The organism is Pseudomonas sp. SMV71, from assembly GCF_052042015.1.
GTDB lineage: Bacteria > Pseudomonadota > Gammaproteobacteria > Pseudomonadales > Pseudomonadaceae > Aquipseudomonas.
This window is the reverse complement of the sequence record NZ_JBKGGU010000009.1, coordinates 171,251-226,974: the sequence shown is the minus strand read 5'-3', so window position 1 is coordinate 226,974 and position 55,724 is coordinate 171,251. Positions and strand designations below refer to the sequence as shown.

The following is a 55,724-nucleotide window of genomic DNA, read 5'->3' as shown; positions in this document are numbered from 1 at the left end:
GAGTGTAGAGCATGACTCGTGCCAGGCCAGTCATGACTAGTTAACTATCTGTTTTTAAAGGTAATTAATCTTTTGTTTCAGGTTTGTTTGCCGGTTGTTTATCCGGTTGGCCGAACTGACTGTCGGGTCGTGTTCGGAAAACCGAATATCTGGAGGTGGTTAGGAACCTGTGAGAGCGAGCCTGCTCGCGATAACGGTCTATCAGTCAACATCAGTGTGGCTGACCCGACGTCATCGCGAGCAGGGAGGCGGGGTGGATTTCAGATAATAAAAAGCCCCTGAATCGTGGGATCCAGGGGCTTTGGTATCGCAGGCATCAATCAGGCCGCTTCAATCTTGCGCCGGTTATGCTCGACCTTATCCAGATACTGCTGCAGTTTTTCCTGCTCAGCCGCCGTGGTGAACAACCCCAGCTTACTGCGGCGCCACAGGATGTCCTGGGCATTGACCGCCCATTCGTCACTGCACAGGTAATCGACTTCCCGCGTGTAGAGGCCCCCGCCGATGTGCTCGCCCAGGTCGCCGAGGTTGTGCACGCCTTCGAGCATGCGCCAGGTGCGGCTGCCGTAGGTGGTCGCCCAGCGGCGGGCGATGTCGGTCGGCAGCCAGTCGAACTTGTCGCGGATCGCCGAGCACAAGGCTTGCGGGGTGGTCATGTTCTCGCCGCCAGGGAGTGTGGCGACTGCTGTCCAGCTCGGGCGCATCTGGGTGAAATACGGCGCCAATTGCGCCATGGCCGATTCGGCCAGCTTGCGATAGGTGGTCAGCTTGCCGCCGAACACCGAGAGCAGCGGGGCTTCCTTGTCACTGCCAGACAGCGCCAAGGTGTAGTCACGAGTGACGGCCGACGGGTTGTCGGATTCGTCGTTGCACAGCGGCCGCACGCCGGAATAGCTGTGCAGGATGTCTTCGCGGCTGATCTGCTTCTTGAAGTGGGCGTTGACCACTTTCAACAGATAGTCGGTCTCGCCTTCGGTAATTGCGACTTTGGCCGGGTCGCCAGTGTATTCGCGGTCGGTCGTGCCGATCAGGGTGAACTGGTTCAGGTACGGAATGGTGAACACGATGCGCTGGTCTTCGTTCTGAAGAATGTGTGCATGCTCGCCTTCGTAGAGTTTGGGCACGATGACGTGGCTGCCCTGAATCAGGCGGATCCCGTAGGGCGACTCCATCTTCAGGTCGTCACGAATGAATTTGGCGACCCATGGGCCGGCCGCGTTCACCAGCGCCTTGGCACGGATCGAAAACAGGCTGCCGTCGGCACGCTCCAGGTGCAAGTGCCAGAGGCCATTGCTGCGGCGGGCGTTCACGCAGCGGGTGCGGGTGTGAATATGGGCGCCCTGTTCCCGGGCGGCCATGGCGTTGAGCACCACCAGCCGGGCATCGTCGACCCAACAGTCGGAATATTCGAAACCTTTGGTGATTTCGTTCTTCAATGGACTGCCGGCATCGAACTTAAGGCTCTTGGAGCCCGCGAGCTGTTCGCGCTTGCCCAGGTGATCGTAGAGGAACAGGCCGGCACGGATCATCCAGGCCGGACGCAGATGCGGGCGGTGGGGCAGCACGAAACGCATTTGCTTGACGATGTGGGGAGCCTTGGTCAGCAGTACCTCACGCTCGGCCAACGCTTCTCGCACCAGGCGGAATTCATAGTGTTCAAGGTAGCGCAGACCGCCGTGGATCAGCTTGCTGCTGGCCGAGGAGGTATGGCTGGCCAGGTCGTCCTTTTCACACAGGAACACCGAAAGACCGCGACCGGCAGCGTCCGCGGCGATCCCCACACCATTGATGCCACCGCCAATGACGGCGATGTCGTAGATCTCGGCGAGAGGGGGCGTAGGCAAGGTAGAAGTGGGCATCGGCTGGCCTCGGGCTCTTTTCGTCATATTTGAATTCGAACATTAATGTTCATTTGCGAAAATACTAGCCCATATGGATGGCAGCTGCCAGTCGCCTTTGATTGAAAATACTGATCAAAGGAAGCTGAAAGGAAAATTTCCGAACCTGAGGGGGCGAGGGGTGGGCGCGACTTGCTCTTGTGGCGAGGGAGCTTGTTCCCGTTCGGCGGCGCAGCCGTCGTAAATCGGTGAATACGATCTTTCCGGGTAACTACGCCAGCCGGTTTGGGGCGGCTTTGCCCGAGGCGTCGGACCGTCCCGGCAGGAGCAAGCTCCCTCGCCACGGCGTTAAAGGAGGAAGGTCAGACCACTTCCAACCGAATCTTGTGCTGGCTCAACAACTGCGCCAGGGCTGGTACCGGTTGCTGATCGGTCACCAGGCAGTCGATCAGGCTGATGGGGCCGAGGCGGACCATCGCGTTGCGCCCGAACTTGCTCGAGTCCGCCGCCAGCAGCACTTGTCGGGCGTTGGCGATGATCGCCTGGGAGACGCGTACTTCCTGGTAGTCGAAATCCAGCAGGCTACCGTCCTCATCGATACCGCTGATGCCCACCAGGGCGAAGTCGACCTTGAACTGGTTGATGAAGTCGACGCTGGCCTGGCCGACCACACCACCGTCACGCCGTACGTTGCCGCCGGCGATCAGGACTTCGAAGTCGTCCTTGGCGCTCAGGATCGAGGCCACGTGCAGGTTGTTGGTGATGATCTTGAGGTGGTTGTGATTGAGCAGCGCCCGGGCAATGGATTCGGTGGTGGTGCCGATGTTGATGAACAGCGAGGCGTGGTCGGGGATCTGGGCGGCGATGGCTTCGGCGATGCGTTGCTTTTCGTCGCGCATCTGGTCGGCACGCATGGCGTAGGCGGTGTTTTCGACGCTCGAATCATAGGCAGCGCCGCCATGGTAGCGGCGCAACAGGTTCACTTCCGCCAATTGATTGATGTCACGGCGGATGGTTTGCGGGGTTACAACGAATAATTGCGCCATTTCCTCGATGCTGACATAGCCGCGCTCGCGGACCAGTTCGAGGATTTGCTGCTGACGGGGAGGCAGATTCATGGGCGTCCTTCGGGCTGCCGAAATATGCCCATGATGCCGCAGGAATCGACTCCCGGCCAGTTACAGAACCTTTATCGTACCCGGCTTTGGCTTATTCAGCGTCTTCGTGCGGCTCCCAGTCGCGGGTGCGGCTCACTGCTTTCTGCCAGCCCGCGTAAAGTTTTTCCTTCGCCGGCTCGTCCAGTTGAGGTTCGAATTCGCGCTCGATCACCGCTTTGCCGCGCAGTTCTTCCAGGCTGCCCCAGAAGCCGCACGCCAGGCCAGCCAGATAGGCCGCGCCTAGGGCTGTGGTCTCGCGCATTTTCGGGCGTTCGACCTGGGTGCCGAGAATGTCGGCCTGGAACTGCATCAGGAAGTTGTTCGCCACCGCACCGCCGTCGACGCGCAGGGCCTTGAGGCGTTCGCCCGAATCCTGCTGCATGGCATCGAGCACATCGCGGGTCTGGTAGGCAATCGACTCCAGTGCCGCGCGAATGATGTGATCGACCCGTACGCCGCGGGTCAGGCCGAACAATGCGCCGCGGGCATAGGGGTCCCAGTACGGCGCGCCCAGGCCGGTGAAGGCCGGCACCAAGTACACGCCGTTGGTGTCCTTGACCTTGTTGGCGAAGTATTCGGTATCGAAAGCGTCATTGATGATTTTCAGCTCATCACGCAGCCATTGCACCGTGGAACCGCCGTTGAATACCGCGCCTTCCAGGGCGTAGGCCACTTCGCCGCGAGGACCGCAGGCGATGGTGGTGAGCATGCCGTGATTGGACTTGACGGCCTTGGTACCGGTGTTCATCAGCAGGAAGCAGCCGGTGCCATAGGTATTCTTTGCCTGACCCGGTTCTACACACATCTGGCCGAAGAGGGCCGCCTGCTGGTCTCCGGCGATACCGCCGATGGCAATGCCGCTCTTGGTGCGGCCATAAATTTCCGAGGATGCCTTCACTTCCGGCAGCATTTCCCGCGGGACGTCGAGAATGTCCAGCATCTTCGCGTCCCATTCCAGCGAGTGGATGTTGAACAGCATGGTGCGAGAGGCGTTGGTGTAGTCGGTGACATGGACCTTGCCGCCGGTAAATTTCCAGATCAGCCAGCTGTCGACGGTGCCGAACAGCAACTCGCCGTTGCGCGCCCGTTCGCGGCTGCCTTCGACGTTATCCAGGATCCATTTGAGTTTGGTCCCGGAAAAATACGGGTCGGTTACCAGGCCAGTGGTTTCGCTGATGTACGGTTCGTGCCCATCGCGCTTGAGCTGCTGGCAGATTTCGGTGCTGCGCCGACATTGCCAGACGATGGCGTTGTAGATCGGCCGGCCGGTAGTCTTGTCCCAGACCACGGTGGTTTCACGCTGGTTGGTAATGCCGATGGCGGCGACCTGGTCATGGTGCAGGCCAGCCTGGGCCAGGGCTTCGACCATGACCGCGCTCTGGGTGGCAAAGATTTCCATCGGGTCATGCTCGACCCAGCCGGCCTGAGGGTAATGCTGGGCGAATTCGCGCTGGGCGGTGCAAACCACGTTCGCGTCACGATCGAAAATGATCGCCCGCGAGCTGGTCGTACCCTGGTCGAGGGCAATGATGTAGTTCTTGTTCTGAATGTCGGTCATGTCGATTGCCTTGGGACGTAAATAAGAGAGGAAGCCGTAGCGCATGCTCGAACGGCAGGAGCTTGCGCCGATCTGTTTCAGGACATTCCGGGCTTGCCGTCAATGGCTCGTTCTGCATCCTTTGTAGCCGCTGTGGCGCCAGGCAAATGGCGGGCAATCAACCCACGATAGGCGGCAGCACCGAGGCAAGCACCTATGATCGGTGCGAAAATCGGAACCAGGAAATACGGGATATCGCGTCCACCAGTGAGGGAAATTTCACCCCAGCCAGCGAAGAAAGTCATCAGTTTTGGTCCGAAGTCCCGCGCCGGGTTCATCGCGAAGCCGGTGAGCGGGCCCATGGAACTGCCGATCACCGCAATCAGCAAGCCGATCAGCAGCGGTGCCAGCGGGCCGCGGGGCAGGCCATTGTTATCATCGGTCAGCGACATGATCACCCCCATCAGGATCGCGGTAATGATGGCCTCCACCATGAAAGCTTGCCCGGTGGACAACGCCGCATGCGGGTAGGTCGAGAAGACCGAGGCCAGTTCGAGGCTGGCTTCAGTGCCACGAATCATCTGACGGGACTGTTCGAAATCGAAGAATAGGTTGCTGTACAACGTATAGACCAGGAACGCGCCGCAGAAAGCACCGGCGACCTGGCACAGGATGTAGAAGGGCAGTTTGCGTGTTTCGAAGTCGGTGAACAGGCACAGGGCGATGCTGACGGCAGGGTTCAGGTGCGCGCCGGAGACGCCAGCGCTGAGGTAGATCGCCATGCTGACACCGACGCCCCAGATGATGCTGATTTCCCACAAGCCGAAACTCGCACCCGCCACCTTGAGCGCCGCGACGCAGCCGGTACCGAAGAAAATCAGCAGGGCAGTCCCCAGGAATTCGGCCAGGCATTGGCTGGACAGGGGCGGCTGTTGAGAAGCAATAGTCATTCATACCTCGGTTTTTGTTTTTTTGCGGCGCACTCGTTAGCGCGATTTCCACCGGCGTTGCAGTTCCCATCCTGCGCTCGGGTTGTTGCTGAGACCTGTGTTTTTGCTTTCAGTTTCGAAAAAATATAGACAAGAAACGCTGAAGTCAAAGGTCGAAAGTGAACCGTCGGTCAAATTTCAATTATTCGTCGCGTGAATGGCTTTTTCTGAAGGGCAGGTCGGCGGGTGCGTTCCAGAGCCTTTTGGGGGCTGATGGCTTAGAATCCGGCCACTCTTTTCGGATTTCCTGCCAGGAGCGGTCATGACACCCGCATTGGATTTGCTTAAAAAAGTGCGCGCCGAACATCGCATTCACAGTTATGAACACGACCCTAAAGCCGCGTCCTATGGGCTGGAGGCGGCGGAAAAGCTTGGATTGGAACCGGCCCGGGTATTCAAGACCCTGCTGGCAGCCAGCGAGAAAGGCGAGCTTTTGGTGGCGGTCGTGCCCGTAGCCGGAAGCCTGGATCTCAAAGGCCTGGCCCACGCTGCCGGGGTGAAGAAAGTCGAAATGGCCGACCCGGCCGCTGCGCAGCGCTCCACCGGATATCTACTGGGCGGCATCAGCCCGTTGGGGCAGAAAAAGCGCCTGCGCACTTTTATCGACAGCTCGGCACAGCTTCTCCCGACTATCTTTGTCAGTGCCGGTCGGCGTGGGCTGGAGGTGGAGCTGGCGCCGTCGGTGCTGGCGGAGCACACCGGGGCGAAATTCGCCGATATCGGGCGGGTCTGATTGATTGGGGCTGCTGCGCCCGAAGCGTCGGACCGTCCCAGCGGCAGCAAGCTCCCTCGCCACAAGGGTGTCGAGCTCATCCAGCGCTGTCGGGTGAAAATTCTATGGATCTGTCACTGGATTACCCGCCCCCTGCGCCTCATGCTGGCCCGCTAATGACAAGGAGAAGTGCCATGCAGCTTGCGTTTCATCAGGTCGATGCGTTCAGTGACCGGCCGTTCGGCGGTAATCCCGCGATGGTCTATAGGCTCGATGCCTGGTTGGCCGATGATTTGATGCAGAAAATTGCCGCTGAACACAATCTGGCTGAAACCGCGTTCGTGGTACGCGAAGGCCAGTATTGGCATATTCGTTGGTTCACGCCCACCACGGAAGTGCCGTTGTGCGGGCATGCCACGTTGGCCAGCGCTTATGTACTGTTCGAGGTCTACCACGAAACGGCTGAGCGACTGGACTTCATCTGCAAATCCGGGCCGTTGAGCGTGACTCGCGAAGGCGAGCGACTGTGGCTGGATTTCCCGGCCATTACCCCGGTCGAGTTAGGGGCATCCCTGGCGGTCCAGAGTGCCCTTGGGGTGGATGTGGTGGATGTGCTGAGTTCCAACGAGCTGTTCGTGGTGCTGGAGTCGGAGCAAGCGGTGCTCGATTGCAAACCGGACATGGCGGCGTTGGCGAAGCTGCCCTGGCCGGGCGCAATAGTCACAGCACCGGGAAGCCGGCATGATTTCGTCTCGCGCTATTTCGCCCCGGCGATTGGTATCAATGAAGATCCGGTGACCGGTTCGACTCATTGCAGCCTGATCCCATACTGGTCCAGGCGCTTGGGCAAGCTGGGGCTAACCGCTTACCAATGCTCGACCCGGGGCGGGGCGTTGTTCTGTCGGCTGGAAGGGGAGCGGGTGAAGATAGGCGGAGATGCGAGGTTGGTGGCCAGTGGAACCCTTTCACTGGGCTGATCATTGGTACGGAGTCTGTGGCGAGGGAGCTTGCTCCCGCTGGGGCGCGTAGTGGCCCCAAAAAACATGCGAGCGCTGCGCACTCGAGCGGGAGCAAGCTCCCTCGCCACGAAATCATCCGAGAATCGACGAATCAATAGGCAGTGCTGTGCCGCCGCACGCCGTTCTCCACCACCGGCAGATGCGCCGCCGTGCTACCCGATGCCTGAAATAGCACCAGATGCTCAGCCGCCACGCGAATGCCGACACTGGCACCGACCTGATGGTCGGCGTGGCTCGGGAAAATCGATTCCAGTTGTGCGCCGGTCGGCAATTGCAGGCGATACAAGGTCGAAGCGCCCAGGAAAGTCTTGCCGACTATTTGCGCTTGGAGCGGGCAGTCCGGGGCGTAGACGATGTCGTCCGGTCGCAGCAATACATCCACCGCACAGCCGACAGGCCAGGTATAGGCTCGATTGCCGCGCAGGACGCCGAGTTCGGTCTGTACCGATTCAGGACTGTCGAGGCGACCGCGAATGAAGTAGCCCTGGCCGATGAAACTGGCGACGAAAGGTGTCAGCGGTTCGTGATACAGGTTGTAGGGCGTATCCCACTGCTCCAGGCGGCCTTCCTTGAATACCCCGACGTGATCACTCACCGCGAAGGCTTCCTCTTGGTCGTGGGTGACCAGGATCGCGCTGGTGCCGCGGGCCTTGAGGATATCGCGCACCTCATGGCTGAGCTTGCGTCGCAGCTCCCCGTCGAGGTTGGAGAAGGGCTCGTCGAGCAGCAGCAGCTGCGGTTCGGGTGCCAGCGCGCGGGCCAGTGCCACGCGTTGTTGCTGGCCGCCGGACAGCTCATGGGGAAAGCGCTTGCCCAGGTTCTTGAGGTTGACCAGTTCCAGCAGTTCTTCGACGACGCGAGCCTGGTTCGGGTGCTTGCGGATGCCAAAGGCAATGTTCTCGGCCACACTCAGGTGGGGGAACAGCGCGTAGTCCTGGAACACCATACCGATGCGGCGCTTTTCCGGTGCGAGGGTGAAGCCGGCGCGGGAAATGGTTTCCCCGGCCAGTTGGATTTCACCCTCGTGGACCGGCTCGAAGCCGGCAATGGCGCGCAGCGTCGTGGTCTTGCCGCAGCCGGACGAACCGAGCAGGCAACCGATATCACCGGCATTGAGGTGCAGGTTGAGGTTCTGGACGACCCGTTGGTCCTGGTAACCGCAGGCCAGGTTATGCAGATTCAGCAGCAGGGAATGGCTCATGCGTGGTGGTACGCCGGTTCGACCAGAAACTCCAGCAGGGCCTTCTGAGCATGGAGACGATTCTCTGCTTGCGCCCAAGCGACCGAGCGAGGGTCGTCCAGCAGGTCGACACTGATTTCCTCGCCCCGGTGGGCCGGCAGGCAGTGCATGAACAACACGTCGGCGTCCGCCAGATCGAGCAGGGCCCGGTTGACCTGCAGGGGCGCGAACAGCTGGAGGCGCTTGGCGGTTTCTTCTTCCTGACCCATGGAGGTCCAGACATCAGTGCTCACCAGGTGTGCACCGGCCACGGCCAGTTTCGGGTCGCGAACGATGCTCACCCGGTCTCCAGCCTTGGCGAGCAGCTCGGCGTTGGGGTCATAACCTTCCGGGCAGGCGATGCGCAGCTGGAAGTCGAACTGGATCGCCGCTTCTATATAGCTGTTGCACATGTTGTTGCCGTCGCCGATCCAGGCCACGGTCTTGCCCTGGATCGAGCCACGGTGTTCGAGGTAGGTCTGCATGTCGGCGAGCAACTGACAGGGGTGCAGGTCATCGGACAGGCCGTTGATCACTGGCACGCGGGAGTGGGCAGCGAATTCGGTCAGGGTGCTGTGGGCAAAGGTACGGATCATCACGGCATCGAGCATGCTCGACATGACGATCGCGCAGTCGCTGACCGGTTCGCCGCGGCCCAGCTGGGTGTCACGCGGTGACAGGAAGATCGCCTGGCCGCCCAGCTGGATCATCCCGGCTTCGAAAGAGATGCGAGTGCGGGTCGATGACTTCTCGAAGATCATCCCTAGCACGCGGTTTTTCAAGGGCTCGAACAGTACGCCGCGGTTACGCAGGTCTTTGAGCTCCACGCCTCGACGGATCACGGCGAGCAACTCATCGGGCGTGAAATCCATCAGGGAGAGAAAGTGCCTTGCGCTCATGATTGACTACCTTTTTGTAACGGACCGCAGATGCTCAAAGCCTTGTTCAAGGAAAAAACGGGCGAGACCTGCGGCAAAAGCCGCACGGGGCGACGAAAATAGGGGAAGGCGCGATATTGACATTAAATGTCGCGTCTTACCAATAGGGCTACGGTTTTTGGGGATTGCAGCGGGGCCATTCCCGGGCTGGGACGACGTTTGGGGCCGGTTTCCGGACAGCAGCGAATCATTTGTACACTGGCGCCGCGCCGCTTGGCAATCAAGCAGGGCCGATGCGCGAGGCGTCGGCGAGCGGTCGATGACCTGAGATCGGTGGCAGCACTCAGTGCTGTCGACCGCGAAACATTTCCTAATGCAAAGGCCTGAGTTATAAATGAACCCCGAGACGCAGGAGCGCCGAAATGGATTCGAAAGAGCAACAATTGATGGAACTGCTGGGGCTGACGACACGCTCCCTGACGCACCTCACTGCGTCGGTGACGTCCTTGTCGTTCGAACTGCTGCGCAGCGAGGACGAGGTCATCAAGGCCGCCGGTCGCCGGATGATCGACCGCATGGCAACCATCAGTGGCGGGCTCGACGAGCATTGGCGCCTGATTGGTGAGCTGACAGGCGAACCCATCGGCCAGGAGCAGGTGGAGACCGTAGAGGAAATCCAGCTACTGGCGCCGCCTCCCGACCATCCGTGAGACCATCTCATCGGCGGGCCTGATGCCCGGCAATTCACAGGACGAACGTCGCTGGCGCAGCCGGGAATCACCCGCCATAGTTTTGTTCCCGCGGCCGAAAGCGCCCGCCAAGAACAAAACAGAGACTGGCCATGACCAAGACTCTTCATCACCGTGCGTGCCATCTGTGTGAAGCCATCTGTGGCTTGACCCTCGAGACCACCGAAACCGAAGACCAGGGCCTGACGATCACCTCGATCAAAGGCGATGCGCTGGACAGCTTCAGTCGCGGCCACATCTGCCCCAAGGCGGTGGCGCTGCAAGATATTCAGAACGATCCGGATCGACTGCGCCAACCCATGCAGCGCGTCGGTGACGAGTGGCAGCCCATCGCCTGGGACGATGCCTTTGCCCTGGTCGCCGAACGGCTGGCGGACATCCAGGCCCGTCACGGCCAGAACGCGGTGGGGGTCTACCAGGGCAACCCCAGTGTTCACAATTATGGGTTGATGACCCACAGCAATTATTTCCTCGGCCTGTTGAAAACCCGGAGCCGCTTCTCGGCGACCTCGGTGGACCAACTGCCCCATCACCTGACCAGTCACCTGATGTACGGCCACGGCCTGCTGTTGCCGATCCCGGACATCGACCATACCGACTTCATGCTGATCCTGGGCGGCAATCCGCTGGCCTCCAACGGCAGCATCATGACCGTGCCGGATGTGGAGAAACGCCTCAAGGCGATCCAGTCCCGTGGCGGCAAAGTGGTGGTGGTCGATCCCCGCCGCAGCGAAACGGCGGCCATCGCCGATCAACACGTATTCGTACGCCCGGGGGGCGATGCCGCACTGCTGTTTGGCTTGCTCAACACGCTGTTCGACGAAGGGCTGGTGCGTGACAGTCATCTGCCGGTGGATGGCCTGGAGGATGTGCGCGAGGCCGTCGCCACATTCACGGCTGAAGCGATGGGCCCGCTCTGCGCGGTGCCTGCCGCGCAGATCCGGCAATTGGCGCGGGACTTCGCCGCTGCGCCGTCAGCGGTCTGCTACGGACGAATGGGCGTTTCGACTCAGGCATTCGGCACGCTATGCCACTGGCTGATCCAGCTGATCAACCTGGTCACCGGTAATCTCGACCGGGTCGGCGGTGCGTTGTGCACCGAACCGGCGGTAGACCTGGTGGCGACGACTTCCGGCGGCCATTTCAACCGTTGGCAGAGCCGCGTCTCCGGGCGCCCGGAGTATGCCGGTGAGTTGCCGGTATCGGCCCTGTCCGAGGAAATGCTGACCGAAGGCGAAGGGCAGATTCGGGCGCTGGTCACCGTCGCTGGCAACCCGGTGTTGTCCACCCCCAACGGGCGGCAACTGGAGCAGGCGCTGGATGGCCTGGAGTTCATGGTCAGCGTCGATCTGTATATCAACGAAACCACGCGCTACGCCGACCTGATCCTGCCGTCCACCTCGGCGCTGGAAAACGACCATTACGACACCACGTTCAACCTGTTTGCGGTGCGCAACGTGACCCGCTTCAACCGGGCGATCCTGCCCAAGCCCGAGGGGGCCTTGCACGACTGGGAAATCTTCGTCGGCCTGGCCAAGGCCTTCGCCGCCAGAACCGGCAAGGAACTCAAGCCGACCCTGCCGCCGGCGCAGATGATTGATCTGGGCCTGCGCTATGGGGCGTATGGCGATGCTTCACCACACAAGTTGTCCCTGGCAACCCTGTTCGACCATCCCCATGGCATCGATCTTGGCCCCCTCAAGCCCAACCTGGCGGCGCGTCTGAGAACCGAGAACCAACGGATACAGGCCGCGCCGGCGGTCATACTCGCCGACATTGCTCGCTTTGCCGCGTTGCAAGCACCGCAACCGGATGAGTTGCTGATGATTGGGCGACGCCACGTGCGCAGCAACAACTCCTGGATGCATAACTTCCATCGGCTGGTCAAAGGCAAGCCTCGTCATCAACTGCTGATGCACCCGGATGATCTCGCCACTCGGGGGCTCGTCGACGGGCAGCGGGTAAAGGTCAGTTCGCGAGTGGGCGTCATCGAAGTCGAAGTGCAAGGCAGCCTGGACATGATGAAAGGCGTGGTCAGCCTGCCACACGGTTGGGGCCACGCCCGGCCGGGCGTGCAGATGACCATCGCCCGTGGGCAGCCGGGCTCCAGCGCTAATGACTTGACCGATGACTGTCAGCTCGATGAGCTGTCCGGCAACGCGGCACTCAACGGTGTGCCGGTAAAGGTGGCGGCTGCGTGAATTTGTCCCTGGAGGAGACCGAGCAGGGCGCTCGGCTTTCCGTTACAATGCGCCACCGTGTCGACGATTTGAGTCGCGAAGTTTAAGCCGAGGTGCTCCGTGGATATCATCGAAACCATTAAAGACCAGATTGCCAACAACACTGTCCTGCTCTACATGAAAGGCTCGCCGAATGCGCCACAGTGCGGTTTCTCGGCCAAGGCTGCCCAGGCGGTGATGGCGTGTGGTGAGAAGTTTGCCTACGTGGACATCCTGCAGAACCCGGAAATCCGCGCCAACCTGCCTAAGTACGCCAACTGGCCAACCTTCCCGCAATTGTGGGTAGCGGGTGAGCTGGTCGGTGGTAGCGACATCATGACCGAGATGGCAGCTGACGGTTCGCTGCAAACCACGATCAAGGAAGCTGTCGAGAACGCAGCGAAGAAGGTCGACGCCTGATCCGAGGGCCGCTGTTCACCACTGACCCCTGTGGCTGAACGCGGACCCCTTGTGGGAGCGAGCTTGCTCGCGATAGCGGTGGGTCAGTTAGCATTTTTATACCTGACCCACCGCTATCGCGAGCAAGCTCGCTCCCACAGTGGATTGCGTATGGCCTGAAGCAGGCACAAAAAAGCCCCGCCTCTCGTCAAGAGGGCGGGGCTTTTTATTGGCTCGCCGGCGGGAAAGTTATTCTTCGCCCATCTGCGATTGCAGGTAGTTCTCAAGACCCACTTTGTCGATCAGGCCCAGTTGGGTTTCCAGCCAGTCGATGTGTTCTTCCTCGGACTCGAGAATATCTTCCAGCAGTTCGCGGCTACCAAAGTCGCCAACGCTTTCGCAATGGGCGATGGCGGCTTTCAGGTCGGCGTGGCCGGTGCGTTCGATACGCAGGTCGCACTCGAGCATTTCCCGGGTATGTTCGCCGATGTGCAGCTTGCCCAGGTCCTGGACGTTCGGCAGGCCTTCGAGAAACAGGATGCGCTTGATCAGCTTGTCCGCGTGCTTCATCTCGTCGATGGATTCGTGGTACTCGTGCTTGCCCAGCTTGTTCAGGCCCCAATCCTCGTACATGCGCGCATGCAGGAAGTATTGATTGATCGCGACCAGCTCATTGGCAAGGATCTTGTTGAGATGCTGGATGACTGTAATGTCGCCTTTCATGATGAGGCCTGCCCTGTAATAGCTGTGTATGGGGCAGAGTTTGAGCTGCGTATTTCCGAGTGTCAAACCTAAGTTATTGAATAATAAATGAAAATTAATCGGAATAAGAATGCTTGTGTTCCGCGTCTTGCCGCTAACTATTTGATTTGCGGGCATAAAAAAACCGGACATTGAGTCCGGTTCCTTGAAAAGCTGTTTTTACGCGGCGGTAAATTCCACTGGGTAGGGGATCGCTGCCTGTGCCGTCTGTGCCTTGGCGAGGGTTTCGCGAACCACTTCCTTGGCCAGGCACGCGCATTTGCCGCATTGGCTGGCTACGCCGGTGGCCTGGCGGACTTCGCGGTAGCTGCAGCAACCTTCATAGATCGCTTCGCGGATCTGTCCGTCGGTGACGCCAGTGCAGAGGCAAACATACATAAGTGAGAACCGTCGCTGGTTGTGGCCCAAGTGAGACGGATCTTAATGTTAACGAGAATGATTGTCAAAGTGGTTTCCGCGAGGCTTGGGCTAGAGCCGCGCCGGCCTGACGAACGGTTTTGGCTGGCACTCTGGCGATTTTTCGATAATGCCTAAAAACCGTTGAGGACACCCCAAATGCGCGGTGTATGATGGTCGGTCCTTGCGAAGCGGGTTCGTGTCACAGGGCTGTCGCCTCAGGATGGCAGGCTGGCCCGGACCTTGTTTTCACGTTACTACACCAGGAGATATCCAATGAGCGTACTCGTAGGCAAACAAGCCCCTGACTTCACCGTTCCAGCCGTCCTCGGCAACGGTGAAATCGTCGACAGCTTCACCCTGTCCTCGGCCATCAAAGGCAAATACGGCCTGGTGTTTTTCTACCCGCTGGACTTCACCTTCGTCTGCCCGTCCGAGCTGATCGCACTGGATCACCGCATGGACGACTTCAAGGCGCGCAACGTCGAAGTGATCGCTGTCTCGATCGACTCGCACTTCACCCACAACGCCTGGCGCAATACCCCGATCAACAACGGCGGTATCGGTCAGGTGAAATACACCATGGCTGCCGACATGAAGCACGAGATCGCCAAAGCCTACGACGTCGAGTCCGAAGGCGGCGTGGCGTTCCGTGGCGCGTTCCTGATCGACGACAAAGGCGTGGTCCGTTCGCAGATCATCAACGACCTGCCACTGGGCCGTAACATGGAAGAACTGATCCGTCTGGTCGACGCGCTGCAATTCCACGAAGAGCACGGCGAAGTCTGCCCGGCCAACTGGAAAAAAGGCGACAAGGGCATGACCGCATCGCCTGAAGGCGTTGCCGCTTACCTGGGCGAGCACGGCGACAAGCTGTAAGCGCACAAGGCATGAAAAAAACCGGCCCTCGATGGGCCGGTTTTTTTATGGGGTCTGAAGCCGGGCGCTGACCTGTGGCGAGGGAGCTTGCTCCCGCTGGGTGGCGTAGCCGCCCCAAGATATTGTGAGCGCTGCGCACTCAAGCGGGAGCAAGCTCCCTCGCCACACAGAGCAGAAGCTCGCGCCGGCAACGCCTCAGTCGTCGAAATCCTGCCAGCCGCCCATTTCCTTCCAGCGATTGACGATCCCGCAGAACAACTCGGCGGTCTTCTCGGTGTCGTAGCGGGCCGAGTGCGCCTCGCGACCATCGAAATCGATGTCGGCGGCCTGGCAAGCCTTTGCCAGTACGGTCTGGCCGTACGCCAGGCCGGCGAGGGTGGCCGTGTCGAAGCTGGAGAATGGGTGAAACGGGTTACGCTTCATGTCCAGGCGCGCGACGGCAGCGTTGAGGAAACCCAGGTCGAAGCTGCTGTTGTGGCCGACCAGGATCGCCCGCTTGCAACCGTTGGCCTTCAGCGCCTTGCGCACGCCCCGGAAGATGTCGGTCAGGGCTGTCTCTTCGCTGACCGCCATTCGCAGCGGATGGTCAAGCTTGATCCCGGTGAACTCCAGGGCCGCCGCTTCGACGTTGGCGCCCTCGAAGGGCTCGACGCGGAAGAAATAGGTGTGGTCAGGGAACACGAAGCCTTTTTCGTCCATGCCGATAGTAGTGGCGGCGATTTCCAGCAGGGCATCGGTAGCGGAGTTGAACCCGCCGGTCTCTACATCGACGACAACGGGCAGGTAGCCGCGGAAACGGGCCGCCATCGGGTGACGGGCACCGCCCGAACCACCATTGCCGTCCAGTTCATCGTCGAAATGATCTTCACTCACGCGTTTTCCTCCAGCAGGCGCCAGCGCAGTTTTTCACCGGCGCGCAGCGGGATGACGGTCTGCTCGCCGAATGGCAGGCTGACGGGGGCGGTCCATTCGTCGCGGACCAGGGTAATACGGTCGGTGTTCACCGGCAGGCCATAGAAGCGCGGGCCGTGCAGGCTGGCGAAGCCTTCGAGCTTGTCCAGTGCGTTGCGCTGCTCGAATGCCTCGGCGTACATCTCGATGGCGGCATAGGCGGTGTAGCAGCCGGCGCAGCCACAGGCCGCTTCCTTGGCGTGCCGGGCGTGGGGCGCCGAGTCCGTGCCGAGGAAAAACTTGGCGCTGCCGCTCGTGGCGGCGTCGAGCAAGGCTTCCTGATGGGTGTTGCGCTTGAGGATCGGCAGGCAATAGAAGTGCGGACGGATTCCGCCCACCAGCATGTGGTTGCGGTTGTACAGCAGGTGATGCGCGGTGATGGTCGCGCCGACGTTGGCCGGGGCCTCGTTGACGAACTGCACGGCATCGCCGGTGGTGATGTGTTCGAACACCACCTTGAGGGTCGGGAAGCGCTCCACGACGCGGCGCATGTGCTCGTCGATGAAAATTTTCTCGCGGTCGAAGACATCCACGTCGCCGCGGGTCACCTCACCGTGAATCAACAACGGCATCCCGACTTCGGCCATGGCTTCCAGCGCCGGGAAGATCTTGTCGATGCTGGTGACACCGGAATCGGAGTTGGTGGTCGCGCCGGCGGGGTACAGCTTGGCGGCGTGGACGAAGCCGCTGGCCTTGGCGTCGCGGATCTCTTCGGGCTGGGTGCGGTCGGTGAGGTACAGCACCATCAGCGGCTCGAAGCGGCTGCCGGCCGGGCGCGCGGCGAGGATGCGCTGGCGATAGCCATCGGCCTCGGCGGCATTGCGCACCGGCGGGACCAGGTTAGGCATGATGATCGCGCGCCCGAAGGTACGCGCGACATCGGCGACGGTATGGGTCAACACAGCACCATCGCGAAGATGAATATGCCAGTCGTCGGGACGCAGCAGGGTCAGGCGGTCGGACATGGGGGGCTTCCAGGCGGGTCAAACTCTGGGGAATGCTACCGGAAAAGACCGATTCAGGCACCCGCTATCAAGTTCTTGCCCAAGCGACCGATAGCTCCTACAGGTGTGCCACCAATCCGGCAGTGTCGGGAGCGGCGTCATACCCCCAAGCGTGTGTCGACCTTTGTACAAAAGCCAGTGGAGCCGCCCGTGCGCCAGCGTTATCTAGCCTTGCTCAGTGTGTTTGCCAGCCTTCCCGCGATGGCGCTCACTTTCCAGACCCGTCTGGAGAACATTGAGTGGACGGTCGAAGGTGACAAGTTCGAATGCCGGTTGAGTCAGCCGATCACCGATTTCGGCAGCGGCGAATTCGTGCGTCGGGCGGGCGAACAGGCCACATTCCGCCTCAAGGCCTATAACCCGATGCTCGGTGGCGGGTCGGCCACGTTGCTGGCAGCGGCCGCGCCCTGGCAGCCGGGGCGGGGCGACATCAACCTGGGCTCGGTCAGGATCGGCAGCGGCGACGTGCTGTTCAACAGTTCCCAGATCCAGGCGGGCCGGTTGATCAGCGGCCTGATGGAAGGTCGCAGCCCGGTGGTGCGGCGCAATACTGAAGACGGGCGGGTCTCGGAAGTCCGTCTGCTGCCCGTGCGGTTCAACAAGGCCTTCAATGACTATCAAGGTTGCGTGGCGAAGTTGTTGCCAAAGAATTTCGAGCAGGTGAAAGAAACCCAGATCGGCTTCCCGGGCGAAGAAGTCGAACTCGATGCCCGGGCCAAGGCGCAGTTGCAAGTCATGCTCGACTTCATCAAGGCCGACCCGAGCGTCAACCATGTGGAGCTGGACGGTCATTCCGACAACAGCGGCAACCGCCTGACCAACCGTGAGCTGTCGCGCCGTCGGGCCCTGGCGGTGCAAGAGTTTTTCAAGGCCAACGGTTTCCAGGAGTCGCAGATTACCGTGCGCTTCCATGGCGAACGTTATCCCTTGGTGCCCAATACCAGCGCGGCCAACCGGGCCAAGAACCGTCGTGTCGTCGTGCACTTGTCGCGCGTGCCTGTGACGCAAGTCCCGGCGCCCGCTGCACAGCCCCCAGCTCCCGCGCCTCAAGCCGCGCCGCCTGCGGCTCCGGCCAAGGTCCCGGCACCGGCTGCCGCGCCAGCCAAGGCACCTGCCGCGACGCCTGCCGCCGCGACGGCGCGTACCTCCTGAGCGGTTTTTAATCGTCGCGCTCTCGACATAATCTGTCGCTTCGTCGTCATAAGCTGTCGCGCCTCTGTAAATTATCCGCGCTGGACGTTAGACTTCACGGCTTTCCGTAGAACCCGTGGAGTGATGGCATGGCGGACGTAAACAAGGTCGTTCTGGCGTATTCCGGCGGCCTGGACACTTCGGTGATCCTCAAGTGGCTGCAGGACACTTATAACTGCGAAGTGGTGACTTTCACCGCTGACCTGGGGCAAGGCGAAGAAGTCGAGCCTGCACGCGCCAAGGCTCAGGCCATGGGCGTCAAAGAGATCTACATCGATGACCTGCGCGAAGAGTTCGTCCGCGACTTCGTGTTCCCGATGTTCCGCGCCAACACCGTCTACGAAGGCGAGTACCTGCTGGGTACTTCCATCGCCCGTCCGTTGATTGCCAAACGCCTGATCGAAATCGCCAACGAAACCGGCGCCGACGCCATTTCCCACGGTGCCACCGGCAAGGGTAACGACCAGGTGCGTTTCGAGCTGGGCGCCTATGCTCTCAAGCCCGGGGTGAAGGTCATCGCGCCATGGCGTGAATGGGACTTGCTGTCCCGTGAAAAACTGATGGACTACGCCGAGAAGCACGCGATCCCGATCGAGCGTCACGGCAAGAAGAAATCCCCGTACTCGATGGACGCCAACCTGCTGCATATCTCTTATGAGGGCGGCGTGCTGGAAGACACCTGGACCGAGCACGAAGAAGACATGTGGCGTTGGACCGTCTCCCCGGAGAAGGCCCCCGATACCCCGCAATACCTGGAACTGACCTATCGCAACGGCGATATCGTCGCCCTGGACGGCGTGGAAATGAGCCCGGCCACCGTGCTGGCGACCTTGAACCGCATCGGTGGCGAGCATGGCATCGGCCGCCTGGACATCGTCGAAAACCGCTACGTCGGCATGAAGTCCCGTGGTTGCTACGAAACCCCTGGCGGCACCATCATGCTGCGCGCTCACCGGGCGATCGAATCCATCACTCTTGACCGCGAAGTGGCTCACCTCAAGGACGAGCTGATGCCCAAGTACGCCAGCCTGATCTACACCGGTTACTGGTGGAGCCCGGAGCGTCTGATGCTGCAACAGATGATCGACGCTTCCCAGGTCAACGTGAACGGTGTCGTGCGCCTGAAGCTGTACAAAGGCAACGTGATCGTGACCGGGCGCAAGTCCGATGACTCGCTGTTCGATGCCAACATCGCGACCTTCGAAGAAGACGGCGGTGCCTACAACCAGGCCGACGCGGCCGGGTTTATCAAGCTCAACGCCCTGCGCATGCGCATCGCGGCGAACAAGGGTCGCAAGCTGTTCTGACCCTTACGCTTGAAAAAACGGCCTGCCATGAGCAGGCCGTTTTTTTGGGGGGGCGAACCTTTTCCCTGTCGCTCATTCGTCCTGTCCGGCGGCTGCAGAGTCTGTGCTGTGGTAAATGATGTAGACGGTGACATGGGCATGCCCCGGAACCTGCCGTGAACGTTTTGTTCGACCGGTTTCGCATCGGCTGCACAGTATGCAAACGGTCGGTCGAAGCCTGCATCGGCATCGCTCGTAAGCTTCTGGATTTTCCTTGACCTGATTTGTCCGGCGCAATATGCGTTTACGCCGGAGCGTCGATCCGTTCATGCTTTTTATGAAATGTTTGCTCTTGCGAAAATCCGAGGGTGAATACAACGAACGATGATTGAAGTTGAGCGTAATGAAGAAAAGCAGCAACAGATAAAAGGGGAAACTGATCAGGAACCAGACATAGCATTCGCGATCCTGATCATCCAGGAAGGGCAGCGAAACCGCCGCCGAAGTTTCGGATAAAGTTGCAAATATGGCGATGAGGGTCATGGGGTTGGTGATGGTGCTGGAAGTTTTGCTCATGGTGAAGGCTCATAAAATATTCGTGCTCTGATTGAATTGGAAAGTTTGGTGTCGTGGGTGTGTGAAAGTGGAGGGTGATAAGCAGGGTGCAACAGGCTTCAAATGTTTTACCGGGCTTGTAGTTGTTTTATATGAATTTTGGTCCGGGAAGAAGCGGGTGCACGGTGCCATCTGCCAATAATGAGTTACTCATTATGAGCGCAATGGTTTTCCTGGTCTGCCTGACCGAGGCATGGGGATGCTGGAGCATACGATTGACCCCTTTGCGGAGGATGAGGAAAGGTCGGCTTCCCACGATAAACAAATTCATGACACATATTTTCTGGGGAAATTCGTAGGAATTTTCTGTATAGCTTGTAGGTTTCGTCTCTCGGTGCGAGCGGTCAGGGGGGGGCAGCATGCCAAGGTTGAATTGACTAGGCTATTGTGCGTGCTCTAAAAATTCGAACAGCGAAGTTGGATTTGCCCATGAATAAAGTGCTGATCGTGGATGATCACCCCGTCATTCGTCTTGCTGTACGTTTGCTGATGGAGCGGCATGGTTACGAAGTTGTAGCCGAAACCGATAATGGCGTTGATGCGTTGCAATTCGCTCGTGAACTTTCCCCTGATATCGTCATCCTGGATATTGGTATTCCCAAGCTCGACGGGTTGGAGGTGATTGCCCGTCTGACTTCTATTCCTACATCAATGAAGGTGTTGGTGCTGACGTCTCAGTCACCGGGCCACTTTTCAATGCGTTGCATGCAAACGGGGGCGGCCGGGTATGTGTGCAAGCAACAGGATCTGACAGAATTGCTGAGTGCAATAAAGGCGGTACTGTCCGGTTACAGTTATTTTCCCAACCAGGCACTGCATACGGTGCGTTCCAGCCTGGGTAACGCCAGCGAATCGGATATGGTGGATCGCTTGTCAGGGCGAGAAATGATGGTCCTGCAACAGTTGGCGCGGGGGAGGACCAACAAGGAAATCGCCGATGGAATGTTTCTAAGCAACAAGACCGTCAGTACTTACAAGACACGTCTGTTGTTGAAACTCAATGCCCGGTCGTTGGTCGATCTGATCGAGCTGGCGCAGCGCAATGGGTTAGTGTGATTCTCCGGTCACGCTTACGCATTAAAAAGCCTCCATCAGGAGGCTTTTATGTGTCAGAGATCAAAGTCGTAATCGGCCAACTGCTTCTGCAAACGGCGCTCTTCCAGCAGGTTATCGATGGTGCGGCGCTTGCTCAGATTGGTCTTCGCCACTTCTACCACCACCGGTTCCACGTCGTCGGTTTCAACGGCGATGAATTCGTCTTCTACATCCAGTTGTTCTTTGCCAGCACTCATGGGTTCGACTCCAGGCTAAGACTGCCATTGGCGCTCCTTATATCGATAAACCACGGGCGGGTAAAAAAGATTTTTTCAATCGACGGATTAGTAGAGTCAATAGTGTGTCAATCGTCGGACGTCTTGTGCTTGTATTCGCACAAATCCTCGATCCGGCAACTGCCGCAGCGAGGCTTGCGCGCCAGGCAGACGTAGCGCCCATGGAGAATGAGCCAATGGTGGGAGTCCAGGAGAAACTGCCTGGGGACGAATTTCATGAGTTTGTGCTCGACTTCCACCACATTTTTGCCGGGAGCCAACCCGGTACGGTTGCTGACGCGGAAAATGTGGGTGTCGACCGCCATGGTCAACTGCCGGAACGCGGTATTGAGCACGACGTTAGCCGTTTTGCGCCCGACACCCGGTAACGCTTCCAGCGCTTCGCGGGTCTGCGGGACCTCTGCGCCGTGGCGCTCGATCAGCAGTCGACAGGTTTCGATGACGTTCTTGGCCTTGCTGTTGAACAGCCCGATGGTCTTGATGTACTCGGAAAGGCCCTCCACGCCCAGGGCGTAGATCGCCTCCGGCGTATTGGCCACCGGGAACAGCTTGGCCGTGGCCTTGTTGACGCCGACGTCAGTGGACTGCGCCGACAGAATCACGGCTATCAGCAGCTCGAACGGTGAGGAGTAGGCCAGTTCGGTTTTCGGTTCCGGGTTGTCCTCGTGGAAGCGACGAAATATTTCCAGGCGTTTTGCAGCGTTCATGAGCGCGGCGTTTCCTCGGTGGATGAAGAGGGGTGGGCGATAGTCCAGGCTTGCCAGGCCGCCAGCAGCAGGCCAAGCAGGATAAAACCTGCGGGAGCGAGCAGGGTCAGCGCCAGGCCGTCTGCGATCAACTCGCGCAAGGCGCCTAGACCGAGCAGCGACAGGCCAAACAGACCGGCCAGCCTGAGTTGTCCAGGCCAACGGGATTCAACAAAGAACCCTTGTTGTTCCAGTGCCACACAGCTCAGGGCTATCCAGCCCATATAAACGTCAGGCGACCGATACAGCTCCAGCGCCCAGGCCTGCACGGCCAGGCCCGTGCAAGCGCTAAGGGTGGCAGCCACCACAACGCTGGCGAGCAGACATTGGCCGGTGGTCAGACGGGGCCGAACAAGCCTCATCGCAAGGCCATGACCGAGGATGACCAAGGCCCAGGCCAACCACAACCCCAACGCGCCGGCCAGCGAATCGCTTGCGCCGACCAGCGCGACGACCAGCAGGCCACGGGTCGGCCACGATACCCTATTCATCCGTCGCCCCTGCGGTCAGTCGGGTCTTATGTTCGTCAAAGTAACGTAGCGCATCGTGCACAGCTTGCAGGACGGCCCTTGAGGTCACCGTCGCGCCTGCCAGTTGATCGAACTGCCCCTGGTCTTTTTTCAGGGCCCAGCCGCTGTCGCCAGGCGCCTTGCGCGAGTGACCGGTGAAGGTTTGCAACCAGGCGTTCGGCCAGCCGGCAATCGCTGCGCCCAGCCCGGCGGTTTCTGTCTGGCGCAGGGTTTTCACCCCGAGCAACCGTCCCTGCAGGTCAATGGCGACCAGCAATTCAATGCGCCCTTCATAGCCCAGCGTCTCGCTGCGCAGCAGCACCGCACTGGGCAGGTTGTTGCGAGTCGCGAGGTAACCATCCAGCAGGGTGCTATGAACCAGGACCACTGGTGCCGCCAGGACCGATTGCGCCAACGGCTGATTGTCATAGCGCTCAGCCGGTAGCACTTCAAGCAGGGTCTTGTCCGCGATAGCTTGGCGCTGGGCCTCGATGCGGCCGGCGGTGCCGAGGTGCGTGAGGTAAGTGCTCCCGATCCCCAGGCCAACCAATAGCATCAGAATTGCCACGCCTACGGGATTCTTCATGCCGGCTGTCGCCCTTGCCGCGCCTCGGCCAGCCGCTCCAGCGCTGGCACACCGAGGTTCATCAACAACACTGCAAACGCCACGCCGTCGGGGTAGCCACCCCAGGTGCGTATCAGGTAGACCAACAGCCCCACGCCGACGCCAAACAACAGGCGAGCCAGTGGCAATCTGGCGCCGGAGATCGGTTCAGTGACGATGAAAAATGCGCCGAGCATGGTGGCGCCCGTGAACAGATGAAACAGCGGCGAGCCATGGGAGTCGGAACCCGAGCCGTTCCAGCACAGCAGGCTGACAACGAGCAGGCTGGCCAGCATTCCCACCGGTGCGTGCCAGGTGAATACCCGTTGTTGCAGCAGAAACAGGCCACCGAGCAGAAACGCCAGATTGATCCATTCGATGCCTCGGCCGCCGAAACGCCCGAACGCCGGATGCTGGGCGAACAATTCGTCGATGGTCAGGCTAGTGTCGGTTCGCAGGCTGTCCAGCGCAGTCGCCCCGGCCCAGGCGTCGGGGGCCAGATGATCGCCGAGCACCTGTTGCATACCCTCCACCAAGCCCATGCCATGGGCGGGCGGCCATTGGCTCATCTGCGCAGGAAACGCCACCAGCACCAAGGCGTAGCCGAGCATGGCCGGGTTGAACGGGTTGGTGCCGACACCGCCCCAAAGATGTTTGCCGAACAACAGGGCGCTGGCGGTGGCCGTGACGCTCAGCCACCACGGGCAGTATGCGGGCAGCGCCAGGGCCAGCAGTGTGGCGCTGACCCACGCACTGCCGTCGTTCAGGCCGGGGAACAAGGGCCGACCGCGCAAGCGCGACACCAGTGCCTCTACCGTCAGCGCCGTGACGCTACATAGCAGCAGATTGAGCGCCACGCCCCAACCGTAAAACCACAGCGAGGCCAGCACGCCGGGGAGCGTCGCCAGTAGCACGCGGTTCATCGCCTGACGCAGTCGCTCGTCCACGGGTTCAGGGAGCGGCATGCTCGTCCACCAGGCGTTCGGCGTCTTTCACCGCTTGCTCCAGAGCCTGCAAATGTTCCTGCGCTACAGCTGCGCTCCGGGCCTTGCTCAGCTCGGCGCGGCGCATCGCCAATTGAATCTTCGCCCGTTTCAGTTCGGCGCCTTGCGTAGATGCAGGCTTGGGCGTCGGGGCCGGTTGCGCGGTGCTTTCCAACTGCGCCAATGCCTGTTCCGCTGCTTCGTACTGGCGTTGCAGCACGATCAGCTGCGACTGCTGCTCAAAGGTTGGAGGATGGCCGAAGGCTTTCAAGGATTTGTTCAGTTGCGCCCGGCTCATCGCCAGGTCGACCTTGGCTTTTTTCAAGGCTGCATCGGCGGTGGCGGCCTTTTGCGCACGAACGCGCTCCAGTGCGGCCTGTATCGGGTCAAGCGTTTGCGCTTGCGGCTGGGCGGCGCGCTGGACGCGGGCCAGGCGTTCGGCTTGACGCTGCTCCTCTTCGCGACGCAGCCGTGCGTTGCGTTGTTCGAAGCGCCAACGGGCATGGTCGCGCTTGGCCGCACGCGCCTGATGCTGCTCGGCGCTGGCGGCCAGGCCGCCAACAATCGGCACCACCGTCGCCGTTGGCAATGGGCGCATTTCAATGCAATCGACCGGGCAGGGCGCCACGCAAAGGTCGCAGCCGGTGCATTCATCGATCAGCACGGTGTGCATCAGCTTGGCCGCGCCGACAATCGCGTCCACCGGGCAGGCCTGGATGCACTTGGTGCAGCCGATGCACTCCGCCTCGCGGATGAAGGCGATCTGCGCCGGGGCTGAGCCGCGGCTGGTGTCCAGTTCCAGCACCGGCACCTTCATCAGGCTAGCCAGGGCCTCGATGGTCTCGCGTCCACCGGGCGGACATTTGTTGATTGGCTCGCCTTGGGCAATGCCTTCGGCGTAGGGCTTGCACCCCGGATGGCCGCACTTGCCACATTGTGTCTGCGGCAGCAGGGCATCAATACGTTGAATCAGACTCATGTTTTGACCAGCCCGCGTAAACCCAGAAATGCCACGGCCATCAGGCCAGCGCTGATCAGTTGAATCGGCAGGCCCTGAAAGGGTAGGGGGATGTCGTTATTGAACGTGCGTTGGCGCAGGTCATCGAACAGGCTCGAAACCAGCCAGAAACCCAGTCCGCCCCCCAGGCTCAGCGCCAGGGTGTGGCCCAGGCCCTGGTCATCGTAACTGCTGAGCAGCGCGACGCCCAGTATCCCTGCGTTTCCCAGCAATAGCGGCCACAACCCATCGAACGGCAACCCCGGCAGCCACCGGGCCAGCAGGCGCAGCAGCGGGCCGATCAGCAGCACGCTCAAGGGCAGCCAAGCCAGCAGGCGTAGGGACGTGAGGTCCAGCGGAGCCAGGAGCCAATGATCGATCAGGTAACCCAGGGTGCCGACAGTCAGCATCAGGCCGGTTGTCGCCACGCCCAGGGCGTGGATTTGTCCGCGTCCCCTGGATGCCAGCAGCGGATCGACGCCCAGCGGCCAGTGCAACACCAGGTTGTTGATCAGGGCTGCGCTGAACACTGTCAGGAGGATTTCGGTCATGGCGTGTGGCTGGTAAATGGCCTGTTACAAGATTAGGCATTATCCGGCACGTGAGAACCGTGGGCCAGATATGAAAATCCCACAGCCGCCGAGGCGACTGTGGGATCGGTGCAGCGCGAGTCGCGTTACTTGATCCGCTGACCCGGCCTGGCGCCGCTGTCGGGGCTCAGCAGGTAGATCTCCTCGCCACCGGGGCCTGCCGCCATCACCATGCCTTCGGATATGCCGAACTTCATTTTCCGTGGCTTGAGGTTGGCGATCATCATGGTCAGGCGGCCATCGAGCTTGGACGGGTCTGGATAGGCGCTCTTGATGCCGGAGAACACGTTGCGTCGCTCATCGCCGATGTCCAGGGTCAGACGCAGCAGCTTGTCGGCGCCCTCGACGGCCTCGGCCTTGACGATCAGCGCCACGCGCAGGTCAATGGCGGCAAAGGCGTCGAAGTCGATTTGCGGAGAGAGCGGATCCTTGACCAGCTCACCGTTGCCGGTGGTAGCGCCGGTGTCGGTCTGGCTGGCGGCCAGGTCTTCCTTGGACGCGTCGATCATGGCCTGGACCTTGGCTGCGTCGATGCGGGTCATCAACGGTTTGAACTCGTTCAGTTGATGGTTGCTCAGCAGCGTCTGGTGATCGTTCCAGGTCAGCGGCGCGACGTTGAGGAACGCCTCGGCGTCGGCGGCCAGCAGCGGCAGCACCGGTTTGAGGAAAATCACCAGTTGGCGGAACAGGTTCACGCCCAGGGCACAAATCGCCTGGACTTCATCCTGCTTGCCTTCCTGTTTGTTCAGCGACCAGGGCGCCTTGTCGGCAATCCAGGCGTTGGCGCGGTCGGCCAGGGCCATGATCTCGCGCATGGCACGGGCAAAGTCGCGGCCTTCATAGGCTTCGGCGATGCTCGGGGCCGCAGCCAGGAACGCCTCTGTCAGTTCAGGGGCGGCATTGCCGGCCACCAGCACGCCGGCGTTGCCCTTGTGGATGAAGCCGGCGCAGCGGCTGGCGATGTTGACGACCTTGCCCACCAGGTCGGAATTGACCTTCTGCACGAAGTCCTCGAGGTTCAGGTCCAGGTCATCGACGCCACGGCCGAGCTTGGCCGCGTAGTAGTAGCGCAGGTATTCCGGCGACAGATGGTCCAGGTACGTCCGGGCCTTGATGAAGGTGCCACGGGACTTGGACATCTTCTGGCCATTGACCGTCAGGTAGCCATGGACGTTGATGCCGGTCGGCTTGCGGAAGCCGGCGCCTTCGAGCATGGCGGGCCAGAACAGCGCGTGGAAGTTGACGATGTCCTTGCCGATGAAGTGATAGATCTCGGCGGTGGAGTCCTTGCCCCAGAACGCGTCGAAGTCCAGCTCCGGCGTGCGGTTGCAAAGGTTCTTGAAGCTGGCCATGTAGCCTATCGGCGCATCCAGCCACACGTAGAAATACTTGCCGGGTTCGCCAGGAATCTCGAAGCCGAAGTACGGCGCATCGCGGGAAATGTCCCACTCTTGCAGGCCGGAATCGAGCCATTCGGCGAGCTTGTTGGCCACGGCGTCGTGCAATGTGCCGCTGCGGGTCCAGGTTTGCAGCATCTGCTGGAAATCCGGCAGCTTGAAGAAGAAGTGCTGGGAGTCCTTGAGCACCGGGGTCGCCCCGGAAATCGCCGATTTCGGGTCTTTCAGGTCGGTGGGGGCGTAGGTGGCGCCGCACTTTTCGCAGTTGTCGCCGTACTGGTCCTCGGTCCCGCACTTCGGACAGGTGCCCTTGATGAAGCGGTCGGCCAGGAACATCTTCTTTTCCGGGTCGAAATACTGGGTGATCGAACGGGTAGCGATATGCCCGGCATCACGCAGCTTCAGGTAGATCTGGCTCGACAGCTCACGGTTTTCTTCGGCGTGAGTGGAGTGGAAGTTGTCGAAGTCCACCAGGAAGTCGGCAAAGTCGGCGCTGTGTTCGGCCTGGACGTTGGCGATCAGTTGTTCCGGGGTGATGCCTTCTTTTTCCGCGCGCAGCATGATGGCCGAACCGTGGGCGTCGTCGGCGCAGACATAGATGCACTGGTTGCCGCGATGTTTCTGGAAGCGCGTCCACATATCGGTCTGGATGTATTCCAGCATATGGCCGAGGTGAATCGAACCATTGGCATAGGGCAGGGCGCTGGTGACGAGGATCTTGCGTGGCTCGGACATGGGGCTCGGCTACTTGATGAAACGGAGGTCGGCCACTATAAAGCGCCGGCGGCTTTTTTTCACCCTGTGAGCCTGTTTCCGAATGCTGGCAGGGCTTCTGTGGCGAGGGAGCTGCTCCCGCTGGGTGGCCAAGCCGCCCCAAACAGTCAATCCCTGATTTCCTTTACTGCCTGATGGCGACTGCTTCGCAGCCGAGCGGGAGCAAGCTCCCTCGCCACAAAGGCATGCGCGGCGTAGGATAGCGACCTTGTTTTTCCAGTCTTGCTATCGGAGTTGCCCATGAGCGCCGTCAATCGCGCAGCGGTGGAAGCCGTCCTTCGCCAGTACACCGACCCCTACCTGAACCAGGATCCGGTCAGCGCCGGATGCGTGCGCGCCATCGACATCCAGGGCGACCGCGTCAGCGTCCAGCTGGAAATCGGCTATGCCGCCGGACTGTTCAAGAGCGGCTGGGCGCAGATGCTGCAACTGGCGATCGAGTCCCTGGACGGCGTGACGGCCGCCAAAGTCGAGATCAGCACTGTGATCGCCGCTCACAAGGCCCAGGCGCAGGTGCCGGGCCTGGCGAACGTCAAGAACGTCATCGCCGTGGCCTCGGGCAAGGGCGGAGTGGGCAAGTCCACGACGGCCGCCAACCTCGCGCTGGCCCTGGCCCGCGAGGGAGCGAAGGTCGGGATCCTCGACGCCGACATCTACGGGCCCAGCCAAGGCATCATGTTCGGCATTGCCGAGGGCACCCGGCCGCAGGTCAAGGACCAGAAGTGGTTCGTGCCGCTCCAGTCCCACGGCGTGGAAGTCATGTCCATGGCGTTCCTGACCGATGACAACACGCCGATGGTCTGGCGTGGGCCAATGGTCTCCGGTGCCTTGCTGCAACTAGTGACGCAGACTGCCTGGAGCGACCTCGATTACCTGGTGATCGACATGCCGCCGGGCACTGGCGATATCCAGTTGACCCTGGCACAGAAAGTCCCGGTGGCCGGCGCGGTGATTGTCACGACACCGCAAGACCTGGCCCTGCTGGACGCACGCAAGGGCGTCGAGATGTTCCGCAAGGTAAACATCCCGGTGCTGGGTGTGGTGGAAAACATGGCTGTGCACATCTGCTCGAACTGTGGGCATGCCGAGCATCTGTTCGGTGAAGGCGGCGGGGAAAAACTGGCGACCCAATACGGTGTCGAACTGCTGGCGTCGCTGCCGCTGTCGATGTTGATCCGCGAACAGGCCGACGGCGGCAAGCCAACGGTGATTTCCGAACCCGACAGCCAGATCGCCATGGTCTACCAGGAACTGGCCCGCCACGTCGGCGCACGGATCGTGTTGCAGGAAGCCGCCGCGCCGGCGATGCCCAACATCACCATTAGCGACGATTAGAAAGCTCAACGGTGACCCCTGTGGGAGCGAGCCTGCTCGCGATAGCGTCGGGTCAGTCAGCCTCGAAGTGGCTGACACACCGCTATCGCGAGCAGGCTCGCTCCCACAAGTTTATGTATGCAGGGTTCTAGATCCGCAACCCGCCATCCATCTCCAGAATCCGGCCGGTGTAGTAATCGTTTTCGAAGATATACGCCGCCGAATGGGCAATCTCCTCGGGTTTGCCCATGCGCTTGAGCGGTATCCCCGAGGTCATTTTCTCCAGCGCTTCGGGTTTCATCCCCAACGTCATTTCCGTTTCGATGAACCCGGGTGCAATGCCGGCGACCCGGATGCCATAGCGCGCCAGCTCCTTGGCCCAGGTTACGGTGGCCGCGGCCACGCCGGCCTTGGCCGCCGAGTAGTTGGTCTGGCCGACATTGCCGGCGCGGGAGATCGAGGAGATATTGATGATGGCGCCGCTGTTCTTCAGCTCGACCATTTTCGCCGCCACCTCACGGGTGCAGAGGAATACGCCGGTGAGGTTGACGTCGATCACCGCCTGCCATTGGGCCAGGCTCATCTTGCTCATTTCGCCGTCCTTGACCTTGAGCAGCAGGCCGTCACGCAGGATCCCGGCGTTGTTGATCAGCCCATGGATCGCACCGAAGTCCTCGGCCACCCGGGCGACCATATCAATGACCTGCTCTTCGTTGGCAACGTTGCACAGGTAGGCACGCGCGTGGACGCCCTTGGCCGTGCAAGCGGCGACCGCCTGGTCGAGTTTTTCCTGGTTGAGGTCAACCAGGGCGAGTTTTGCGCCTCTGCCCGCCAGATACTCGGCCATGGAGCGGCCCAGACCCTGGCAACCGCCGGTGATAATGATTACTTTGTCGGTGAGTTGCATATTCATGTCCCGGTGGCGGTGCGGTGAAGGATGTCCTTTTGTGAAGGGCTCTCGTTTCTGCTACAGCGTAGCCCGGTCGCCACCAGCAAGGTTCCGGCAGCTGATTGGGACGTAGTTCGCCTGTTCGAGCATTTTTGAGACGTCATTCATCAAAGGAGTCATAAATTGAACGTTGACCCTGCCAAGCATGCACGAGAATTGCTGCTCAAGGAATACCGTGGAATGCTTTCCACGCATTCCAAATCCATGCCCGGTTTTCCGTTCGGCTCCGTAGTGCCGTATTGCCTGGACCCGCAGGGTCGGCCGCTGATATTGATCAGCCGCATCGCCCAGCACACCCATAACCTGCAGAAAGACCCCAAGTGCTCGATGCTGGTAGGCGAGCGGGGCGCAGAGGATGTGCAGGCCGTTGGCCGCCTGACGTACCTGGCCGAGGCCCGCAAGCTGGAGGACGGCGACAGCATCGAGGCCGCCGCCGAGCGCTACTATCGCTATTTCCCGGAATCGCAGAACTATCACAAGGCCCATGATTTCGATTTCTGGGTGCTCGAACCAGTCCGCCATCGCTACATCGGCGGCTTCGGTGCCATCCACTGGATCGACCAGATCACGCTGGCAAACCCGTTTGCCGGTAAGGCCGAGGCGAGCATGATCGAACACATGAATGCTGACCACGCCAAGGCCATCGCCCATTACGTCGCGCTGGCCGAACTGCCCGCGACCGAGCCGGCGCAGATGGTCGGTATTGACAGCGAAGGCATGCACTTGCGCATTGGCCAGGGCTTGCATTGGCTGCCGTTCCAGGCCCCTTGCAACACGCCGACACAAGTGCGCGAAGCCTTGGTTTATCTGGCCCACGCTGAACATTGGCCAAAAAATGCCGAGGTTGATGCTTGAATTCACGAAAGGACGACGTCATTTAAGGTTTCATAGCAAGGCATTCTTGCGTTGAGGAACCATTTGATGCGCCCTTTTTTGTTGCTCTTTCTGCTGTTCCCGGTGTTGGAGCTGTTCGTATTCGTGAAGGTCAGCGGTGCGATCGGGTTTTTCCCGGCGCTGCTGCTGGTCATCCTCGGCTCGATGCTCGGCGTGTTCGTGCTGCGCATCGCCGGCCTCGCCACGGCATTGCGGGCTCGTGAAAGCCTGAGCCGTGGCGAGCTGCCTGCCCAGACCATGCTCGAAGGCCTGATGCTGGCCTTGGGTGGCGGCCTGTTGATCCTGCCAGGTTTTATCAGCGATGTGCTGGGGCTGGTCCTGCTGATGCCGTTCACCCGCCGGCTGCTTGCCGACAAGATGCGTCAACGCGCCGAAGAACAGGCGATGCGCCAGCGCGCCTTCGCCGATGACCTCCAGCCCCGTGGCGGCCCGGCCCCGCGTGAACCCGTGGGCCGTGAGCCCAATGTGATCGAAGGCGAGTTCGAGCACCGCGACTCCAAATAATCCATTCGCACGGCACCTTCGGGTGCCGTGTTCGTTTCGCTCCGGGCAAAATTTTTTTATGCCCCGCCCTTGTAATCGGCTTGTGTGCCCCTATGTATCGGTCACCGCAAGGTTTCCGGTGGCAACACCGGACAGACTTCCGCGGTTCGACTGACGAACCGCACCCGGCTTTGCCGGCTTTGTTAAACCCGCCGGGACTACACCGGCCGATGAAAACCAAAATTAGGAGAGATCGACAATGAAGCTTCGTCCTCTGCATGACCGCGTCGTTATCCGTCGCAGCGAAGAAGAGAAGAAAACCGCTGGCGGTATCGTCCTGCCAGGTTCGGCTGCCGAGAAAGCCAACCACGGTGAAGTTCTCGCTGTAGGTACCGGCCGTGTGCTGGACAACGGTGAAGTACGTGCGCTGGCCGTGAAAGTGGGTGACAAGGTCGTGTTCGGCCCTTACTCCGGCAGCAACACCGTGAAAGTCGACGGCGAAGACTTGCTGGTAATGAGCGAGAACGAAATCCTCGCCGTTATCGAAGGCTGATTCCCCGCTCAGTTTCCCGCTACTACACAGTATTTAAGGAATATCGATCATGGCTGCTAAAGAAGTTAAATTCGGCGATTCCGCCCGCAAGAAAATGCTCACCGGTGTCAACGTCCTGGCTGATGCAGTAAAAGCGACCCTGGGCCCGAAAGGCCGTAACGTGATCATCGAGAAGAGCTTCGGCGCTCCGACCATCACCAAGGACGGCGTTTCCGTAGCCAAGGAAATCGAGCTGGAAGACCGTTTCGAAAACATGGGCGCGCAGCTGGTCAAAGACGTTGCCTCCCGTGCCAACGATGACGCCGGCGACGGCACCACCACCGCCACCGTCCTGGCTCAATCGATCGTCAACGAAGGCCTGAAAGCCGTCGCTGCCGGCATGAACCCGATGGACCTCAAGCGTGGTATCGACAAAGCGACCATCGCGATCGTCAAAGAGCTGAAGGGCCTGTCCAAGCCGTGCGCTGACTCCAAGGCCATCGCCCAGGTAGGTACCATCTCCGCCAACTCCGACAACTCCATCGGCGACATCATTGCCGAAGCCATGGAAAAAGTCGGTAAAGAAGGCGTGATCACCGTTGAAGAAGGCTCGGGCCTGGAAAACGAACTGTCGGTTGTAGAAGGCATGCAGTTCGACCGTGGCTACCTGTCTCCGTACTTCGTCAACAAGCCGGACACCATGGTTGCCGAGCTGGAAAGCCCGCTGATCCTGCTGGTCGACAAGAAGATCTCCAACATCCGTGAAATGCTGCCAGTGCTGGAAGCCGTTGCCAAAGCCGGCCGCCCACTGCTGATCGTGGCTGAAGACGTCGAAGGCGAAGCCCTGGCGACTCTGGTCGTAAACAACATGCGCGGCATCGTCAAAGTTGCAGCCGTCAAGGCGCCAGGCTTCGGCGACCGTCGCAAGGCCATGCTGCAGGACATCGCCGTTCTGACCGGCGGTACCGTGATCTCTGAAGAGATCGGCCTGAGCCTGGAAAGCACCACCCTGGAGCACCTGGGTAACGCCAAGCGCGTCACCCTGTCCAAGGAAAACACCATCATCGTCGACGGTGCTGGCGTTCAAGGCGATATTGAAGCGCGTATCAGCCAGATCCGTGCCCAGGTTGCCGAGACTTCCTCGGACTACGACCGTGAAAAACTGCAAGAGCGTCTGGCCAAGCTGTCCGGCGGCGTTGCGGTGATCAAGGTTGGCGCCGGTTCCGAAGTTGAAATGAAAGAGAAGAAAGCCCGCGTTGAAGACGCCCTGCACGCTACCCGCGCAGCCGTCGAAGAAGGCGTGGTACCTGGCGGTGGCGTGGCGCTGATCCGTGCTCTGGAAGCCCTGACCCAACTCAAGGGCGACAACGCCGATCAGGACGTTGGTATCGCTGTGCTGCGTCGCGCTGTTGAAGCGCCTCTGCGTCAGATCGTTGCCAACTCCGGCGACGAGCCAAGCGTAGTGGTCGACAAGGTCAAGAACGGCCAAGGCAGCTTCGGCTACAACGCCGCGACCGGCGAGTACGGCGACATGATCGAAATGGGCATCCTGGACCCAACCAAGGTTACCCGTTCGGCCCTGCAAGCAGCGGCTTCCATCGGCGGTCTGATCCTGACCACCGAAGCCGCCGTAGCCGATGCACCGAAGAAAGAAGGTGCAGCTGGCGGCGGTATGCCAGACATGGGCGGCATGGGTGGCATGGGCGGCATGATGTAAGCCAGCCTCACCCTTGTAATAAAAAACCCCGCCTGCGAAAGCAGGCGGGGTTTTTTATTGGCTTCGCCCCGTGTGGGAGCTGGGCTTGCCCGTGAAGAGGCCATTACATCCAGCCTCTTCATGACTGACCCACCGCCATCGCGAGCAGGCTCGCTTCCACAGAGGACCGTGGTGGGCGCAAATCCGGCGGCCACTGCAGATCAACTGTGGGAGCGGGCTGGCCCGCGAAGAGGCCATCACATCCGGCCTCTTCATTGACTGACCCACCGCCATCGCGAGCAGGCTCGCTCCCACAGGGGACCGTGGTGGGCGCAAATCCGGCGGCCCCTGCAGATCAACTGTGGGAGCGGGCTTGCCCGCGAAGAGGCCATTACATCTAGCCTCTTCATTGACTGACCCACCGCCATCGCGAGCAGGCTCACTCCCACTGGGGACCGTGGCGGGCGCAAATCCGGCGGCCACTGCAGATCAACTGTGGGGGCGGGCTTGCCCGCGAAGAGGCCATCACATCCGGCCTCTTCATTGACTGACCCACCGCCATCGCGAGCAGGCTCGCTCCCACTGGGGACCTTGGTGGGCGCAAATTCAGTGACCACTACAGATCAACTGTGGGAGCGGGCTTGCCCGCGAAGAGGCCATCACATCCAGCCTCTTCATTGACTGACCCACCGCCATCGCGAGCAGGCTCGCTCCCACTGGGGACCGTGGCGGGCGCAAATCCGGTGACCACTGCAGATCAACTGTGGGAGCGAGCCTGCTCGCGAAGGGCCATCGGCCTCAATATCTTTATCGCTGGCTCGTCCACCCCTGATGTCCTCAGGCCCGGGCAGGGTCGGGCAGGGTTGCACGATCCGCCATGACGGCGGGCCGGTACAGGATAAAGTAGTAACACCCCAGGCAAATCAACCAGCAGAACACTGCCGTCCAGACGTTGTGGGAGAAGAAGTGCGCTCCCTGCATCATCCGGCCCAGGGAGAATACCGTTCCCAGGGTGAAGGCGAATACGAAGGCCTGGCGGGCCAGCCGCGGGCGGCGGTCACGTAATACAAAGAACAGCGCAAACAACGTGAACCCGGTGGCCGCATGACCACCCGGCCAGCAGCGTCCGGGCTTGTCGGTGACGGGACGCGCGCTCAGCAGCTCGCTGTAGGTTTCCTTGCCGCCAAACTCTTTCAGGCTCCAGGGGCATTGCACAGCGGTGACGGCTTTCATCGGTGTGACGAACGAAGTCGCCAACGCGAGGGACAGCACCAGGCAGCCTAGTTCCCGCTTGAACGGTTTGAGCCGGTCGACGAAAAACGCGCCGATGAACCCAACGATCGCCAGCACCGAGAAGGCGATGACCACCTGTTTCGCCCGGTCATGAAGGATATTTTCCAGGAAGTAACTGTGGCGCCCGATGAAATCGCCGGCGGCCGGCTCGTAAAACAGTCGAGCCAGGTCCATGTCCAGTGTCGTCAGTTCCAGCAGTACCAGAATGATCCCGACCAGGAGCGGCAGGCCCAGGGCCAGCCTGAAGTTGAACGGCCTGGAGACGGGGCGAATGACGGTTGAAATCATGAACGTACCTTTAGTAGGAGTCTTCGGAGGTAGGAGTCTTCGGAGGTAGGAGTCTTCGAGAGCTGCGCATTGGGCGCCCAGTCTGGCCTGCGGGGCGTTGGGGTGGCGTGAATGTTGGGTGAAAAAGTCGTCAATCACCGCTGAAGAACCCTCTGCGTGCTCCTTGCCGCCCCTTACCGTGACACCAGCAGATACAATCCTAGCCGTAAGCCACACTTGGCCGTAAGCTGCGCGGGCCACGACAGCCGTTAACCGTGTACGCAGGAGATGCCCATGCGAATTCTATTGGTCGAAGACAACCGCGACATCCTGGCTAACCTGGCCGATTACCTGGGGCTCAAGGGTTACACCGTCGATTGCGCCCAGGACGGTTTGTCGGGGTTGCATTTGGCAGCGACCGAACACTACGACTTGATCGTGCTCGATATCATGCTGCCGGGCATCGACGGCTACACCTTGTGCAAGCGCCTGCGTGAGGACGCGCGGCGCGACACGCCGGTGATCATGCTCACCGCCCGCGACCAGTTGGATGACCGTCTGCAAGGCTTCAAGTCCGGTGCCGATGATTACCTGATCAAGCCGTTTGCCCTGTCGGAACTGGCAGCGCGGATCGAAGCCGTCATGCGTCGCGCTCAGGGCGGCGGTCGACGTGCCTTGCAGGTCGGAGACCTGAGCTATGACCTCGATACCCTGGAAGTGACCCGGGATGGCAAGTTACTCAAGCTCAACCCGGTCGGCCTGAAGTTGCTGGCAGTGCTGATGCAGAAAAGCCCGCACGTGCTGCGTCGGGAAATCCTCGAAGAAGCGTTGTGGGGCGATGATTGCCCCGACAGCGACAGTTTGCGCAGTCACGTTCACCAACTGCGCCAGGTAATCGATAAACCGTTCGACAAACCGCTGCTGCACACCGTGCACGGTGTCGGTTATCGCTTGGCCGAGGGTCGGGATGGAGTTTAAGCAGAGTCTTGCTCAACGGATCATCATCGCCTTTGCGCTGATGAGCGCGTTGGTGGCCGGAGCCTTCGCGATGGGGATCGTGGCGACGGTTCACCTGGTGGAAGAAAAACTGATTTCCGCCGGCCTCGGTGGCGATTTGCAGCGCCTGCTGTTGATGGACAACGTCTCCGACTGGAATCATCGGCCGGAGCCCGACCAACTGTTTTACTTCAGCGGCGGTCCGGGTGACTTCGAATTGCCCAAGGACCTGCGACATCTGGAGCGTGGGTTCCACGAGGTATTTCGCGAGCAGCTGTCGTATCACGCCATGGTCGAGATCGTTGATGGCCGGCATTACGTGCTGTTGCAAGACCAGAGTGACTTCGAAGAGCGCGAGCGGGTGCTGTTCGCCGTGGTGCTGGTAGGTTTTGTTCTGAGCCTTGCGCTGGCGGTGTTCCTGGGGTGGGTCCTGGCTCGTCGGGTCATGGCGCCGGTCGTGCGCTTGGCCCGCCAGGTGCGTCACCGTGACCAACTACTTGGCCTGGCGCCGCCGCTGGCCCCGGATTATGCCGCCGATGAAGTAGGCGAACTGGCCGTGGCATTCGACGCCACCTTGGGTCGGTTGCGCCAGGCGCTGACCCGCGAACGGTTGTTCACCAGTGACGTGAGCCATGAGTTGCGCACCCCGCTGATGGTCCTTGCCACGTCCTGCGAGTTGTTGCTGGAAAACCCGGCGTTGGATCAGCGCGGGCGTACCCAGGTCGAGCGCATCAACCGGGCCAATGAAGAAATGCGCGAGCTGGTGCAGACCTTCCTGATGCTCGCCAGGGCCCAGCGCGAAGACAACGGCATGTCGCCTAGAGCGACGCTTGAGCAAGTGGCGGAAAATCTCCTCGGGGTGTGGCGCGGGCAGATCGAATCCAAAGGCCTGACGCTGATCTTCGAACATGGCCAACCGGTCGGTACCCTGTATAACGCTACGTTCCTGACTGCGGTGATGGGCAACCTGCTGCGCAACGCCTTGCACTATACCGATCAGGGATTCATCCGCCTTTCGCTGACCGCCACCGGATTCGTGGTCGAGGACAGTGGGGTGGGTATCCCCGAGGAAAAGCGCGAGGCCATGTTCGAGCCGTTCGTGCGGGGCAACGAAAAGCGCGGCGAGGGGCTGGGACTGGGCTTGTCACTGGTGCAGCGAATCTGCGAGAACCAGGGCTGGGTGGTGAGTCTCAGCACCATGGAGCCCAACGGTTGCCGCTTTGAGGTGGAGCTTGAGCCGCAACAATAGGTGCTCGGAATCGAAAGATCTTGAAATGATTCAACAGGTTGTGTGACGATTTTTTCACAAAGCCATGACAAAGGGATTCATAAGGTTGGGCTGATCAGTCATGGAGCCCCTCCAATGTCCAAACCCATCAAGCTCGACTTTTCCGAGAAATACAACGAGCAGCACGCCCAGAAATACTTCCACAAGCATCGCAGCGGTCTGAGTCGGCGTCTTTCCAATCTACGCGATCAACAACTTGCCCGAAGGGCGTTGGCGATCGCCGGTGACCCTGGCCTGGTGCTGGACCTGCCGTGCGGAGCCGGACGTTTCTGGTCGTTGCTGGCCGAGAAGCCCAACCGAGCGATCATCGGTGCGGACAATTCCGAGGCCATGCTCAAGACCGCAATGACGTCTCAACCGACGGATGTCGTGAAACGGGTACAACCCTTGCACACATCCGCGTTCCAGATTGCACTGCCGGATAACGCCGTCGACAGCATTTTTTGCATGCGCTTGCTGCACCATATCGGTGAATCCGCGCATCGACTGGCGATCCTGAAGGAATTCGAGCGGGTCAGCCGCGACAGTGTGATCGTTTCCTTGTGGGTCGATGGCAATTTCAAGGCCTGGAAACGCAAGCGTCAGGAACGTATACGTGGGAAAAAAGACTACCAGAATCGATTTGTGTTACCGGCCGCTACGGTAGAGGAAGAGTTTCGGCAGGCCGGGTTCCGTATTCAGGAACGACTGGATTTTCTACCGCTCTATGCCATGTGGCGAGTTTATGTATTACGCAAGAGGTAACAGCATGGTTGCGCAGGCAGTAGATTCATCGATGGCTCCTCCCAATGACTTCGAACATTTCTGGAGCCAACAGGGGGAGTGGGTGGAAGAGCCCAATGTGCGTCGCGGCGGTGAAAGCGGTGTGCAGCGGATCAAGGGAAAGGACGGTGAGCTGCTTTATGCCAAGCGTCAGACTGGACATATCTATCGTAGCTGGCTGCACCCGTTCGGCCGGCCAACCGTGCTGCGCGAGCAGGATGCGTTGCTGGCACTGACGCGACTCAATGTGCGTGTACCCCAGCTGGTTTTTTGCGGCGCCCAGCGGGACCCGGTCCACAAATGGCGTGCCTTGCTGGTGACCAAGGCATTGGAAGGCTTTGAAGAGATTCAGCACTGGTATGCCGGGGGTGGGCGCGAGCGCCACGGCGAAGCAGTGCATGAGCAGATTCTACAGACACTGGCCGAGACCCTGGCTCGGATGCATAAAGGCCGTTGGCAGCACGGCTGCATCTACATCAAGCATGTCTTTGTGCGAGTGACCGGCGAAGGAGAGGCGGCCAAGGGCGAAATCGCCTTGCTGGATTTCGAGAAGTGTCGGCAGCGTTTGACGGCTTATAGCGCGGCTTCCCACGACATGAAGCAGTTGCGGCGCCATTCGTCGTTCAGCGACGCTGACTGGGAAAAACTCGTCTATTTTTATGAGGCGGCGTTTGGCAGCGCTATCAAAGGTTTATAGCGATGAAACTAGAAATTGCTAGAGGTTTGTTCCTGATAGGAGCCCTGGCAGTTACGTCTATGGCGGTGGCTGTCTGGGAACAGCCACGCTCGCAGATACTCAGCGCCAGCAGTAGCGATGCAAACTGTCCTTTGCCACGCGTGGCAAAGGCCAGTGAGGCGATACGGCCGGACGATGACTTACTGTTGTTCATGTTCAGTCTTTCCCAGGGGATGAGGCCGCAGAGTTGAAAGCGTTGGGTTTGATGAAGTCTGGATAAAGGCCTCGCATGTGCGAGGCCTTTGTTTTTGGGCTTTCCATAGGCCGCAAATCTCTGCCCATCCGCTGACCCCTGTGGCGAGGGAGCTTGCTCCCGCTGGACCGCGAAGCGGTCCCATGGATCCAGGGTTGGTAATACTCAACGGCGCCTGCTTCGCAGCCGAGCGGGAGCAAGCTCCCTCGCCACAAAAAGCCTACTTTTGCCCCATCACGCCTTGTCCGGCTTCGCCAGCAGTGTGTACACGCAAGGCAATACGAACAGCGTAAACAAGGTCCCGATCGACATGCCGGTGGCGATCACCGTGCCGATGTCAAAACGGCTGACCGCGCCGGCACCAGTGGCCAGGATGAGCGGCACCATGCCGAACACCATCGCCGCCGTGGTCATCAGCACAGGCCGCAGACGGATCGACGCGGCTTGTTCCACGGCTTCCCTTGGTGTCAGGCCCCGTTCCTTGCGCAACTGGTTGGCGAATTCGACGATCAGGATCCCGTGCTTGCTGATCAGGCCAATCAGCGTCACCAGCCCTACCTGGGTATAGATGTTCATGCTCGACCAGCCAAGGAACAGCGGGATCAACGCGCCGCATATCGACAGCGGCACGGTCACCAGGATCACCAGTGGATCCCGGAAACTCTCGAACTGGGCGGCCAACACCAGGAAGATGATCGCCAGGGCCAGCCCGAAAGTGACCCAGAGCGCGCTGCCTTCCTGGACGAATTGCCGCGAAGCACCAGCGTAGTCGAAGGCGAACCCTGCCGGTGCCTCCTCCCGGGCGATCTGGCGGACCGTGTCGATGGCTTCGCCCATGCTCACGATGGGAAAGCCTGAAATCGTCACCGCATTGAGCTGCTGGAACTGGTTCAGTTGCCGCGGTCGCGCCCGGTCGCTGACCTTGATCAGCGTCGACAGCGGCAGCAGTTCGCCTTGGGTATTTTTCACGTAGTAATTGTTCAGCCAGTCCGGGTTGTCCCGGAAAGGTCGTTCCACCTGGGCAATGACCTTGTAGCTGCGCCCCTCAATAGTGAAGCGGTTGATCTCGGCCTCACCCAGCAATGTTGCCAGGGTGCCGCCCAGATCCTGCATCGAAACCCCCATCTGGGCCGCTTTGGCGCGATCGATGTCGACCACCACCTCGGGCTTGTCGAACGCCAGGTCGATGTCCATGAAGGCGAACTTGCCGGATTCCAGGGCGCGTTTTTTCACCCGTTCGGCGATTTGCAACAGCGTGGCGTAGTCCTTCGGCGAGTTGATGACGAAGGCGAATGGCAGGCCTTCGCCGGTGCCCGGCAACGAAGGCAGGTTGAAACCGAAGATCTGCAAGCCAGGGATTTGCTCGAGCTTGGCCTGGACGTCCGGCAGGATCTCCATCTGGGTGCGGCTGCGCTCGTTCCAGGGCTTGAGCAGGAAACCGCCGATGCCGGACTGCACACCGTTGTAGCCGTTGATCTGGAACGAGGAATAGTACTCGGGGAATTCCTTGAAAATCGTGATGAAGTGATCGGTGTAGGCGTTCAGGTAGTCCAGGTTGGTGGTCTTCGGGGCGTTGGCCATCATGAAGATGATGCCCTGGTCTTCGTCGGGTGCCAGTTCGGATTTGGTAAACATGATCAACACCGGGATCAGCAGCAGTACGATCACGGCAAACACCAGCACCACCGGCCGGGCATTGAGCGTGCCGTGAAGCATGCGCTGGTACCGGCTTTTCAGGCGTTCGAAAACCACGTCCAGTCGATGGGCCAGTCCCGAAGGATTCTCGTCGTGACGCAACAGCATGGCGCACATCATGGGCGACAGGGTCAGGGCGACGATCCCGGAGATCACTACCGCCCCGGCCAGGGTCAGCGCAAATTCCTTGAACAGCGCGCCCGTCAGGCCCTCGAGCAGACCGATCGGCGCATACACCGCAGCCAGCGTGATGGTCATCGAGACCACCGGCATGGCGATTTCCCGAGCACCTTCTATCGCGGCCTCGAACGGGCTCTTGCCTTCCTCGATGTGCCGGTGGATGTTTTCCACCACCACGATGGCATCGTCCACCACCAGGCCAATGGCAAGCACCATGGCCAGCAGCGTCAGCAGGTTCATCGAGTAACCCATCAACTGCATGAAGAACATCACGCCGATCATCGACAGCGGGATGGTGACCACCGGGATGACCACCGAACGCAGGGCACCAAGGAACAGGAACACCACGACGATCACGATCAGGACGGCTTCGAACAGGGTTTTCACCACCTCGTCGATGGAAGCCTGGATGAACAACGTGGCGTCGTAGGCAATCTCGGCCTTGAGGTTGGTGGGCAGTTGAGCCTCCAGCTCTGGCATGATCTTGCGCACTTCCTTGATCACGTCCAGCGGGTTCGCTCCCGGCGTGGCCTTGATCCCGATGTACACCGAGGGCGTGCCACCGAAGGAACTGATGGTGTCGTAGTTCTCCGCGCCCATTTCCACCCTGGCCACATCCCGCAGCAACACGCGGCTGTCGCCGGCGGTCTTGAGCGGGATCGCCGCGAAAGCCTCGGCGGACTTGAGTTCGGTGTTGGCGTTGATGCTGGTAACCACGTACTCGCCCTTCACCTCACCGGCGGCGGAAAGGAAGTTGTGCTGGCGCACGGCATTGGTCACGTCGGCGGCGGTCAGGCCGAAACCGGCAAGCCTGACCGGGTCCAGCCACAAGCGCATGGCGAACACCTGGTTGCCGAGGATTTCCGCTTCAGCCATGCCCGGCAAGGTCGCCAATTTCGGCTGGACCACGCGTGACAGATAGTCGGTGATCTGCGGGTTGTTCAGTTCCTTGCTGAAAAAGCTGATGTACATCAGCGCCGAGGCGTCGGCGGCCTCGCGGCTGAGCACCGGGTCTTCGGCGTCCTGGGGCAGCTGGTTCTTGACCTCGTTGGCCTTGGCCAGCAATTCGGTGAAGAGCCGGTCGCTGTTGGAGCCGATCCGCGCATAGACCGAGATCACCGAGAAATTCTGCCGACTGACCGAGGTCATGTAGTCGATGCCTTCGGCGCTGGCCAGGCTCTGCTGCATTGGCTGGGTGATGTAGCCCTGAATGGTTTCGGCGTTTGCCCCGGGGTAGGCGGTGGTGACCGTGATCAGGGCGTTTTCCATTTGCGGGTATTGGCGCAGCGGCAGCTTGCTCCAGGCCTGGAAGCCCAGCAGTACGATCAACAGGCTGACCACGGTGGCGAGCACCGGGCGGCGGATGAACGGATCGGTAAAGGCCATGGGGGTTCCTTGATCAGTCCGCGCGCGGCGGGCTGTTCTGTTCGGTCAGGGTCTTGTCGTCGCTGATGGCGACGGGCGTACCGTTGTCGAGTTTGATCTGGCCGGCGATCACCACCTGTTCACCGCTCTGCACGCCCTTGGATACCAGGACCTGGCCGTCACGGCGCTCGCCGGTCTCGACAAAACGCCGTTCGGCGATCAGCAGCGGCTGGCCCTTGTCGTCCTTCTCGACGCTGCCATCGGCGGCTTTCTTCTGCGTGACCACGTACATCGAGTTGCCGTACAAGGTGTAGGTCACGGCACTTTCCGGCACGACGATTCCGGCGTCGACATCCGGCAGGATCACCTGCAGGTCGGCGAACATCCCGGGCAACAGTTTGCCGTCGGGGTTGGCCAGGGTGGCGCGCACCAACACGTTCCGGGTGCTGTCCTCGACCTTGGGGTTGATCGCGCTGATCGAGCCGACGAAGGTCTGGCCGGGGTAAGCCGACACGTTGACGTTGACCGACTGGGCAACGGCCAGCCTGGGCACCGTTTGCTCCGGCACGTAGAAATCCACGTACAGGCTGCTGAGGTCTTGGAGGGTGGCGATCACGCTGCCACTGGCCAGGTAGTCGCCGACATCCACCCGGCGGATGCCGATGGTGCCATTGAACGGCGCGACGATATGTTTCTTGGCCAGGGAGGCCTTGAGCTGGTTGACGGTGGCCTGGTTCTTTTTCAACTGCGCTGAGAGCCGGTCGAACTCACCCTTGGAGATCGCTTGGCTGCCCACCAGCTGCCGGCCACGGTTGAAGTCCAGCTGCGAAAGGCCAAGGTCGGCCTCGGCGGTCTCCAGCAGGGCGCTTTCGACGTCGCTGTCCAGTTGCAGGAGCGGCTGGCCGGCCTTGACCTTCTGCCCGGACTGGAACAGTACCTTCTGCACGGTCCCGGCAATTTCCAGGCTGAGGTCCACGCCCTGCAGCGCCTTGAGACTGCCCACGGTGGGCAGGCGTGCCTGCCAGGGCTGCTCGGTGGCCTTGGCCACGGCGACGCTGACCGGTGGTTTCGGTACGGAAAACATCTGGATCTGCTGATAGACGGTAAAGGCCTTGTAGCCAGCCAGCAACAGCACCACCAGCAAGACAACACCCAACATGATCAGCATGCGGCGTCGCAGCATGTTCCACTTCCTTGGAAAAAAGCCGAGATAAAAGACAGTCAGGCGGGCACCTTACTCCGAGTGCGCCGGCGATTCAAAACGATGTTTGACGCTAATGTGTAAGGTTATTTTTTTTACGCGCTGTGCCCGCCCGTCACACCAGATGCAAATGGTTGTCCCAGAGCCCCGCGGGCAGATCCAGGGGTTTGGCGACCCATTGTGACTGGCGGCAATCGTAATAACGGCAGCGTCCCTGGCCCGATGTCACGACGAAGCCATCGGCCACCGCACCGACACCGGCGCAGTCCGGCAAGGGCGCATCCAGACGCGCCTCGCCGTTGTCCAGGTCCCAGATGAAAAAGCGGTTGCCGCGCGGTGCGGTCAGGGCTACCAGGCGCAGATCGCTGTGCACGGCGACGCTGGCGGTGTAGTGCCCCATCGCCAGCAACTGTTGCTCGGGTACCGGGAACGCTTGGAAGGGCTGGCCGGGGCGCTTGATCGCCACCAGTTGCGAAGATTCGTGGGCGTCGCCCATGAACTGCTGGCCCGTGACGATGGTGCCGTCGCCGGCGATGCCCATGTGGCGCACGCTGTTCATCGACTGGGCAAGGGTTTCCTTGCTCAACAGGGTGCCGTCGCGCTGCATCAGAACCAGGCTCGGTTCCATGGCATCGAGGTTCATTTCGACCCGGCTCTCGGCCTCGGTACGGATGCCCCCGTTGGCCACCACCAGAGTCTCACCGTCCGGCATCCACGACACCTGGTGCGGACCGATCCCATGGGTAGGAATCTCGCCACTGTGCACGAGTCGCTGGCCCTCGAATCGGTAAACGCCCAGCAGGCCGCGTCCCGGATCGGTGGTGTCGTTTTCGGTGGCGTACAGCCATTCGCCGCTTTTGTGGATCACCGCGTGGCCGTAGAAGTGTCGGTTCGGCAACGAGGTGATGGTTTGCAGCAGGGTGCCGTCGCGCAGGTCGATCAGATAGCTTTCGGTACCTGGGCGTCGTGCGACGAACAGCGCAATCGGCTGTGTCGGGTGATTGATGATGTCGTGGCAGCGTTGGCCGACCCGGGTGGCAAACACCCGGCTGCCGTCCAACCGATAACCCACGGCGTAGTGCTTGCCGTCGCTATCGTCCCGCGCCGAGAGCAGCAGCGGACTCTTGTCCTTTTGCTTGAACAGCGTCCAGCCGCCCAGGGTAACGGCGCCGAGCAGTAAGCTGCCCAGTGCCAGGGCCTGACGTCGAAACATGATCAGTCACCGTCGTTGGCGTTGAAGCCCAGTTGAATGCCCAGCGCCTTGGCCAGTTCGCCTTCGTGCAGGCGGTGGACGACGTTGAGGCTGTCATACAAATCGTTGAGTTGCTGGCGTCCGGCGTCATCGTTGAGCATCTCGGTCAGCGGGCGCTGGGTGCTGGCGAACAGTTTCAGCGACGCATCGTAGGCCGCATCGATCTTGTCGGCCAGTGGCTTTTGCTCGCTTGGCAGCAGGCCGCGCAGGCCCTTGTTGTCGACACCGGCCCAGACGGTCCGAGCGGCGCTCAGGCTGGCCGCAAGGCCCTGCAACGACGACTGGCTGCGCCAGGCATCGGCCTGGAACGGCTGGGGTACGCCCTTGGTCTGGCGGCCCATCGGAGTGCCGAGCTTTTTCTTCAGCGTGTCAAGGGCGGTGACCTGGACGCGTAGGAGGTCGGCGATGGCTTCGTGGGAATCAGCGTAGCGCTGGTTCGGAAACTTGCTCATCTGCGCAAGCATGCCGTCGTTGGTGTTCCAGCGCGACAGGATCTCTTCGGCCAGTTGTTTCTGGCGCTCTCCGATGGCCACCAGCAATGGGCAGTACTTGGCTTTCTGTGCACTGTCGGCCATGTCGATTTTCGCGTCGAACAGCAGGTACTCATAAGCCGACAGGCCCTGGACCACGACGCTGGACTTGGCCAGGCCGGCGGCGTCGATCTGCGGCTCGCTGTTGACCAGTTGCTCGACCTGGCGGCCTACGAGGTTCTTCTTGTCCGGCCAGAACTGGACCTGCCAGGCGCGGTTACCCTCGGCCAACGGTCCGATCAGCAGCGGCTGCAACTCGGCCCAGGCTTTTTGTGCCTTGAGGAAGTCAGCGCGGGCGGTCTCCAGGTTTTCCTTGCCTTGGCAGAACGCCAGGGCGCTGGTCGCCAACTGTCGGTCGGCCTCGACCCAGCGGCTGTAGGTCGGCAGGATTACTTGCTTGGCGATGGCCGCCGAGGTAACCGCCTGCGGATCCTGCGGCGAGCAGGCACCGAGGGCGAGGGCGGCGAGGCTGGTAAACAACAACTTGGGACGGAACATGTCGGGCTCCCGTGTTTCGGAAAAGACGTTTAAAGGGAATTCAGGAAGGCCAGCAACGCGGCGCGCTGCTCGGCATTGAATGCTAGAACCTGGCGCTGCGCCGCTTGTGCTTCGCCGCCATGCCAGAGCACGGCTTCGAGCAGGTTGCGGGCGCGACCGTCATGCAAAAACTGGGTGTGACCGTTTACGGTTTCTGTCAGGCCGACGCCCCACAGTGGTGGGGTGCGCCAGTCCCGGCCCCCGGCCTTGAATTCGCTGCGGTTGTCGGCCAGGCCTTCGCCCATGTCGTGCAACAGCAGGTCGGTGTAGGGGCGGATCACCTGGTTCGCCAGCTCCGGTTCGGCGGCGTTGGCGGAGGTGGTGTATTTCGGGGTGTGGCAGGACTGGCAGCCGGCCTGGAAAAACAGGTTCTTGCCTGCCAGCACCTGGGGCGAGCTGACGTCGCGACGGGCCGGTACCGCCAGGTTGCGACTGTAAAACAGCACCAGTCGCAGGATGTTGTCGCTGACTTCCGGTTCGCCGTCCGGGCCACTGCCGCTGGGCGCACGCTTGCAATCGACCTGAGTCTCGGTGCAATCGTCGAACGGCCGCAGGCTCGTGGTCAGGCCCATGTCACCGGAGAAGGCATGGACGTTCTGTTGATTGAGGTTGGGCTGCCCGGCCTTCCAGCCGAAACGCCCCAGCACGGTTTTCTGCTGGGCATCGTCCCAAACCTGGTTGGGGCGACCGGCGATGCCGTTCTTGTCGCGCGCCTGGGCCTGGGCATTCGCCAGGATGGCTTCGTCGGGGATGGCTTCGAGCAGCCCCAGGCCGATCATCGGCGGTGCGACGCGGGCGGAAAAGCGTGTGTCCGGGTGCATCGGGCCGTAAGCCAATTGGGTGATCTGCAGGCTCGGTTTGCGCAGTTCCACGACCGTGCCGTCCGTAAAGCGCACCGGAACCGGTGTGTAATCGACCCGCACCTTGCCCTCGGGCGCGACGCCGGGCACCGACATGTCCTGCAATTGGCCGCCGTACACCGGCTCCGGGACGACTCCCTGCTGCTCGATGAGCCTGACGTAGGGCGGCGCGTCGGGGATCGACAGGCGCACCAGCATCGACACTGCGGAGCTGGCGTCCGGCGCGGGAGGGTGACCGCGCCCATCCTTGATGTGGCAGTTCTGGCAGGCGTTGGTGTTGAACAAGGGGCCGAGGCCGTCCCGGGCCGTGGTGGTCGAAGGCGCCATCACCCAGGGGCTGCGGAAGAAACTGTTGCCGACGCTGAAGTCCACGCGCCGCGAGGGCGACAGGTTGGCCGAAGGCAGGGAAAAAGCGTTCTGATCGCTCTTGCGCACGGTCGCAGCGCCTCCGGACCGGGCCTCACCGGGTTCGGCCTGGGTAAACCGCGGGGCGTCATCGCAAGCACTCAGGCCCAAGGCCATGAACAGTGCACATAAGCGAAGAGGCAGCGACGGCATCGGCGATCCTGGAAGACGAGTGAAACGGGGGCGCAAAGTCTAACAGGGCGCAACGCTTTAAATAAGAGCAATTATCGTTTGGTTGGGCGGCAAATGCCCTGTTCATTCGAGCATCTTGCCCAGGAACCAACTGCCAGCCGGTCCGGTGGGTGCCGTTTCGACAGGATCACGGCTGCACGACCGCCCCCGGTACCAACGGCAGTTCCAGGCTGGCGATGAATCCGCCGCCAGGATGGTTGTCCAGCACCAGTGCGCCCCCATGCCGTTCAGCGGCGCGGCGCGCGATTGCCAGGCCCAGACCGTGGCCGGCGGCGGTCTGGCCGGGGGCGCGGTAGAACGGTTCGCCCAACTGGCCCAGGTGCTCGGCCTCCACTCCCGGACCGTGGTCGCGCACGCTGACCACCAGCTTTTCGCCCTGGCGGATCGCACGCATCTCGATCGCCCGCCCGTCGGGGCTGAAACGCTGGGCGTTGCGCAGCAGGTTGTCCACGGCGCGCTCGATCATGGTCGGCCAGCCCTTGAGGGTCAGGTTCGGTTCAGCCTCCAATTGCACGCTTTGTTCAGGTGACGCCAACTGCGCATCTTTTTGCAGGGCGATCAGCAACGCGTTGAGGTCCACCTCTTCGGCGCTGGCGTTGTCGGCATCGACCCGGGCCAGGACCAGGATTTCACTGATCAGGGCTTCCAGGCGATCACATTCGCGGGTCAGGCGCGGCCAGAGCTTTTCCCGTTCTTCGGGGCTGGCCCGCTCGGCCAGTGCCAGGGCGATGCGCAGCCGGGCCAGGGGCGAGCGCAGTTCGTGGGATACATCCCGTAGCAGTTGCCTTTGACTGGCGATCAGGCTTTGCAAGCGTGCGCCCATACGGTTGAAGTCGGTAGCCAGCACGCCGAACTCGTCCCGACGGTTGGCCAGCTTGGCGAGGCTGTTCTGCTGGTAGGTGGCCTGGCCGAGGTCATGCACCGCGCCGCGCAGGCGACTCAGTGGGCGGGTGATGGAGAACGTCACCAGCAAGCTGAACAGGGTCAGCACCACCAGCGCGATGCCCAGAGCGCTGAGGGGCCAGAGCAGGCTTTCGCGATGCCAGGCGTCCAGTTCGGGGTGCGGGATGCGGTAGATGAACAGGTAGGTGTCGCCGGTCTTGGCGCTGGTGAATTCGTCGGTCAGCCGTCGCCACGGCAGTCGCCGATCATCGTTGTTCTGCCGAGCCTCGAACGCGGCGGCGCGACGTGGGAAAGTGCCACGCACCACCGGGTCGCCGCTTTCGTTGAGCACCTGGACGTCGATGTGATATTGGCGCTTGCGCTGTTGCAGGATGTCTTGGGCCGCGTCTTCGCCCTGGCTTTCGTAGGTCTGCGTCCACTCTTCGGCCAGGGTGTTGAGCCCCGGGTGGCGGCTGAGGATCCAGGCGTCCTGGTTCAGCATGTGCCCCATGAGAATCGACAGCCCCGCAACCAGGGCGATGGCCAGCCAGAAACTGGCCAGGATGCGCCAGAACAATGAACGCACGGTAAATCCTCGAAAACACAGAAAGCCCAACGGGCTGATACCCCGTCAGCCACGCGAAGTAAAGTCGAACAGCAATCCCGTGGCGAGGGAGCTTGCTCCCGCTCGGTTGCGTAGGGACCGTAAAATCCCGAGGCCGCTTCGCGGCCCAGCGGGAGCAAGCTCCCTCGCCACGGTTGGTATGTTTCCAGTGCTTCGTTAACCGACGCGCATTATTGCGCTTTTTGCGGTTGTTGCGCTTTCCAGGCCTTGAATTCGGCCCACTCGGCGCGACGCTCGGCCTGTTTTTTCTGAATCGCGTCGAATTCTTTCTGCTGCTCAGGTTTGAGCAGGCCACGGATCTGGGCGTCGACTTTCTCGTGTCGGGCTTTGATCTCATCCTGCATGGCCTTCTGGTCAGCCGGCGACAATTTGGCCAGGTATTTTTCTACCAGTTCCTGACGTTCGTGGCGCTGTTCGCCCATGATCCGGCGGATCTGCTGACGCTGCTCGTGGGTCAGGTCCAGTTGGCTGTACGGGCCTCTGTCATGCATCTGGCCGCCATGACGCGGGCCATCCATCGGCCCCATCGGGCCCGCGCCTTCAGGCATGGCCATGGCGACGGTAGGCAGGGCGGCAGCGAACATCAGAGCGGTAAGGGTCTTGCGCATGGTGTATCTCCTTGTCTCGTTCCCGGTCAGTTCCGGATGTGTGCAGATTACAAAGATCAAGGTCAGCGGCGGTCAGGGGGGCGTAAAGCTTGGGTAAAGAGGTTTTGTCGGGAGGCTGACAAAACCCTGGGATGGATCGTGGGCACCTGTGGCGAGGGAGCTTGCTCCCGCTGGGCCGCGAAGCGGACCCTGGGATTTGCGGCTTATCCGGGGAGGGCTTTGCCCTCCAGCGGGAGCAAGCTCCCTCGCCACAGAGGGTTAACCATATCCCTGGGCCAAACAGGGGGATCGGCTCAGAGGCTGTAGTAATAGCCCCGGCTGCGCAGAGCCACGATGCGGGGCCGGCCATCGGGATGGGGGCCGATCTTCTTGCGCAGGTTACTCACGTGCATGTCCAGGCTGCGGTCGTACAGGGTGAGCTTGCGACCCAGGGCGATCTGCGCCAACTCTTGCTTGTCCAGCGGCTCGCCCGGTTGCTTGAGCAACGCTTCGAGCAGGCGGCTTTCGGAAACGGTCAGGGTCTGTTCCTGTTCGTCGATGTTGACCACGCCACGAACCGGGCTGAAGGTCAGGTCTCCCAGTTCGATCTGGCTGGACACCGCCGTTGGATGACTGCGGCGCAATACGGCGCGCAGGCGGGCGGTCAGTTCACGCGGGTCGCAGGGTTTGGCCAGGTAATCGTCGGCCCCCAGTTCAAGGCCCAGGATGCGGTCCAGCGGCTCGCCCCGGGCCGAAAGCATCAGCACCGGCAGTTCGGGGTGATCGTTGCGCAACTGCTTGAGCAGTTCCAGGCCGCTGCCGTCAGGCAACATTACATCCAGCACGACCGCCGCCGGGGCGGCTTCGGCCAGCGCCTTGCGGGCGCTCTGGCCATCGTGACAGGCACGGACCTGAAAACCTTCCTGGCCCAGCCAGCTCACCAGCAGCTCACACAGCTCCTGGTCATCATCAATCAGTAACAGCTCGCTCATGACTCACTCAATTTAGCCATTGCCGACGTTGTCTACGTCCACCGCTGGCAAAGATACCGCAGAGCAGGGCCAATAGCGCTACCCCGGCACCAATGACGAACCATTGCTGTTGATCGGTCAACAAGCGCGGCAGCGGGCTAGCCTGGGCTTCCTTGAGCTGTAACTTCAGGCGCTGATTCTCCTGGCGCAAGCGGGCCAGCAAGGCGCTCTCGCGCTCGTTGTCGGCATTCTGCAGTTGCTTGGTCAGCTCTTCGCGCTGGTGCTCGCTGTCTTTCAAGCGCTGCTGCAGTTCGGCGATCTGGCTGCCGGCACTCAGGGACAAGGGGGCCGAGTGAACGGCCTCGGTGTTTTCTTCGCCATGGGCGGGTGCCCCGATCACTAACGAGACCCATAACAGGCACAACGGACCTTTGCGCATTGTCACTCCTGAATTTCAGTCGAGATTAGACAGATTAGACAGGTTGTCGGCAGGCAAACGAGAACAATGAGCAATTGAGCGCAATGAGCCGCACAGGCCCATTGCGCGGGAGGGGGTTACGGCAGGACTTGCTTGAACGGCTTGACCACGACATTGGCATAGACGCCCGCCGCGACGAACGGATCGGCTTCGGCCCAGGCCTGGGCGGCAGTCAGGGACTCGAATTCGGCGACGATCAGGCTGCCGCTGAAACCGGCGGCGCCTGGGTCATTGCTGTCTACCGCCGGATGGGGGCCTGCCAGCACGATGCGGCCTTCGGCCTTGAGCTGTTGCAGGCGTTCCAGGTGCTCGGGGCGCGCGGCCAGGCGTTTTTCCAGGGAGTTGGCGACGTCGGTGGCAATGATTGCGTAGAGCATGTCAGTCCTCGGTTTTTGGCGTAGTGGTGTCGACATCATGTAGATGACGGGACAGGTAGATGCCCTGGCCGATCAGGAACAACAGCGTCATGCCCAGGCTGCCGAAGACTTTGAAGTCGACCCAGTAATCCTGGAAGGTGAACGCGACAAACAGGTTGGCGGCGCCGCACAACAGGAAGAAGGCGATCCAGGCGATGTTCAGCCGGGTCCAGATCACCTCCGGCAGGCTCAGGGCGTGGCCCATGATGCGCTTGATCAACAGGCGGTCACCGATGAAGTGGCTGCCGATGAAGGCCAGGGCGAACAGCCAGTTCACCACCGGCGCCTTCCACTTGAGAAAGGTTTCGCTGTGGAAGGCCAGGGTCAGGCTGCCGAACACCAGGCAAGCGATGAGAGTCAGCCACTGGCTCTTTTCCAGCTTGCGCTGGGATACGAACAACGCGCCATAGACCACCAGGGAACTGATGATCAGCACCGCGGTGGCGCTGTAGATACCGCCTACAGTCAAGGAGTGGCCGGCGATGTCGACGGCCCAGGGATCAAGTTTGTAGACGATGAAAAACAGCAGGAGCGGGATGAAATCGATGAATTGTTTCACAGTGGCAGCCAGGAGCAGGATGTGGCGGCATAATAACAAACATCCTTGGCCGCGATAGGGCCAGCTGATTTGAGGTAACAAACTCTCGTGAATGTTGATTTGCACTGCCACAGCACGGCCTCCGACGGCGCCCTGGCGCCGGCAATTGTGGTGGCGCGGGCGTTCGAGCACGGCGTGCGAGTCCTGGCCCTGACCGACCACGACACCCTCGAGGGCCTGGACGAGGCCCGCACTGCTGCCGAGGCCCTGGGGATGCAATTGGTCAACGGGGTCGAGCTGTCCTGTACCTGGGGCGGGGCAACTATTCATGTGCTGGGCTATGGTTTTGATGTGCATGCGCCCTCGCTGGTCCAGGCCATTGCGCAGTTGCGCGACGGCCGCTGGCTACGCGCCGAAGAAATCAGCCGCAAACTGGCGCTCAAGGGCATGCCCGGTGCGTTGGAAGGGGCCAGGCAGATCCAGCAGGAACTGGGCGACAGCGGCAACGCCCCGGCGCGGCCGCACTTCGCCGACTGGATGGTGCGCGAGGGCTTCGTCAAGGATCGCGCCGAGGCGTTTCGCAAATGGCTGGGCGCCGGCAAGCTGGGGGACGTCAAGCAGCACTGGCCGACGCTGGAAGAAACCGTCGAGACGCTGAGGGCAGCCGGGGCCTGGATCAGCCTGGCGCATCCCTGGCACTACGATTTCACCCGCAGCAAACGTCGCCGCCTGGTTGCCGACTATATTCAAGCAGGGGGCCATGCAATCGAGGTGGTCAACGGCCATCAGCCGGCCGAGCAGGTCGGCAGCCTGGCAATTCTGGCCCGTGAGTTCGGCCTGCTGGTGACCGCCGGCAGTGATTTCCATGGCCCTGGGGGCTGGTCCGAGATTGGCGAATATCGCCCGTTGCCGGAAGATCTGCCACCACTGTGGTGTAGATTCAAACATGATCCCGTTACCGCCGCCGTCTGAACAGGTAGAACACGTGAGTCAATTTTTCCAGATTCATCCGGAAAACCCGCAAGCGCGCCTGATCAAGCAGGCCGTGGAAATCATCCGTAGTGGCGGTGTGGTGGTCTATCCCACCGACTCCGCTTACGCGATCGGTTGCCAGATTGGTGACAAAAATGCCGTTGAGCGGGTCCGTCGCTTGCGTCAGCTGGACGACAAGCACAACTTTGCGCTGATCTGCAGCGACCTGTCGCAGTTGGGGCTGTTCGCCAAGATCGACACCGGCACCTTCCGCTTGCTCAAGGCCCACCTGCCGGGTCCATACACTTTTATTCTCAACGCCACGCGGGAAGTGCCGCGGCTGTTGCTGCACCCGAAAAAGCGCACCATCGGCCTGCGGGTGCCGAGCCATCCCATCGCCCTGGCGCTGCTGGCGGAGCTGGGCGAACCGCTGATGAGCGTGACGCTGATCATGCCTGGCGACACCGAGCCGATGACCGACCCCTATGAGATTCGCCAACTGCTGGAGCATCAGGTCGAGCTGATCATCGACGGTGGTTTCGGCGGCATGAAGGCTTCCACCGTGATCAACCTGGCCGACGGCGAGCCGCAGGTGGTGCGGGTCGGCTGCGGTGATCCAGCTCCATTCATGGCCGAGGCCTGAATGTCCGCCGTGGAAGCCGTAGTGGAAAATGCCGATCCCCAGGCCGGCGCGCAACAGGAGCTGCCGTTCGCCATGGTCTATGGCCAGGCGGTCATGGAAATGCCCCTGGACCTGTACATTCCGCCGGATGCGCTGGAAGTATTCCTTGAAGCCTTCGAGGGGCCTCTTGACCTGTTGCTGTACCTGATCCGCAAACAGAACATCGACATCCTCGACATCCCGGTGGCGGAAATCACCCGCCAGTACATGGGCTATGTCGAGCTGATGCAGTCGGTGCGCCTGGAACTGGCGGCCGAGTACCTGGTGATGGCGGCCATGCTCGCCGAGATCAAGTCGCGGATGTTGCTCCCGCGTTCGGCGACGGTCGAGGAAGAAGAGGAAGACCCGCGGGCCGAGCTGATCCGCCGCTTGCAAGAGTACGAGCGGTTCAAGGGCGCTGCCGAAGGCATCGACGGCCTGAGCCGTGTCGGACGCGACGTGGTGGTGCCCAAGCTCGATGCCCCCGAGGCGCGGGCGCGCAAATTGCTGCCGGACGTGAGCCTGGAAGAACTGCTGGTCTCCATGGCCGAGGTGTTGCGCCGCGGCGATATGTTCGAAAGTCATCAGGTCAGCCGCGAAGCGCTGTCCACCCGCGAGCGCATGAGCGATGTGCTGGAACGGCTCAAGGGCGGCGGATTCGTGCCGTTCGTCGAACTGTTCACTGCCGAGGAAGGTCGGTTGGGGGTGGTGGTGACGTTCATGGCGATCCTGGAATTGATCAAGGAATCCTTGGTCGAGCTGGTGCAGAATGAGCCGTTCGCAGCGATCCACGTGCGGGCACGAGCCGAATAACGAGCAAATCAATGAATCTGACTGAACCCCGCGAGCTGGCGCCTTTGCTTGAAGCTTTCCTGTTGGCGTCGGGAAAGCCGCAATCGATGGACCGACTGTTCGAACTTTTCGAAGAAGGTGAGCGGCCTGAGCCGGCCGTGTTCAAGAAAGCCCTGGCGCTGCTGGGCAAGTCCTGCGAGGGCCGGGCTTTCGAACTCAAGGAAGTCGCCTCGGGCTATCGTTTGCAGATACGCGAAAAGTTCGCCCCTTGGGTCGGTCGCCTGTGGGAAGAGCGGCCGCAGCGCTATTCCCGGGCGATGCTCGAAACCCTGGCGCTGATTGCCTATCGCCAGCCGATCACCCGTGGCGAGATCGAGGACGTGCGCGGCGTGGCGGTCAACAGCCAAATCGTCAAGACCTTGCTGGAGCGTGAGTGGATCCGTGTCGTGGGCTATCGCGACGTGCCGGGCAAGCCGGCGATGTTCGCCACCACCAAGGCGTTTCTCGATCACTTCAACCTCAAGAACCTGGACGACCTGCCGCCACTGGCCGAGCTACGAGAGCTGGAACCCGAGCCGATGCTCGAATTCGATGATGCGCCGGTGCCCCAGGGCTTGCAGGACTTGGCCGACGCCAGCGCCGAGCCGGAGGAGCCCAAGGAGGAGACCAGTTTCCATTCGTTGTTGCTGGAACTGGATAACATGGAGCAAGGCCTCAAGACCGATTTTGACGACTTGCTGCGCGACGGGCCGGGGTCGGAAGGCGAGGGGGATGCTTTGCCTGGGCCTGATCGGGAAGTTGAGCTTCAAGCCGAGCCTGAACCTGAGCTGGAAGAAGACATTCTGGGCGTGGCCGAAGCCCGGAAAAAACTGCTCGCCGCTGTAGCTGCCCTCGACCCCCACGAGCCCGAGCCTGAGCTAAGCGACGAAGAAGCCGAAGCTCGTGCCCTGGCCGAAGCGATTGAGAACGAACGGCGCCAGTTCGAAGATTGACCTGACACACCCTTGCCCCCTTGTGGGAGCGAGCCTGCTCGCGATGACGCCGGTACAGACAACATCATCGCCAGCAGACGCACCGCTATCGCGAGCAGGCTCGCTCCCACAATTTTAGAGATGCCGATCGGCGGAAAACGCGCTGCGCGCTCATCGATCAGCTAGTCTCTGATGCGCAAACGCCGCAACGGGCGTATGATTCGCGACCCTTTGGCGATCCCTTCGCCACAGACCTGTTTCCAACGTGTCAGGCCACGCCTGACCCGATCACACCGGGAGGTGCCCAGAATGAAAGACCTAGACCAGAACGACAGCCAGGAAATCGGCCCAGCCGGCGAGAAGCTGCAAAAAGTCCTCGCCCGTATCGGCGTCGGTTCGCGCCGTGATGTGGAGACCTGGATCACCCAGGGCCGCATCAAGGTCAACGGCAAAGAAGCCACCTTGGGCCTGCGCGTCGAC

Annotated in this window: 56 protein-coding genes (1 of these 56 cut by a window edge); 24 read left to right on the top strand and 32 right to left on the bottom strand. The window is 61.0% G+C overall.

Going from position 1 to position 55,724, the window contains the following annotated elements:
• Positions 1 to 320: 320 nt before the first annotated feature.
• From glpD to ACLEJQ_RS11850, 4 genes are all read right to left on the bottom strand, one after another.
• Entirely contained in the window at positions 321 to 1,859 is a 1,539-nt protein-coding gene (glpD, locus tag ACLEJQ_RS11865) for a glycerol-3-phosphate dehydrogenase (RefSeq protein WP_440795126.1), read from the bottom strand.
• 341 nt (positions 1,860 to 2,200) lie between these two features.
• On the bottom strand, positions 2,201 to 2,956 hold the full coding sequence (locus tag ACLEJQ_RS11860) for a DeoR/GlpR family transcriptional regulator (protein WP_440795124.1): 756 nt from the start codon (positions 2,954 to 2,956) through the stop codon (positions 2,201 to 2,203).
• 91 nt (positions 2,957 to 3,047) lie between these two features.
• Positions 3,048 to 4,553, bottom strand: coding sequence for a glycerol kinase GlpK (gene glpK, locus ACLEJQ_RS11855; RefSeq protein ID WP_440795122.1), 1,506 nt, complete (start codon positions 4,551 to 4,553; stop codon positions 3,048 to 3,050).
• 77 nt (positions 4,554 to 4,630) lie between these two features.
• Positions 4,631 to 5,482, bottom strand: coding sequence for an MIP/aquaporin family protein (locus ACLEJQ_RS11850; protein WP_440795120.1), 852 nt, complete (start codon positions 5,480 to 5,482; stop codon positions 4,631 to 4,633).
• Positions 5,483 to 5,783: 301 nt separating this feature from the next.
• On the opposite strand from ACLEJQ_RS11850, the gene ybaK reads away from it, so the two are divergent.
• Both ybaK and ACLEJQ_RS11840 read left to right on the top strand, forming a co-directional pair.
• The gene (gene ybaK, locus ACLEJQ_RS11845) at positions 5,784 to 6,254 is read left to right on the top strand and encodes a Cys-tRNA(Pro) deacylase (protein ID WP_440795118.1); all 471 of its coding nucleotides are present in this window, start codon (positions 5,784 to 5,786) and stop codon (positions 6,252 to 6,254) included.
• A gap of 173 nt (positions 6,255 to 6,427) precedes the next feature.
• Entirely contained in the window at positions 6,428 to 7,210 is a 783-nt protein-coding gene (locus ACLEJQ_RS11840) for a PhzF family phenazine biosynthesis protein (protein WP_440795116.1), read from the top strand.
• A 133-nt stretch (positions 7,211 to 7,343) separates the two neighbouring features.
• On the opposite strand, the gene ACLEJQ_RS11835 is transcribed toward ACLEJQ_RS11840, so the two are convergent.
• Entirely contained in the window at positions 7,344 to 8,453 is a 1,110-nt protein-coding gene (locus tag ACLEJQ_RS11835; RefSeq protein WP_440795114.1) for an ABC transporter ATP-binding protein, read from the bottom strand.
• On the bottom strand, positions 8,450 to 9,370 hold the full coding sequence (gene argF, locus ACLEJQ_RS11830; protein ID WP_440795112.1) for an ornithine carbamoyltransferase: 921 nt from the start codon (positions 9,368 to 9,370) through the stop codon (positions 8,450 to 8,452). Before argF ends, ACLEJQ_RS11835 begins: the two co-directional genes overlap by 4 nt.
• Positions 9,371 to 9,771: 401 nt before the next feature.
• Here argF and ACLEJQ_RS11825 point away from each other — a divergent pair, with 401 nt between their 5' ends.
• From ACLEJQ_RS11825 to grxD, 3 genes are all read left to right on the top strand, one after another.
• Positions 9,772 to 10,059, top strand: coding sequence for a hypothetical protein (locus ACLEJQ_RS11825; RefSeq protein ID WP_440795110.1), 288 nt, complete (start codon positions 9,772 to 9,774; stop codon positions 10,057 to 10,059).
• A 131-nt stretch (positions 10,060 to 10,190) separates the two neighbouring features.
• Complete coding sequence (locus tag ACLEJQ_RS11820; RefSeq protein WP_440795108.1) at positions 10,191 to 12,299, top strand: molybdopterin oxidoreductase family protein; 2,109 nt, start codon at positions 10,191 to 10,193, stop codon at positions 12,297 to 12,299.
• Positions 12,300 to 12,398: 99 nt separating this feature from the next.
• Complete coding sequence (grxD, locus tag ACLEJQ_RS11815) at positions 12,399 to 12,737, top strand: Grx4 family monothiol glutaredoxin (protein WP_440795106.1); 339 nt, start codon at positions 12,399 to 12,401, stop codon at positions 12,735 to 12,737.
• A gap of 228 nt (positions 12,738 to 12,965) precedes the next feature.
• On the opposite strand, the gene bfr is transcribed toward grxD, so the two are convergent.
• A complete protein-coding gene (gene bfr, locus ACLEJQ_RS11810) occupies positions 12,966 to 13,439 on the bottom strand; it encodes a bacterioferritin (RefSeq protein WP_003178701.1) in 474 nt (157 codons plus the stop codon).
• Between the two features lie 198 nt (positions 13,440 to 13,637).
• Complete coding sequence (locus ACLEJQ_RS11805; protein ID WP_440795104.1) at positions 13,638 to 13,856, bottom strand: bacterioferritin-associated ferredoxin; 219 nt, start codon at positions 13,854 to 13,856, stop codon at positions 13,638 to 13,640.
• 294 nt (positions 13,857 to 14,150) lie between these two features.
• Here ACLEJQ_RS11805 and ACLEJQ_RS11800 point away from each other — a divergent pair, with 294 nt between their 5' ends.
• A complete protein-coding gene (locus ACLEJQ_RS11800) occupies positions 14,151 to 14,753 on the top strand; it encodes a peroxiredoxin (protein WP_106270441.1) in 603 nt (200 codons plus the stop codon).
• A 195-nt stretch (positions 14,754 to 14,948) separates the two neighbouring features.
• Here the strand turns inward: ACLEJQ_RS11800 and rnt are convergent, their stop codons facing one another.
• Positions 14,949 to 15,626, bottom strand: a complete 678-nt coding sequence (gene rnt, locus ACLEJQ_RS11795; protein WP_003204947.1) for a ribonuclease T — start codon at positions 15,624 to 15,626, stop codon at positions 14,949 to 14,951.
• Positions 15,623 to 16,669 carry a dihydroorotase gene (gene pyrC, locus ACLEJQ_RS11790; protein WP_245139439.1) on the bottom strand — a complete coding sequence of 349 codons (1,047 nt, stop codon included), beginning with the start codon at positions 16,667 to 16,669 and terminating at the stop codon, positions 15,623 to 15,625. The genes rnt and pyrC overlap by 4 nt, the downstream gene beginning before the upstream one ends.
• Positions 16,670 to 16,858: 189 nt before the next feature.
• Here pyrC and ACLEJQ_RS11785 point away from each other — a divergent pair, with 189 nt between their 5' ends.
• Positions 16,859 to 17,860, top strand: a complete 1,002-nt coding sequence (locus tag ACLEJQ_RS11785; RefSeq protein WP_440795101.1) for a flagellar protein MotY — start codon at positions 16,859 to 16,861, stop codon at positions 17,858 to 17,860.
• 128 nt (positions 17,861 to 17,988) lie between these two features.
• A complete protein-coding gene (locus tag ACLEJQ_RS11780) occupies positions 17,989 to 19,206 on the top strand; it encodes an argininosuccinate synthase (RefSeq protein WP_024779511.1) in 1,218 nt (405 codons plus the stop codon).
• Positions 19,207 to 19,278: 72 nt separating this feature from the next.
• Here ACLEJQ_RS11780 and ACLEJQ_RS11775 read toward each other — a convergent pair whose 3' ends face one another.
• A complete protein-coding gene (locus ACLEJQ_RS11775; protein WP_440795099.1) occupies positions 19,279 to 19,761 on the bottom strand; it encodes a hypothetical protein in 483 nt (160 codons plus the stop codon).
• 468 nt (positions 19,762 to 20,229) lie between these two features.
• On the opposite strand from ACLEJQ_RS11775, the gene ACLEJQ_RS11770 reads away from it, so the two are divergent.
• On the top strand, positions 20,230 to 20,856 hold the full coding sequence (locus ACLEJQ_RS11770; RefSeq protein WP_440795097.1) for a response regulator: 627 nt from the start codon (positions 20,230 to 20,232) through the stop codon (positions 20,854 to 20,856).
• 53 nt (positions 20,857 to 20,909) lie between these two features.
• Here ACLEJQ_RS11770 and ACLEJQ_RS11765 read toward each other — a convergent pair whose 3' ends face one another.
• The 8 genes from ACLEJQ_RS11765 to metG form a co-directional block, all read right to left on the bottom strand.
• A complete protein-coding gene (locus ACLEJQ_RS11765) occupies positions 20,910 to 21,092 on the bottom strand; it encodes a PA3496 family putative envelope integrity protein (RefSeq protein ID WP_245139442.1) in 183 nt (60 codons plus the stop codon).
• A gap of 107 nt (positions 21,093 to 21,199) precedes the next feature.
• Positions 21,200 to 21,838: an endonuclease III gene (nth, locus tag ACLEJQ_RS11760; protein ID WP_440795094.1), complete on the bottom strand. Its 639-nt coding sequence runs from the start codon at positions 21,836 to 21,838 to the stop codon at positions 21,200 to 21,202.
• A complete protein-coding gene (locus tag ACLEJQ_RS11755) occupies positions 21,835 to 22,368 on the bottom strand; it encodes an Rnf-Nqr domain containing protein (RefSeq protein ID WP_440795092.1) in 534 nt (177 codons plus the stop codon). Before ACLEJQ_RS11755 ends, nth begins: the two co-directional genes overlap by 4 nt.
• Entirely contained in the window at positions 22,361 to 22,972 is a 612-nt protein-coding gene (locus ACLEJQ_RS11750; protein ID WP_440795090.1) for an RnfABCDGE type electron transport complex subunit G, read from the bottom strand. Before ACLEJQ_RS11750 ends, ACLEJQ_RS11755 begins: the two co-directional genes overlap by 8 nt.
• The gene (locus ACLEJQ_RS11745) at positions 22,969 to 23,955 is read right to left on the bottom strand and encodes an RnfABCDGE type electron transport complex subunit D (protein ID WP_440795089.1); all 987 of its coding nucleotides are present in this window, start codon (positions 23,953 to 23,955) and stop codon (positions 22,969 to 22,971) included. The genes ACLEJQ_RS11750 and ACLEJQ_RS11745 overlap by 4 nt, the downstream gene beginning before the upstream one ends.
• The gene (gene rsxB, locus ACLEJQ_RS11740; RefSeq protein WP_440795088.1) at positions 23,942 to 24,952 is read right to left on the bottom strand and encodes an electron transport complex subunit RsxB; all 1,011 of its coding nucleotides are present in this window, start codon (positions 24,950 to 24,952) and stop codon (positions 23,942 to 23,944) included. The genes ACLEJQ_RS11745 and rsxB overlap by 14 nt, the downstream gene beginning before the upstream one ends.
• Positions 24,949 to 25,521, bottom strand: a complete 573-nt coding sequence (locus ACLEJQ_RS11735; RefSeq protein WP_440795087.1) for an Rnf-Nqr domain containing protein — start codon at positions 25,519 to 25,521, stop codon at positions 24,949 to 24,951. The genes rsxB and ACLEJQ_RS11735 overlap by 4 nt, the downstream gene beginning before the upstream one ends.
• A 125-nt stretch (positions 25,522 to 25,646) precedes the next feature.
• Positions 25,647 to 27,692, bottom strand: coding sequence for a methionine--tRNA ligase (gene metG / locus ACLEJQ_RS11730; protein WP_440795085.1), 2,046 nt, complete (start codon positions 27,690 to 27,692; stop codon positions 25,647 to 25,649).
• 279 nt (positions 27,693 to 27,971) lie between these two features.
• Here metG and apbC point away from each other — a divergent pair, with 279 nt between their 5' ends.
• Positions 27,972 to 29,066: an iron-sulfur cluster carrier protein ApbC gene (gene apbC, locus ACLEJQ_RS11725; protein ID WP_440795083.1), complete on the top strand. Its 1,095-nt coding sequence runs from the start codon at positions 27,972 to 27,974 to the stop codon at positions 29,064 to 29,066.
• A 127-nt stretch (positions 29,067 to 29,193) separates the two neighbouring features.
• Here apbC and ACLEJQ_RS11720 read toward each other — a convergent pair whose 3' ends face one another.
• Positions 29,194 to 29,952 (bottom strand): SDR family oxidoreductase, encoded by a 759-nt coding sequence (locus ACLEJQ_RS11720; protein ID WP_440795081.1) that lies wholly within the window; start codon positions 29,950 to 29,952, stop codon positions 29,194 to 29,196.
• Between the two features lie 165 nt (positions 29,953 to 30,117).
• On the opposite strand from ACLEJQ_RS11720, the gene ACLEJQ_RS11715 reads away from it, so the two are divergent.
• The 4 genes from ACLEJQ_RS11715 to groL all read left to right on the top strand — a co-directional run bounded on the left by ACLEJQ_RS11715 (position 30,118) and on the right by groL (position 33,620).
• The gene (locus tag ACLEJQ_RS11715; RefSeq protein WP_440795080.1) at positions 30,118 to 30,849 is read left to right on the top strand and encodes a HugZ family protein; all 732 of its coding nucleotides are present in this window, start codon (positions 30,118 to 30,120) and stop codon (positions 30,847 to 30,849) included.
• Positions 30,850 to 30,915: 66 nt separating this feature from the next.
• The gene (locus ACLEJQ_RS11710) at positions 30,916 to 31,392 is read left to right on the top strand and encodes an FxsA family protein (protein WP_440795078.1); all 477 of its coding nucleotides are present in this window, start codon (positions 30,916 to 30,918) and stop codon (positions 31,390 to 31,392) included.
• A gap of 238 nt (positions 31,393 to 31,630) precedes the next feature.
• A complete protein-coding gene (locus tag ACLEJQ_RS11705) occupies positions 31,631 to 31,924 on the top strand; it encodes a co-chaperone GroES (RefSeq protein ID WP_440795076.1) in 294 nt (97 codons plus the stop codon).
• A gap of 49 nt (positions 31,925 to 31,973) precedes the next feature.
• Entirely contained in the window at positions 31,974 to 33,620 is a 1,647-nt protein-coding gene (gene groL / locus ACLEJQ_RS11700) for a chaperonin GroEL (protein ID WP_440795074.1), read from the top strand.
• Positions 33,621 to 34,436: 816 nt separating this feature from the next.
• Here the strand turns inward: groL and ACLEJQ_RS11695 are convergent.
• On the bottom strand, positions 34,437 to 35,180 hold the full coding sequence (locus ACLEJQ_RS11695; protein WP_440795072.1) for a phosphatase PAP2 family protein: 744 nt from the start codon (positions 35,178 to 35,180) through the stop codon (positions 34,437 to 34,439).
• 273 nt (positions 35,181 to 35,453) lie between these two features.
• Between ACLEJQ_RS11695 and colR the strand changes: the two genes are divergently transcribed.
• From colR to ACLEJQ_RS11670, 5 genes are all read left to right on the top strand, one after another.
• The gene (gene colR / locus ACLEJQ_RS11690) at positions 35,454 to 36,137 is read left to right on the top strand and encodes a two-component system response regulator ColR (RefSeq protein WP_260956959.1); all 684 of its coding nucleotides are present in this window, start codon (positions 35,454 to 35,456) and stop codon (positions 36,135 to 36,137) included.
• The gene (locus ACLEJQ_RS11685) at positions 36,127 to 37,404 is read left to right on the top strand and encodes a sensor histidine kinase (protein ID WP_440795069.1); all 1,278 of its coding nucleotides are present in this window, start codon (positions 36,127 to 36,129) and stop codon (positions 37,402 to 37,404) included. Before colR ends, ACLEJQ_RS11685 begins: the two co-directional genes overlap by 11 nt.
• Positions 37,405 to 37,518: 114 nt before the next feature.
• Positions 37,519 to 38,187, top strand: a complete 669-nt coding sequence (locus tag ACLEJQ_RS11680; RefSeq protein ID WP_440795067.1) for a class I SAM-dependent methyltransferase — start codon at positions 37,519 to 37,521, stop codon at positions 38,185 to 38,187.
• A 4-nt stretch (positions 38,188 to 38,191) separates the two neighbouring features.
• Entirely contained in the window at positions 38,192 to 38,902 is a 711-nt protein-coding gene (locus ACLEJQ_RS11675; RefSeq protein ID WP_440795065.1) for a lipopolysaccharide kinase InaA family protein, read from the top strand.
• Positions 38,903 to 38,904: 2 nt separating this feature from the next.
• Entirely contained in the window at positions 38,905 to 39,132 is a 228-nt protein-coding gene (locus ACLEJQ_RS11670) for a hypothetical protein (RefSeq protein ID WP_440795063.1), read from the top strand.
• Between the two features lie 236 nt (positions 39,133 to 39,368).
• On the opposite strand, the gene ACLEJQ_RS11665 is transcribed toward ACLEJQ_RS11670, so the two are convergent.
• From ACLEJQ_RS11665 to ACLEJQ_RS11615, 11 genes are all read right to left on the bottom strand, one after another.
• A complete protein-coding gene (locus tag ACLEJQ_RS11665; RefSeq protein WP_440795062.1) occupies positions 39,369 to 42,395 on the bottom strand; it encodes a multidrug efflux RND transporter permease subunit in 3,027 nt (1,008 codons plus the stop codon).
• A 13-nt stretch (positions 42,396 to 42,408) separates the two neighbouring features.
• Complete coding sequence (locus ACLEJQ_RS11660) at positions 42,409 to 43,557, bottom strand: efflux RND transporter periplasmic adaptor subunit (RefSeq protein ID WP_440795060.1); 1,149 nt, start codon at positions 43,555 to 43,557, stop codon at positions 42,409 to 42,411.
• A gap of 133 nt (positions 43,558 to 43,690) precedes the next feature.
• A complete protein-coding gene (locus tag ACLEJQ_RS11655; RefSeq protein WP_440795058.1) occupies positions 43,691 to 44,788 on the bottom strand; it encodes a DUF1513 domain-containing protein in 1,098 nt (365 codons plus the stop codon).
• Between the two features lie 2 nt (positions 44,789 to 44,790).
• Entirely contained in the window at positions 44,791 to 45,855 is a 1,065-nt protein-coding gene (locus ACLEJQ_RS11650; RefSeq protein WP_440795056.1) for an imelysin family protein, read from the bottom strand.
• A gap of 29 nt (positions 45,856 to 45,884) precedes the next feature.
• Positions 45,885 to 47,312 (bottom strand): di-heme oxidoreductase family protein, encoded by a 1,428-nt coding sequence (locus ACLEJQ_RS11645; RefSeq protein ID WP_440795054.1) that lies wholly within the window; start codon positions 47,310 to 47,312, stop codon positions 45,885 to 45,887.
• A 166-nt stretch (positions 47,313 to 47,478) separates the two neighbouring features.
• On the bottom strand, positions 47,479 to 48,819 hold the full coding sequence (locus ACLEJQ_RS11640) for a sensor histidine kinase (RefSeq protein WP_440795052.1): 1,341 nt from the start codon (positions 48,817 to 48,819) through the stop codon (positions 47,479 to 47,481).
• Between the two features lie 209 nt (positions 48,820 to 49,028).
• Positions 49,029 to 49,466, bottom strand: a complete 438-nt coding sequence (locus tag ACLEJQ_RS11635; RefSeq protein WP_440795050.1) for a Spy/CpxP family protein refolding chaperone — start codon at positions 49,464 to 49,466, stop codon at positions 49,029 to 49,031.
• A gap of 293 nt (positions 49,467 to 49,759) precedes the next feature.
• The gene (locus tag ACLEJQ_RS11630) at positions 49,760 to 50,437 is read right to left on the bottom strand and encodes a response regulator transcription factor (protein WP_440795049.1); all 678 of its coding nucleotides are present in this window, start codon (positions 50,435 to 50,437) and stop codon (positions 49,760 to 49,762) included.
• A 7-nt stretch (positions 50,438 to 50,444) separates the two neighbouring features.
• On the bottom strand, positions 50,445 to 50,855 hold the full coding sequence (locus ACLEJQ_RS11625) for a translation initiation factor 2 (protein WP_440795048.1): 411 nt from the start codon (positions 50,853 to 50,855) through the stop codon (positions 50,445 to 50,447).
• A gap of 116 nt (positions 50,856 to 50,971) precedes the next feature.
• Entirely contained in the window at positions 50,972 to 51,271 is a 300-nt protein-coding gene (locus tag ACLEJQ_RS11620; RefSeq protein WP_440795046.1) for a YciI family protein, read from the bottom strand.
• 1 nt (position 51,272) lies between these two features.
• Entirely contained in the window at positions 51,273 to 51,869 is a 597-nt protein-coding gene (locus ACLEJQ_RS11615; protein ID WP_440795044.1) for a septation protein A, read from the bottom strand.
• A gap of 87 nt (positions 51,870 to 51,956) precedes the next feature.
• Here ACLEJQ_RS11615 and ACLEJQ_RS11610 point away from each other — a divergent pair, with 87 nt between their 5' ends.
• From ACLEJQ_RS11610 to rluB, 5 genes are all read left to right on the top strand, one after another.
• The gene (locus tag ACLEJQ_RS11610; protein WP_440795042.1) at positions 51,957 to 52,820 is read left to right on the top strand and encodes a PHP domain-containing protein; all 864 of its coding nucleotides are present in this window, start codon (positions 51,957 to 51,959) and stop codon (positions 52,818 to 52,820) included.
• A gap of 13 nt (positions 52,821 to 52,833) precedes the next feature.
• On the top strand, positions 52,834 to 53,463 hold the full coding sequence (locus ACLEJQ_RS11605; protein ID WP_245140006.1) for an L-threonylcarbamoyladenylate synthase: 630 nt from the start codon (positions 52,834 to 52,836) through the stop codon (positions 53,461 to 53,463).
• A 132-nt stretch (positions 53,464 to 53,595) separates the two neighbouring features.
• Positions 53,596 to 54,294 (top strand): segregation and condensation protein A, encoded by a 699-nt coding sequence (locus ACLEJQ_RS11600; RefSeq protein WP_440795146.1) that lies wholly within the window; start codon positions 53,596 to 53,598, stop codon positions 54,292 to 54,294.
• 11 nt (positions 54,295 to 54,305) lie between these two features.
• Entirely contained in the window at positions 54,306 to 55,265 is a 960-nt protein-coding gene (gene scpB, locus ACLEJQ_RS11595; protein ID WP_440795040.1) for an SMC-Scp complex subunit ScpB, read from the top strand.
• A 288-nt stretch (positions 55,266 to 55,553) separates the two neighbouring features.
• Positions 55,554 to 55,724 carry the 5' end (the start) of a 23S rRNA pseudouridine(2605) synthase RluB gene (gene rluB, locus ACLEJQ_RS11590; RefSeq protein ID WP_440795038.1) on the top strand. 1,065 nt of this gene lie beyond the right edge of the window, so the window shows 171 of its 1,236 coding nt (coding positions 1–171); it begins with the start codon at positions 55,554 to 55,556; its stop codon lies off the right edge, out of view.

Excerpts from the sequence above, each read along its gene's own strand:
- glpD (WP_440795126.1), bottom strand. The coding sequence starts at position 1,859 with ATGCCCACTTCTACCTTGCCTACGCCCCCTCTCGCCGAGATCTACGAC.
- ACLEJQ_RS11860 (WP_440795124.1), bottom strand. The coding sequence starts at position 2,956 with ATGAATCTGCCTCCCCGTCAGCAGCAAATCCTCGAACTGGTCCGCGAG.
- glpK (WP_440795122.1), bottom strand. The coding sequence starts at position 4,553 with ATGACCGACATTCAGAACAAGAACTACATCATTGCCCTCGACCAGGGT.
- ACLEJQ_RS11850 (WP_440795120.1), bottom strand. The coding sequence starts at position 5,482 with ATGACTATTGCTTCTCAACAGCCGCCCCTGTCCAGCCAATGCCTGGCC.
- ybaK (WP_440795118.1), top strand. The coding sequence starts at position 5,784 with ATGACACCCGCATTGGATTTGCTTAAAAAAGTGCGCGCCGAACATCGC.
- ACLEJQ_RS11840 (WP_440795116.1), top strand. The coding sequence starts at position 6,428 with ATGCAGCTTGCGTTTCATCAGGTCGATGCGTTCAGTGACCGGCCGTTC.
- ACLEJQ_RS11835 (WP_440795114.1), bottom strand. The coding sequence starts at position 8,453 with ATGAGCCATTCCCTGCTGCTGAATCTGCATAACCTGGCCTGCGGTTAC.
- argF (WP_440795112.1), bottom strand. The coding sequence starts at position 9,370 with ATGAGCGCAAGGCACTTTCTCTCCCTGATGGATTTCACGCCCGATGAG.
- ACLEJQ_RS11825 (WP_440795110.1), top strand. The coding sequence starts at position 9,772 with ATGGATTCGAAAGAGCAACAATTGATGGAACTGCTGGGGCTGACGACA.
- ACLEJQ_RS11820 (WP_440795108.1), top strand. The coding sequence starts at position 10,191 with ATGACCAAGACTCTTCATCACCGTGCGTGCCATCTGTGTGAAGCCATC.
- bfr (WP_003178701.1), bottom strand. The coding sequence starts at position 13,439 with ATGAAAGGCGACATTACAGTCATCCAGCATCTCAACAAGATCCTTGCC.
- ACLEJQ_RS11805 (WP_440795104.1), bottom strand. The coding sequence starts at position 13,856 with ATGTATGTTTGCCTCTGCACTGGCGTCACCGACGGACAGATCCGCGAA.
- ACLEJQ_RS11800 (WP_106270441.1), top strand. The coding sequence starts at position 14,151 with ATGAGCGTACTCGTAGGCAAACAAGCCCCTGACTTCACCGTTCCAGCC.
- pyrC (WP_245139439.1), bottom strand. The coding sequence starts at position 16,669 with ATGTCCGACCGCCTGACCCTGCTGCGTCCCGACGACTGGCATATTCAT.
- ACLEJQ_RS11780 (WP_024779511.1), top strand. The coding sequence starts at position 17,989 with ATGGCGGACGTAAACAAGGTCGTTCTGGCGTATTCCGGCGGCCTGGAC.
- ACLEJQ_RS11775 (WP_440795099.1), bottom strand. The coding sequence starts at position 19,761 with ATGAGCAAAACTTCCAGCACCATCACCAACCCCATGACCCTCATCGCC.
- ACLEJQ_RS11770 (WP_440795097.1), top strand. The coding sequence starts at position 20,230 with ATGAATAAAGTGCTGATCGTGGATGATCACCCCGTCATTCGTCTTGCT.
- ACLEJQ_RS11765 (WP_245139442.1), bottom strand. The coding sequence starts at position 21,092 with ATGAGTGCTGGCAAAGAACAACTGGATGTAGAAGACGAATTCATCGCC.
- nth (WP_440795094.1), bottom strand. The coding sequence starts at position 21,838 with ATGAACGCTGCAAAACGCCTGGAAATATTTCGTCGCTTCCACGAGGAC.
- ACLEJQ_RS11755 (WP_440795092.1), bottom strand. The coding sequence starts at position 22,368 with ATGAATAGGGTATCGTGGCCGACCCGTGGCCTGCTGGTCGTCGCGCTG.
- ACLEJQ_RS11750 (WP_440795090.1), bottom strand. The coding sequence starts at position 22,972 with ATGAAGAATCCCGTAGGCGTGGCAATTCTGATGCTATTGGTTGGCCTG.
- ACLEJQ_RS11745 (WP_440795089.1), bottom strand. The coding sequence starts at position 23,955 with ATGCCGCTCCCTGAACCCGTGGACGAGCGACTGCGTCAGGCGATGAAC.
- rsxB (WP_440795088.1), bottom strand. The coding sequence starts at position 24,952 with ATGAGTCTGATTCAACGTATTGATGCCCTGCTGCCGCAGACACAATGT.
- ACLEJQ_RS11735 (WP_440795087.1), bottom strand. The coding sequence starts at position 25,521 with ATGACCGAAATCCTCCTGACAGTGTTCAGCGCAGCCCTGATCAACAAC.
- metG (WP_440795085.1), bottom strand. The coding sequence starts at position 27,692 with ATGTCCGAGCCACGCAAGATCCTCGTCACCAGCGCCCTGCCCTATGCC.
- apbC (WP_440795083.1), top strand. The coding sequence starts at position 27,972 with ATGAGCGCCGTCAATCGCGCAGCGGTGGAAGCCGTCCTTCGCCAGTAC.
- ACLEJQ_RS11720 (WP_440795081.1), bottom strand. The coding sequence starts at position 29,952 with ATGCAACTCACCGACAAAGTAATCATTATCACCGGCGGTTGCCAGGGT.
- ACLEJQ_RS11710 (WP_440795078.1), top strand. The coding sequence starts at position 30,916 with ATGCGCCCTTTTTTGTTGCTCTTTCTGCTGTTCCCGGTGTTGGAGCTG.
- ACLEJQ_RS11705 (WP_440795076.1), top strand. The coding sequence starts at position 31,631 with ATGAAGCTTCGTCCTCTGCATGACCGCGTCGTTATCCGTCGCAGCGAA.
- groL (WP_440795074.1), top strand. The coding sequence starts at position 31,974 with ATGGCTGCTAAAGAAGTTAAATTCGGCGATTCCGCCCGCAAGAAAATG.
- ACLEJQ_RS11695 (WP_440795072.1), bottom strand. The coding sequence starts at position 35,180 with ATGATTTCAACCGTCATTCGCCCCGTCTCCAGGCCGTTCAACTTCAGG.
- colR (WP_260956959.1), top strand. The coding sequence starts at position 35,454 with ATGCGAATTCTATTGGTCGAAGACAACCGCGACATCCTGGCTAACCTG.
- ACLEJQ_RS11685 (WP_440795069.1), top strand. The coding sequence starts at position 36,127 with ATGGAGTTTAAGCAGAGTCTTGCTCAACGGATCATCATCGCCTTTGCG.
- ACLEJQ_RS11680 (WP_440795067.1), top strand. The coding sequence starts at position 37,519 with ATGTCCAAACCCATCAAGCTCGACTTTTCCGAGAAATACAACGAGCAG.
- ACLEJQ_RS11675 (WP_440795065.1), top strand. The coding sequence starts at position 38,192 with ATGGTTGCGCAGGCAGTAGATTCATCGATGGCTCCTCCCAATGACTTC.
- ACLEJQ_RS11670 (WP_440795063.1), top strand. The coding sequence starts at position 38,905 with ATGAAACTAGAAATTGCTAGAGGTTTGTTCCTGATAGGAGCCCTGGCA.
- ACLEJQ_RS11665 (WP_440795062.1), bottom strand. The coding sequence starts at position 42,395 with ATGGCCTTTACCGATCCGTTCATCCGCCGCCCGGTGCTCGCCACCGTG.
- ACLEJQ_RS11660 (WP_440795060.1), bottom strand. The coding sequence starts at position 43,557 with ATGCTGCGACGCCGCATGCTGATCATGTTGGGTGTTGTCTTGCTGGTG.
- ACLEJQ_RS11655 (WP_440795058.1), bottom strand. The coding sequence starts at position 44,788 with ATGTTTCGACGTCAGGCCCTGGCACTGGGCAGCTTACTGCTCGGCGCC.
- ACLEJQ_RS11650 (WP_440795056.1), bottom strand. The coding sequence starts at position 45,855 with ATGTTCCGTCCCAAGTTGTTGTTTACCAGCCTCGCCGCCCTCGCCCTC.
- ACLEJQ_RS11645 (WP_440795054.1), bottom strand. The coding sequence starts at position 47,312 with ATGCCGTCGCTGCCTCTTCGCTTATGTGCACTGTTCATGGCCTTGGGC.
- ACLEJQ_RS11635 (WP_440795050.1), bottom strand. The coding sequence starts at position 49,466 with ATGCGCAAGACCCTTACCGCTCTGATGTTCGCTGCCGCCCTGCCTACC.
- ACLEJQ_RS11630 (WP_440795049.1), bottom strand. The coding sequence starts at position 50,437 with ATGAGCGAGCTGTTACTGATTGATGATGACCAGGAGCTGTGTGAGCTG.
- ACLEJQ_RS11625 (WP_440795048.1), bottom strand. The coding sequence starts at position 50,855 with ATGCGCAAAGGTCCGTTGTGCCTGTTATGGGTCTCGTTAGTGATCGGG.
- ACLEJQ_RS11620 (WP_440795046.1), bottom strand. The coding sequence starts at position 51,271 with ATGCTCTACGCAATCATTGCCACCGACGTCGCCAACTCCCTGGAAAAA.
- scpB (WP_440795040.1), top strand. The coding sequence starts at position 54,306 with ATGAATCTGACTGAACCCCGCGAGCTGGCGCCTTTGCTTGAAGCTTTC.